We start from the raw sequence: 56,966 nt of genomic DNA, 5'->3' as shown, positions 1-56,966 counted from the left end.
AGCCCGCAGGACGCGCCTTCGCTGCAGGCCAGCAAGCAGATCGGCAAAGTGTTCCAGGAGTTCGACTCCGACAGCTCGGCGATGATCGTCCTGGAGGGCGATCAACCGCTCGGCCCGGACGCACATCGCTACTACGACGGCCTGGTGCAGAAGCTTTCGGCCGACACCGAACACATCCAGCACATCGACAACTTCTGGGGCGACCCGCTGACCGCGGCCGGCTCGCAGAGTTCCGACGGCAAGGCCGCGCTGGTCCAGCTCTACCTTGCCGGCAACCAGGGCGAATCGCTGGCCAACGAGTCCGTCGATGCGGTGCGCGAGATCGTCGACCACAACCCGCCGCCGGACGGTCTGCGGGTGTACGTCACCGGGGCGGCGCCACTGGTCACCGATCAATTCGAGGTGGGCCGGCACGGCACACTGAAGACCACACTCATCACGCTCGGCGTCATCGCCGTGATGCTGTTCTGGCTCTACCGGCGTCTCACGACGGTGTTCCTGGTCATCTTCACGGTGATGATCGAGCTGACGGCATCGCGCGGCGTGGTCGCCGTGCTCGCCAATGCCGGGATCATCGAGCTGTCGACCTATTCGACGAACCTGCTGACGCTGCTGGTCATCGCGGCGGGCACCGACTACGCGATATTCCTGCTCGGCCGTTTTCACGAGGCGCGCTACGCCGGCCAGGACCGTGTCCAGGCGTTCAACACGATGTACCACGGCACCGCACACATCATCTTGGGCTCGGGCCTGACGATAGCCGGGGCCGTGCTCTGTCTGACCTTCACCCGGCTGCCGTACTTCCAAAGCCTGGGCATCCCGGCCGGCACCGGAGTCCTGGTCGCGGTCGTGGCCGCGTTGACCCTGGCGCCCGCGCTGCTGTCCATCGGTCGACACTTCGGGCTTTTCGAACCGGCCCGCCCGATGCGCGCCCGCGGCTGGCGCCGGATCGGCACGGCGATCGTCCGCTGGCCCGGCCCCATCCTGGCCGCGACCGTCGCCATCGCCCTCATCGGCCTCCTGGCACTGCCGCAGTATGAGACGAGTTACGACGCGAAGCCTTACCTGCCGTCGAGCGCTCCCGCGAATGTCGGCTATACGGCTGCGGAACACCACTTTTCGCAGGCACGGCTCAATCCTGAACTGCTCATGATCGAAACCGATCATGATCTGCGCAACCCCACCGACATGATCCTGCTGGAACGGGTGGCCAAGGCGGTCTTCCACACCGACGGTATCGCGCAGGTTCAATCGATCACGCGCCCGCTCGGCACGCCGCTGGATCACACCTCCATCCCGTTCCAGATCAGCGCGAGCAGCGCATCGCAGATCAACAATCTGCCCTTTCAGCAGGCCCGTGGGGAAGATCTGCTCAAACAGGTTGATGTGATCAACAATTCGATCGACATCCTGCGTCAGCAGTATGCGCTGCAACAGCAGTCCAGCGCCGTCACCGACGCGCAGTCAAAAGCCTTCGAGCAGACCGTGCAGACCGCCGAGGATCTACGCGACAAGATCGCGAACTTCGACGATCAGTTCCGGCCGCTGCGCAACTACTTCTATTGGGAACCGCACTGTTTCGACATCCCGATGTGCGCGGCGATCCGTTCATTGTTCGATGCGCTGGACGGTGTCGATGCCCTGACCGACCAGCTGAACAGTGTGTCGGGCAGTATCGCCGAACTCGATGCGCTGCAGCCCAAGTTGCTGGCACTGATCCCACCGCAGATCGCGAGCCAGGAGACCAACCGCGACCTGACGATGACCAACTACGCCACCACATCCGGTCTCAACGATCAGGCCGCGGCGGCACTGCAGAACGCCACCGCGCTGGGCACGGCGTATGACGCAGCCAAGACCGACGACTCGTTCTACCTACCGCCGGAGGCCTTCACCAATCCCGAATTCGTCCGCGGCATGAAGCTGTTCATGTCACCGGACGGCAAAGCGGCCCGGATGATCATCACGCACGAGGGTGATCCCGCCACGCCTGCGGGTATTGCGCATATCGACGCGATCCGGCATGCCGCGCAGGAAGCCGTCAAGGGCACGCCGCTGGCCGGATCGAAGATCTACCTGGCCGGCACCGCCGCCACCTACAAGGACATCCAGGACGGCGCCAAGTACGACCTGATGATCGCGGCGATCGCCGCGCTGTCGTTGATCCTGCTGGTGATGGTGTTCATCACGCGCAGCATCGTGGCCGCGCTGGTCATCGTGGGCACCGTGGCGCTGTCCCTGGGCGCGTCGTTCGGGCTGTCGGTGCTGATCTGGCAGGACATCGTGGGCACCGAATTGTTCTGGATCGTGTTGGCGCTGGCCGTGATTCTGCTGCTCGCCGTGGGCTCGGACTACAACCTGCTGCTGATCTCCCGGTTCAGGGAGGAGATCGACGCGGGGTTGAACACCGGCATCATTCGGGCGATGGGCGGATCCGGTGCGGTGGTGACGGCGGCCGGTCTGGTCTTCGCGGCGACCATGGCGTCCTTCGTCTTCGCCGATCTGAAGATCCTCGGTCAGATCGGGACGACGATAGCCTTGGGGTTGCTGTTCGACACGTTGATCGTGCGATCCTTCATGACTCCGGCCATCGCGGCCCTGCTCGGCCGGTGGTTCTGGTGGCCGCTGCGGGTCCGGCAGCGGCCGGCCGTTCGGACGGTGCGCCCGCGCGCGACGGAGCAGCAGTTGCCGCTGTGGGAGGACGGCGATCCGGTGGTGCCTACGACGTGACGGCGATGCCGTCGAGCTTGCCCTGAAGGCGCGCGACGCGGCGGAGTTGGGCGGCCATGTTCATCGATGTGAGCATGGGGATCCCGCCGACGAAGGTGCGAAACGACGGGTCGCCGCCGTGCACATGCAGTTCGTAGAGGCAGCCGACCACGTAGAAGAAGCCCATGCAGAACAGGGTCGCCGGGATGGCCAGCGCCAGAGGCGAGCGCGCGTCGTCGACCAGTTCGCGGGCGTAGTCGTACTCGTCGCGGGTGATCGGCTGGCGCTTGCGCACCTTGGCCAGCACCGCTTTGTGCGCGCCGACCTGTTCGCCCATCGGGTGCGGCGTCCGGTTCTCCAGTCGGGTGATGTAGACGAAGACGCAGCTGGCGAACACCGCCGCCATGATGCCGTCGAGGATTGTCAGCTCGCCCCAGATCATCATCACCCTTCCGCTACTCGCTGCCGAGAAGGTTACTTCAGCTAACTGTGTGGTCGCTGGGTTCGTGCTTGCCCAGCCCCTTGGCCATGAAGTCCCCGATCGACAACACCGCCCGCCGGCGGGTCATCAGCCGCGTCTGGGCGAGCAGGAACAGTCGGTTGGGCAGGCTCGGCACCAGCAGGTGTTTGCGGCCGACGGCGGTGAGGACCCGGCGCACCACGTCGCGCGGCTCCGAGATCAACCACTGCGGATACGCATCGAACTTGTCACCCTGGGTGTTCATCAGCCCGCCCAGCATCACCAGCACGTCGACCCCGGTGCCGCGAAGCTCGTACCAGAGGGCCTCGCCCAGGCAGACCTGGAACGCCTTGTTCGCCCCGTAAGCACCCGTGAACGGACTGGAGGTCAGACCGACACCCGAGGCCACCACGATGATCGAACCTGTTGCACGCGCTCGCATCTGGTTGCCGAACACATAGATCAGGTCGGTGTACCCGCGGGCGTTCACGTCTATCATCCGGCGGTGCACCTCCAGCGGCATGTCCAGGATGCGTGGCGTATCCGGCGGGGTGAACATGTGATTGCACACCAGCACGTCGACGTCGATACCGTCTGCGGCACGGGCGATCCGCGCGATGGCATCCGGATCGGCCATATCGCAGGGCACGGCGACCACGTCGACGCCGAACTCACCGCGCAACTCTGCCGCCCGTGTCGCCAGTTCATCGGCGAGCACATCCACCACGATGAGGTTCAGGCCCTCGGCGGCGAGTTGCCGGGCGAAGGCGTAACCCAGGCCGACATCGCGGGCCGCACCCGTCACCAAGGCCCAGCCGCCGCGGTAGCCGCTGATCCGTGACCGGCGCAGGGGCTTCAGACGCCGGCGGTGTGTTGTCCTGCGAACCATCGCATTCTCCTCGCGTGCCGACACCGTCGAATGAGAAGTGTGCGCGACGAGCGCGGTGTGCGCCGGGTTTTCGTGGACGCTACTTGTCGGACCCCCTCTCTAGAATCGTGGTATGCCGCCTCCCACAGATGTTTTCGCCGCTGATGCGGCGGATGCGGTGTCGGATCGGCTGCTGGGGTTGTACGCCGAGGCGGCCGAGGTGATCGGTCAGCGCAACGCCCTCGACGGGCGGCTGGTGGACATCGTCGCCGAGATCGACGGCGGAGACGGCCCCTCGCTGTGGGGTGACACCGGATGCCGTTCGTTGCCGGAGTTGGTGGCCTGGCGGTTCGGTATGTCACCGCGCAATGCTCAGGTGATGGTGGCGATCGCCCAACGCATCGGGGTGTTTCCCCGGCTGGCCGAGAGTTTGCGTGCGGGGCAGTTGTCGGTCGATCAGTTCGGGGTGATCGCCGAACATGCCGCCGACGGCTCCGATGACCACTACGCCGAGCTGGCCAAAACTGCCACCGTCACCCAGTTGCGGACCGCGGTCAAGCAGGAACCCCGCCCCGACCCCGAACCCGCACCGGAACCCAAGCGGTCATTCAGTCGGATCGAGCGAGACGGGTACACCAGCTACCGGGTCCGGCTGCCGAAGTTGGAGGCCGCCAAGTTCGATGCCGCGTTGGATGCACGCAAGGAGGGGTTGATCGCCCAGTGGCGGCGCGATCGCGACGCCCAAGCCGACCGTGACGCCGCGACCGTGCCGCAGGTGCGCATCGAGGATCAGGTCAGTGTGCCCACTGATCCGGCGCCGCCGTTCCCCGACAATGTGGATGCGTTCATGAGTGTCATCGAGGCCGGCTGGGACGCCGAGGCCGCTGAGCGGCCGCACGGGGCGCACACCACGGTGGTGGTGCACTACGACATCGAGAAGGCATCGGCGGCCCTGCACCTGGGACCGGTGCTCAGCGATGCTGATCGTCAGTTCCTGCTGTGTGACGCCACCTGTGAGGTGTGGCTGCAACGCCACGGTGTGCCGATGGGCTCCGGGCGTGCCACCCGCACCATCAGCCGACGGTTGCGGCGGGCGTTGGAGCACCGCGACCCGACCTGTGTGGTGCCCGGCTGCGGGGCGACCCGCGGCCTGCATGCCCATCATCTGCTGCATTGGGAGCACGGCGGGCCCACCGAGTTGTGGAACCTGGTGTTGCTGTGCCCCTTTCACCACCGCCTGCATCACAAGGGTGAGATCACCCTGACCGGGCCCGCCGATGCGCTGACCGTCACCGACTCCCAGGGCCGCACCCTGACCTCAGCATCGCTGGCACGCCCACCCACCGGACCGCCACCGCATGTCGCACCATGCCGCGGACCATCGGGGGAGAAAGCCCACTGGTGGTGGTACACACCCTTCGAACCCAAGGCCCCGCCCACGGACAACTGACCGGCCGGATATCAGTCCAGCCCGGCCAGCGCCGCCCGCGCGGCCTCCAGTTCGGCTTCCAACGCCGCGACCCGTGCCGCTTGCACGGAGCGCGCCTCGTCGATGATCGCGTCGATGGGTGTGGACAGGTCTTCGTGCAGCTCCTTGGCGGCCCGGGAGACGGCCGCGGCAGCGACGGCGATATCGCGGGCCAGATAATTACTGCCCTGCTTCAGCTCGGCCTGCCATTCGCCGTCGGCGGTGCCGGTCACGGTCAGGGTGAGCTCGATGGTCTTGGCCTTCCGGCCGGCCCGCTTCGCCGGAGCCTTCTTCGGAGCCTCGGCGGCGGTGCCGGACTCGGTCGCCGGCCCGGGGGCGGGTGCAGTGCTGGGCTCGCCGGCAGGAACGAGGTCAGGAGCGTCGGCGGTCACGGTGTCGAAAGTCATTGGTACGGTGAGTCCTCCCGGTTCATCGCCCGCAGTCGGCGGGCCGGTTGCGACACCGATTAGAACACACGTTCGACGCCGTTGGGGATCGCGCCACGCCGAGAGCGCCGAACGGGGCGCCGGGACAGCGGGGGTGGGTCAGGCCGGCCGTGCCCGCTTCTCGGCGTACATGAGCTCGTCCGCGGATGCCAGCAGCTCATCGAGGCAGCTGTTGTCGCCGAACGGCACCCGCAACAACCCGATGCTGGCCGAGACCAGGTAGGACCGGCCCGCGGCATCGTTGAACTGCTGCATCGCCGCCGTCAGCCGCGCCTTCAAAGCCGCCGGATCGCTCTCGGAACCGATTGCGAGCACGCAGAATTCATCGCCGCCCATGCGGGCGAGGATGTCGGATTTTCGCAGTGTGTCGCGCAGCACCGTGGCCACATCGGCGATCAGGGCATCACCGACGACATGGCCCAGGCTGTCGTTCACCAGCTTGAGTCCGTCGACATCGATGAAACCCAGCATGCAGTCCAGCCCGTCGCGGCGTGCGGCGTGCAGCGCCGGCTCGGCCACCAGATAGAACCCGCGCCGGTTGGTGACACCGGTCAGGTCGTCGGTCACCGACAGCTGCAGGATCGCATCGTTGGCGCGCTCCAGATCCGCGGTCCGGTCCAGCACGCGCTGTTCCAACTCGGCGTAGATCTGCACGTTCTCCATCGCCACCGAGGTGGCGTCGGCGAGTGCCTGCAGCAGCGAGACCTCTTCCTCGGTCGGAAGCCGTTCGGTCGCCCAGTAGTTGCCGATCGCCCCGACCGGATCCAGCTTCCGGATCGGCACCATGACCAAACTCTTGACGAAGGTCGGCCGGTAGGCGGCGTGCGGGATCCGGTCGTCGGCGTAGATGTTCTGGATGACGGCCGCTTGCCGGTTGGTCATCGCCCAGCCGCTGATGCAGTTCTCCAGCGGGAAGCGGCTGCCCTTCCACAACGGCTCGATGGCGTCCTCATCGGCGTAGTAGCACATGCCGTCGTCCTTCAACACGAAGGTGGCGCCATCGCATCCGGTCAGTTCGCGGGCGGCGGCCCGCACGATCCGCTGGATCTCGGGCAGGCTGCGCGCCAGCGAGAGCTCCTGCACGGTGTGCAGCAACCGCTCCATACCGCGGGTGTAGTCGAGCCCCAGGCCCTCATGTGCAGCAGGCATGGACCGGCGCGAACGATCCGCGGTGCTCATCCTGCCTCCGTCCGGTCCCCGCTTCATGCGACGGCGCAAGTGCCGGGGGCATCAAGATCGTACTCGCCGGAGCCGATATTGACGCGTTTGCTCAATTCTTCGCCAAAGTCGCAAATTACGGACAATGTTACAGCAATGGCGCAGCACTGCTCGCTGAAGACGGGTAAGAATGCTCACCGAGAAAATTTGCTGAGCGATGTTTCAGGTGAGGTCACAGGGCCACAGAGTGGCGCATGAGGCGCCCAATCGCTCATACGGAGGCAGTTTCCCGGGGCGGCGGTGGCGTCCGGGCCGGCCGCTGTCGCACCAGCTGCGGCCACCAGAACCATTTGCCGAGCAGCCCCGCGATGGCCGGCGTCATGAACGACCGGATCACCAGAGTGTCGAACAACAGGCCCAGACCGATCGTCGTGCCGACCTGCGCCACCACCACCATCTCGCTGACGAACATCGACATCATGGTGAACGCGAACACCAGGCCGGCCGCGGTCACCACCGAACCGGTGCCGCCCATGGCCCGGATGATGCCGGTGTTCAGGCCGGCGTGGATCTCCTCTTTCATACGCGCGACAAGTAGCAGGTTGTAATCCGCGCCGACGGCGAGCAGCACGATCACGGCCATCGCCATCACCATGAAATACAGCTCGATGCCCAGGATGTGCTGCCAGATCAGGATGGACAGACCGAACGACGCGCCCAGTGAGAGCACCACGGTGCCGACGATCACCGCCGAGGCCACCAGCGACCGGGTGATCAACAGCATGATGATGAAGATCAGGCTGAGCGCGGCGACCCCGGCGATGATGAGGTCGTAGTTGTTGCCCTCCTGCATGTCCTTGAACGCCGAGGCGGTACCGGCCATGTAGATCTTCGAGCCCTCCAGCGGGGTCCCCTTGATCGACTCCTTGGCGGCGGTCTTGATCTGGTCGATCAGTTCGATGCCATCGGGGGTCAGCGGGTCATCGGCGTGAGAGATGATGAACCGCACGGACTTTCCGTCCGGGGAGATGAAGCTCTCCATACCGCGTTTGAAATCCTCGTTGTTGAAGATGTCCGGCGGTAGGTAGAAGGTGTCGTCGTTCTTGGAATCGTTGAACGCGTCGCCCATCGCGCTCTGATTCGCCGACATCTCCATGCCCTGGTCCTGAATGCCCTTCTGGGTCTGATACATCCGCAGCATCATGTCGCGCGAGGACTCCATCGTCGCGATCTGCTGCGGCATGACCTCCAGCATCTCCGGCATCAGCGCGGCCATCCGGTTCAGGTCCGGCAGCACCTCTTCGAACTGAGTTGTCAGCCGGTCGGTGCCGTCCAGGGCGTCGAAGACCGAGCGCATCGACCAACAGATCGGGATGTTGTAGCAGTGCGGTTCCCAGTAGAAGTAATTGCGGATCGGCCGGAAGAAGTCGTCGAAATTGGAGATGTTGTCCCGCAACTCGGCGATGTCGACGGCCATATCGTTGGACTTGGTCACCATGCTCTGCGTGGTGGCGCTCATCTCGGTCATCAGGCCCACCATGCGGGTCATGGTGTCGATGGTCGACTGCATGTCATCGGCCTGGGCGAGCATGTTGGCGAACATGTCGTCCATGTAGGCCTGGTTCATCTGCTGGCTCGCGCCGTTCATGCTCATCTGCGCCGGGATGGTGCTGAACTCCAGCGGCTCGCCCTGCGGCCGGGTGATGGCCTGGACGTTGCCCACCCCCGGTACCCGGAAGATGCCCTTGGCGATCTTGTCGATGACCAGGAAGTCCGCTGGGTTGCGCAGATCGCGGTCGGTCTCGACGAGCAGCACCTCGGGGTTCATCCGCGCCACCGAGAAGTGCCGCTCGGCGGCGGCGAAGCCCTCCTGGGCGGGCAGGTTCTCGGGCAGGTAGTTGCGGTCGTTGTAGTTGGTGCGGTAGCCGGGCAGCGCGAGCAGGCCGATCAGCGACAGCACGATGGTCGCCAGCAGCACCGCGCCCGGCCAGCGCACCACGACGGCCGCGATACGCCGCCAGCTGCGGATGCGCATGGCGCGCTTGGGTTCGAGCAGGTTGCGGTAGCGGCTGGCGACGGTGACGATGGCCGGACCCAGCGTCAGCGCCGTGACCACCACGGTGACCATGCCGAACGCCATCGGGATGCCGAGCGTCTGGAAGTACGGCAACCGGGTGAAGTGCAGGCAGAGCATGGCGCCCGCGATCGTCATACCCGAGCCCAACACCACATGCGCGGTGCCGTGGAACATCGTGTAATACGCCGACTCTCGGTCCTCGCCGACCGACCTGGCCTCCTGATATCGGCCGATGAGGAAGATCGCGTAGTCCGTGGCCGAGGCCACCGCCAGTGTCACCAGCATCTGGGTGGCGAAGGTCGAGAGCCCGATCAGCTCGTGATAGCCGAGGAAGGCGACCACACCGCGCGCGGCCGACAACCCCAGCACCACCATGACCAGCACCAGGATCGTGGTGAGGACGGACCGGTAGACCAGCAGCAGCATCGTGATGATGACGATGAAGATGACGCTCTCGATCACCTGCACGCTGCGGTCACCGGCGATCTGCTGATCGGCGATCAGCGCCGACCCGCCGGTGACATAGACCTTGATGCCTGCCGGCGGTGCGACGGCATCGACGATCTGTTTGGCCGCCTCCACCGATTCGTTGGACAGCGCCTCGCCCATGTTGCCGGCGAGGAACACCTGTACATAGGCGGCCTTGCCGTCGGCGCTCAGCGCGCCCGCCTCGGTCAGCGGGTCGCCCCAGAAGTCCTGGACGTGTTCGATGTGCGCGGTGTCGGCCTCGAGTCGGTCGACGAGATCGTTGTAGTAATAGTGCGCGTCGGCGCCGAGCTTCTCCTCGCCCTCGAGCACGATCATGATCTGGCTGTCGGAGTGGTATTCGTCGAAGACCTGGCCGATGCGCTTGCTGGCGATCACCGACGGGGCGTACTCGGGGCTCATCGACACCGAGCGCATCTGGCCGACGGTCTCCAGTGGCGGCACCGTCAGGCTGACCAGCGCGACCATCGCGATCCAGCCGATGATGATGACGACCGCGAACTTGCGGATGAACTTGGCAAGGCCGCCGCGGTGTTGCTCCCGGGGAGTGACGACCGTCGCCGCTGAAGAGTCGGGCACGCCGGTCTCTCCTCCTGGTCTGTTAGAGGTGCTTCGTTCTTACCAGATTCGCGCCGCCGATGGCAGGACAGCCTGCCCTAACTGGTCGTTCTGTGAGTGTCGTCTCGCGCCGGTGGTCAGTGCAGGGTGACCAATTGCTCGACCGAATCGGTGGGCAGCATCCCGTCGGTGATGGCGCGCACCGAGAGCAGACTCAACGTGATGGCGCCGTTGTGATTGTCCAGGAAGGCGGTGTCTGCGGCGTCCCGGCCGGTCGCGATGCGGACCAGGCTCTGGCGCGGGGCCAGCAGGGTGGCATCGACCACCCGCCACTGGCCGTCGACGAAGGCCTCGGCGACCGCATGGAAGTCCATCGGGTAGAGCCCCGGCGCGTAGACCGACACCAGCCGGGCGGGCACCTTGACCGCGCGCAGCAGCGCGACCACCAGATGCGCGTAATCGCGGCACACCCCGGCGCCGGCCAGCATCGTGTCGACCGCCCCGTCGATCGGGTCGCTGGATCCGGGCACGTACTGCAGTCGGCGCCCGACCCAGCTGGAGACCCGCTCGAGCAGCGCGGTCGGCTCGGTGACGTCGCCGAATTCGGTTCCCGCGAATCCGAACAGTTTGTCCGCCTCGGCGTACCGGCTGGGCCGCAGATACATCGACAGGTCGTAATCGGTGACCGGTGGGGGATCGGCGTAACCGATCACGGTCGCCGAATAATCCACCCGCAGGTGGCCGACACCGGCGTCGAATTTGTGAATGCGGTTGCCGTGGGTACCGCTGATCTCCTGGGCCTCGATCGGCGTGCCGTCCAGGACGAAGCTGAGCGACTCGTGGACCTCGGCGCCCGGTTGCGGCGCCACCGCGATCTGGAATTCCAGCGTGGTGGGAGCGGTGATGTCGACCTCGAGCTCGGCACCGACATCGCGCTTCATGCCCCGATCATCCGGTAGAGACGCCGAAGGTGCGAATCGGGGCCCGGATCATTCGTTTTCCGGTCGCACTTCCGGGCCGCTGTCGGTGCCCGGAGTGCGGGACGCCCGCCAGCCGCGCAGGCCGCGATGGGCGGCGAACGCCCCGATGATCGCCGTCACGCACCACACCCCGATCGCCACATACGCCAGTGGCGAGTTCAGATCACCGACGGAGGCGCCCAGCGCGGTGTAGACGAAGGCGCGCGGCGCCGATCCGATGAACGAGCCGATCATCATCTGCCACAGCGGGACCCCGAACGCCCCGAACGCGTAGGAGGCGGCCGCGTCGGAGATGCCCGGTACGAAACGCTGGCCCACCACCGCCCACAGGCCGCCGCGGGCGATCAGGGCGTCGATGCGGTCGGCGCGCTCGGCGCCCAGCAGCGCGCGCGTGCTCTCCCGGCCGGCGCGCCGGCCGCCGATGGCGGCGATCGTCGCGGTGCCGACGGTGGCGCCGAGGGTGACGAACACACCGACCAGGGGGCCGAACAGCAGGCCGCTGCCGGCCGCCAGCAGCGGACCCGGCACGAACAGACTGCCCAGTACGGCCGACACCACGACGTAGACCAGCGGAGCCGCCGGTCCGGTGGCGGCGACGGCGCCGCGGATCTCGTCGAGATCGATGACCCGCTCGATGCCGATGAGGTACCACAGCCCCAGCAGGAAGGCGGCCAGTACCGCCAGTCGGATGATGTGGCGTCGCCGAATGGGTCGCTCGGCGTCGACGGTCATGCCCCGATCAGCGAGTCGATCCAGCCGCGCGCGAAGTACAGCAGGAAGCCGGCGGCCACGATCCACAGCAGCGGACTGATCTCGCGGCCCTTGCCCGCCGCGGTCCGCACGATCACCCAGGAGATGAAGCCGACGCCGATGCCGTTGGCGATCGAGTAGCTCAGCGGCATCACCGCCACCGTGAGGACGACCGGGAGCGCGATGGAGAAATCAGCCAGGTCGATATCGCGCAGGTGGGAGGCCATCATGGCGCCGACGATGACCAGCGCCGCCGCGGCGACCTCGGTGGGCACGATCGCCGCCAGTGGGGTCAGGAACATCGCGGCCAGGAACAGCGCGCCGGTGACCAGGCTGGCCAGCCCGGTGCGGGCCCCCTCGCCGATGCCGGCGCCGGATTCGATGAACACCGTGTTCGACGAGGCGGACGCCGCGCCGCCGACCACGGCACCCGCGCCCTCGACGACGAGCGCGGACTGCAGCCGGGGGAAGTTGCCGTTCTCGTCGGACACCCCGGCCTGCTTGGACAGCCCGGTGAAGGTGCCCATGGCGTCGAAGAAGTTGGTGAACACCAACGTGAACACCAGCATGACGGCGGCCAGGATGCCGATGCGGCTGACGCTGTCGAGGCTGAACTCGCCGACCAGGGACAGATCCGGCACCGCGAACGGCGAACCGCTCAGCGTCGGGACCGACAGCCCCCAGCCGCCGGGCTTCTCGGTGGCCGACCCCAGATGCCAGATCGCCTCGATGACGACGGCAACGACGGTGCCGGTGATCAGCCCGATCAGGATGCCCCCGCGGATCTTGCGGGCCACCAGGATGCCGGTGATCAGCAGGGTGAACACGAACACCACGGTCGGGATGCTGCTGATGGATCCCGCACCCCCGCTGCCGAGGCCGACCGGCGGTGACGGGCCGCCGGTGGAGGCGACGAAGCCGGCGTCGACCAGTCCGATGAACAGGATGAACAACCCGATGCCCGCGGTGATGGCCAGCTTCAGCTGGATCGGCACCGCGTCGAAGATCAGTCGGCGCAACCCGGTGACGGCCAGCAGCACGATGATGATGCCGTTGATCACCACCAGGCCCATCGCCTCGGCCCAGGTCAGCTCGCCGACCACCGAGGAGGCCAAGAACGAGTTGATGCCCAGCCCCGCGGCGAAGGCGAACGGCAGCCGGGCGATGACCCCGAACAGGATGGTCATCACACCGGCGGCCAGCGAGGTGACCGCGGAGACCTGGGTGAAGCCCAGCTGGTTGCCGGTGACGTCCGGCGCGCCGGACAGGATGATGGGGTTCAGCACGATGATGTAGGCCATCGCGATGAACGTGACGACGCCGCCGCGCAGCTCCGAGGAGATCGTCGAGCCGCGTGCGGTGATTTCGAAGAAGCGGTCCAGCCGGTTCACGGCTTCGACCTTAAGGCGTGTGCGGCAACGACGAGCGGTGACGGGCCCATTGCAGGAACTCCTCGGCTGCGAACACCGGCTTGCCCAACTCGTGGGCCTTGCGGGCCTTGCCGGATTGCGTGCCTTCCTCGGCGGAGACCAGCACCTCGCAGCGGGTCTTGGTCACCGACTTCACCGGAGCCAGGCCCGCGCCCTCGGCGATGCGCATCATCTCCTCGCGGGTGACCTCGCGGCCGGCGGCGTCCAACGCGGTGCCGGTGAAGCAGATCCGTGCGCCCGGAACCAGCACCGCGGTGATGTCGGCGCCCGCGGCCGCGGACAGCATTGCGGTATCGACGATCTCGACGTCGAGGAGTTCCTGGGCGGCCTGCAGGCGCTGCACTGCCTGCCCGGTCAGGCGCGCCCGGCCGGCCGCCGCGCGCAGCTGCGCGGCCACCGAATGCCGGGCGGCGTGGGTCCACGGGGTGTCCGGCGGTGGCTCCCCGGCGGGCCGGCCGAGCAGGGCGGGCCCGATGTGCCGACTGACGTCGAGCAGCGCCGAGAGCGCGGGCAGCCGCGCCGAGACCGGTGTCGCGGCCGGGTCGCGGGTGAGCAGGTGCCCCGACAGCGACTCCGGGGGATCGCCGAAGGGTGTGGAACCGGTTGCCGCGACGCCGGATTCGGTGAACACCGTCAATGCGGCGGTGGCCCGCTGCAGGGCTGTTGCGCCGGTCGTGCGGCCGGGCGGCTCGGCACCCAACGGCATGACGACGGTCTGCCCGAGCCGTTTGAGCTCGAAGTCGATGAGGCCGAGCACCTCGTCGATGCGGGGGCCGACCGGGGTGCAGCCGGTCAGCATCGGCGCGATCACCGACCAGGCCTCGGCCAGGGTGGGGGCCAGCAGGATGTCGGCGACGGTGATGCCGTGGGCGGCCCGCGCGTCGGCGAGGTCGCGCTGCGGGTTGATCAGCGTGCTCACCGCGGTGCCGTCGTCGAAGGCGATGGCCAGCTCGACCGGGCGGGGCCGCGACATCCGGCCCTCGTCACCGACGGTGATGATGCCGATGCCGCAGTACCGGCGGGCGCCGCCGTCGTCGCCGTCGGCGGTCTGCAGGAACCGGGCGATCCGCCGGTCGGTCTTCAGATCCTTCGGCAGCACAGGGCGTTTGAGCACCAGACCGCTCATCGAGGTGCATCGGCTCAGCGCGACATAGAGCTGGCCGTGGGAGAACATGCCGCCGGTGAGGTCGACGACCAACCGGTCCAGGGTCTGGCCCTGACTCTTGTGGATGGTGATGGCCCACGCCAGCTTGAACGGCAGCTGGGTGAAGGTGCCGCACACCTCGTGCCGCAGCGATCCGCCGTCGACGACGGGCCGGGTGGCCTCCCAGGTGAAGGGCGCGACCTCGACACACCTGCCGTCGGTGAACTCGACGACGACCGCGGACTCGTCGCCCTGTACCTGGGCGATCACCTTGCCCAGGGTGCCGTTGACCCAGCGGTCGGCCGGATCGTTGGTCAGCATCATGGTCTGCGCGCCAACCTTGAAACGCAGCGTCTCGTCGGCGGGTGGGTCGAACAGGCTCAGGTCCCCGCTCTGGCGCGCGTGGTGGCTGATCTCGTCACCGGCCAGCCGGTCCAGCTGTTGGCGGTTGCGTGCGGTGACCAGCCGGTTCGTCGGGGCCAGGGTGAGCCAGAACTCGTCGTCGGGCGGCACGAAGTCCGGGTCGGTGCGGGCGTTGAGTTCGGCCAGGGCGTGTCCGAGCAGCACGCCCTCGCGGATCTCGTTGAGGATGGCGGTCATCCGGTCGTCGCCGAGCTGGCGGAACACCGTGGTCAGCGAGACCATCGGGAAATCGTCGCGGTCGAAAGTGTCGGCCGAGAAGAAGTACGGGGTCGGATAGCGGTCGGTGAAGAACGCGGCCTCGCCCTCGGTGACGACGGGCGGCAGCTGGTACAGATCGCCGACCAGGACCACCTGCACGCCGCCGAACGGGGTGCCCGGATCGGGGCCGAACCGGGCCAGCGCGGCGGCCACCTTGTCGAACAGGTCGGCGCGGACCATCGAGGCCTCGTCGATGATCAGGGTGTCCAGGCCCTGCACCGTTCGGGCGAATCGTCCGGGGTAATAGCGGCCGGTAGTGATGTCGGCCAGGGTGGTGGTGGACGTGAAGCCGAACAGTCGGTGGATGGTGTAGCCGCCGACGTTCAGCGCGGCGATCCCGGTGGGCGCGACGACGACCACGTTGCGATCGGTCTGCGACATGAACCGGCGGATCAGCGTCGACTTGCCGGTGCCCGCCTTGCCGGTCAGGAACAGGTTCCTGCCCCCGGCCAGCAATTCCATCGCATCCCGGAACTCGTCGGTGAGCACGATGTCGCGGGCGGGCACCTCACGATGGTGTCAGACCCGGCGGTGGGTCGACCCCGGCCCGAGATCAGCTGCGAGGTTTCCGTCCGGTCGGCTCGGGGGCCGGTGCGGCTGAACTCAGGCACGTCAGCGGGCCCGGGGACCTCCCTGGGTTCAGTCCGTCAGCGCTGATCGCCACCGGAGGCAACCCAGGCGAGGTCGGGTGTAACACTGCGGCGCCCACAGCGATGAACCATGCGAGACAGCTGCTGGGCCATTCGGCCGGTGTCGGGGGAGATGACTGCGCAACGCAGTAGTGGCTGAGAATTGCCCTGCTCCTGAACCTGAGGAGTCGATGCACGATGAGTGCCGCACGTGACGAGTTCTTGCGACGCAGCCTGGTGGCCGGGGTGGCCTCCACGGTGGTGCTGTCGCTGACCGCGATGACCGTGGGCGTCGCGCCCGCGATGGCCGAACCCGATGTCGTGGAGACCACCGTCGTCGAGGCGCCCCCGGGCGGCGGCGGCGACGGGTCCGGCGGCGGAGGCGGGTCCCGCGAGTCCTATGAGGAGCCGGCCGCCCCCGCAGAGGCACCGGCGCAGGCCCCGCCCGTCACGGCCGTACCGCAGCCGACCGCCGCACCGGTCCCGGTGCAGACCCAGGCGCCGGTGCAGACGCAGGCTCCCGAGCCGACCGCCGCGCCGGCACCGACGCGCAACGCGCCGCCGACCGTCGCACCCGAACGCGAGGCCGAACCTGAGACTGCGGCGCCGGAACCGGTTGCCCCGCAGCCCAAGCCGGCGCCCGCGCCGACCACTACCCGGCCGAGCACGCAGGTGACGACCACGCAGGCCACCCCGCCCGCCGAACGCGACGCCGACGCCGACGCCGAGAAGCCTGCACCCGCGGCCGAAGAGACGGCGCCGCGAGCTGCCACGACGGAGCGGACCACCACCGCCCCCAGTTCCCCGCGTACCACCGAGGCCCCGTCGACCGCGGCCGGACCCACCGACCCCGCCGAGGCCCCGTCCAGTGCGGCACCGTCGAGTGCGGCACCGTCGAGTGCGGCTCCGGCCGATGAGACTCCGGCCGATGAGACTCCGGCCGATGAGACGACGGACACCTCGTCGAGCCCCGACGCGACCGAGACCGAGAGCGAGCAGCCCTCCGAGGTCGAGCCCGTCGCCCGCGTCATCGAGACGCTCAAGCCCGAGGTGCTCCAGGCGCCGGAAGACGATGTGGTGCTGGCCAGCAAGGCCGCACCGGTCGAGGTCAACCCGGCACCCGCCGAGGTCGCCGAGCTGGCCCAGCTGTCCTCGCTGATCGGTCTCGACGACGAGCGTGACCGGCTGGCACAGGAGCGCCGCGAGCTGCGGGAGGATCAGCGCGAACTCCGCGAGGACCAGCGTCAGCTCCGCGAGGATCAGCGTGAGCTGCGCGATGAGCAGCGCGACTTCGACCGCCGGGTCCGGCAGTGGAGCCCGGACTGGGTGCAGTACGACGAGTTCTACCGGCCGATGATCGTCAACCCGTACCGCGACCCGGTGCGGATCGTCTACGAGTACCAGAACCGGCCGCGCGTGGTGACGATCCCGCCGCTGCAGCGGATGGTCATGTACGTCGCCGATCTGGCGGCCTACAGCTTCACCGCGGTGGTGCTCAACGCCGTCAACACCGCCGTCAGCACCGCGGTCGGCGTGGCCGTCGGCAGCTTCTTCGGGGGTGGGTTCATCCCGACGATCGGTGCGATCGCGCCGCCGCCCCCGCCGCCGCTGTTCCGCTACGACAACGTCCCGGTGCAGGTGCGCTACTCGGATGCGGTGTACGAGCCGTTCCGGGTGCAACGCATCGTCGACATCGGCGATGACGCCCGCTACGGCGAACGGCGCGTGCTGCTCGACGGCGCGACACCGGCCTGGGGTGTGTGGAAGCAGAGCGCCGGTGGCGAGCGGATGTTCGAGGTGCACCGGACCCAGCAGTACCCGGGCCTGGACGAGCCGCGCGAGGGCCCGTTGCCCGGTGACTACCGGCTGCGGCTGGCCGCCGAGGAAGCACCGGCCGCGGGCAGTGACAACCAGACGCTGCTGATCACCGCTGCGGTCGCGTGCGCGGTGCTCAGCCTGGGCGCGGTCGGTGGCGCCGCACTGTTGGGACGTCGCCGCCGGCTCTGATCCACCGCGCGTGAAGTCAGGCGTGCACGTTGCTCAGACCGACCGCCCCGCGCAGGCCCGAGCAGTTCACGCAGCCGATGCAGCCGACACAGTCGGTGCACCCCGCGCACGCCACACAGGCCGCGCACTTGCGGCAGGCCACGCACGCGATGCACGCCACGCACCCGACCAGTGCCGCGCACAACACCGAGAACGCCGTGCCGACGACGGCGAACCCGCCCGCCACCCCGGCGCTGCCGCCCGTCGCGATCGACCCGGCCACCCCGGCACTGTTGACGGTGGCGATGGACCCGGCAACCCCGGCGCTGCCGACGGTGCCGATGGACCCGGCCACCGCGGCGCTGCCGACCGTGCCGATGGACCCCTGCACCTCGGCACTGCCCACGGTGCCGACAGTGTCCGTCTCCGGGACGATTTCGGTCATCAGTCGGCGCCCTTCCCGTTGTCGACGCGGTACACCGCGCCGTGGATTGCGGCGGCGTCGTCACTGGCCAGGAAGGCGATGGTCTTGGCGACGTCGACCGGATCCATCATTCCGCGCGGCGCGGCGATACGCATGATCAGCTCCCAATCGGCATCCTCGGGCGCGGCGAACTCGGTCACCTGCGCGGTGAGCATGCCGCCGGGACAGACCGCATTGACGCGCAGCTTCTCCTTGGTGAATTCGACGGCCAGCGCGCGGGTCAGGCCGATCAGGCCGTGCTTGGCGGCGCAGTACCCCGCGGAGTACACCTCGCCCTCCACGCCGGCGACCGAGGCGACGTTGACGATGTTGCCGCCGGCGGCCAGCAGATGCGGCAGCGCGGCGCGGCTGAGGTAGAACGGGCCGTTGAGGTTCACCGCGAGGTCGAGATCCCAGTCCGCGTCGGTCACCGAGGAGGTGCGGCGCATCTGGTGGAACCCCGCCACATTGGCCAACACGTCGACGCGCCCGAAGGCCGCGACGCAGTCGGCCACCGCCTGCGCGCACGCCTCGGCCGAGGCGATGTCATAGGAGCCGTACCGCCCACCGGGCACATTTGCGAACACCTCGGCCATCCGGTCGGCGTCCCTGGCCACGCCGTACACGCTGGCCCCGCGTTCGGCGAACAGCTTGGCCGTGGCGGCGCCGAGTCCGGCCGACGCCCCGGTGATCAATGCGACTTTTCCGTCCAGTGAGGTCATACCGGCACCCTCTCACGGGGCAAACGCCGGACGTGCCAGATGCGCCCTGCAATACTGCGTCGTGTGAACACACTTCGCGGGTTGTTCAGTGTCGTGCTGCTCGTCGCCGGGATGATCGGGGTCGCGGCGCCGGCGCAGGCCAATCCCCAGCAGCAGGTGCTGGAGGGCAACTACACCTACCGGCAGGACGGTTTGCCCGACGCCAACTGGTCGATCTACCCGATCTGCGTGCCGGTCGTCGGCGACCTGCGCGTCGAGATCCGCGATCCGGTCGCGTGCATCCTGCACGTCGCCTCCACCCCGACCGGCGTGGCGAAGGGCGGCGACGCCAAGCTCACCGGCGGGCAGTGGGTCTACAACGTCAACTCGATGGACGGGCTGACCTGCCCGAACGGCGACACCGCACCGATCTACGAGACCTTCAAGTTCGACACCAGGACCATGAGCGGGACCCGCAGCATCGCGCACAATCAGGTGTGCGGCCTGCCGGCGACCATCGACGTCAAACCGTTCACCCTCGCGTTCAAGGAACCGCTGCCGATCCCGGTGCAGAAGTACCCGCTGTACTGCGAGCCCGGTGGTCTGCGCCGGTGCTACTGACGGGGTCGCGATGACCAAGCGGGTGGTGGTCTGGGGCACGGGTTTCGTCGGGTCGATGGTGATCGCCGAGATCGTCGAGCACCCGAATTTCGAACTCGTGGGCGTGGGGGTCAGCAATCCCGCCAAGGTGGGCCGCGATGTCGGCGACATCTGCGGGCTGGCGGCGCCGCTCGGCATCACCGCCACCGACGACGTCGACGCGCTCATCGCGCTGCGCCCGGACGCGCTGGTGCATTACGGCCCGACGGCCGCGCAGGCCGATGCCAACATCGACCTGATCAGTCGCTTCCTACGCGCGGGAATCGACGTCACCTCCACCGCGATGACGCCATGGGTGTGGCCGAAAATGCACCTGAACCCGCCGAACTGGATCCAGCCGATCACACAGGCCTGCGAGGCCGGGGGAGCATCCTGCTTCACCACCGGCATCGACCCCGGCTTCGCCAACGACCTGTTCCCGCTGACGCTGATGGGGCTGTGCTCGCAGGTCCGGACGGTGCGGGCCTCGGAGCTGCTGGACTACACCAACTACACCGGTGACTACGAGTTCGAGATGGGCATCGGCCGCCCGCCCGAGTACCGCCCGCTGCTGGAGAGCCCGGAGATCCTCATCATGGCTTGGGGCGCAACGGTTCCGATGATTGCGCATGCCGCGGGGATCACCCTCGACGAGATCACCACCACCTGGGACAAGTGGGTCACCCCGACCGACCGGACCTCGGCCAAGGGTGTCATCGAGGCGGGCAAGGTCGCCGCCGTCCGGTTCACCATCAACGGCCGGTACCGCGGGGACACCCGCATCCAGCTCGAACACGTCAACCGGATCGGCCTGGACGCCGCCCCGGGCTGGCCGACCGGTAACGACAACGACGTCTACCGCGTCGATATCGAAGGCACACCGAGCATCTCGCAGGAGACGGCGTTCCGCTTCACCGACGGCTCCGGTCGGGATGCCGCCGCGGCGGGCTGTCTGGCCACCGGACTGCGCGCACTCAACGCCGTTCCGGCGGTCAACGATCTGCCGCCGGGCTGGGTGACCGCACTGGATCTTCCCCTCATCCCGGGCGCCGGTACCATTCGCTGATGGCTTCCGGCGCGGATACCGTCCTGCAACGACTGCTGGCCGGCGGGGTGGACGTGTGCTTCGCCAACCCCGGCACCTCCGAGATGCATTTCGTTGCCGCACTGGACAACACACCGCGGATGCGGGCGGTGCTGTGCCTGTTCGAGGGGGTGGCCACCGGTGCCGCCGACGGGTATGCGCGCATCACGGGCACCCCCGCGGCAACCCTGCTGCATCTGGGTCCGGGACTGGCCAACGGCCTGGCCAACCTGCACAACGCCCGCCGTGCCCACACCCCGGTGGTCAATGTGGTCGGTGACCACGCCACCCACCACGTCGAGTTCGACGCCCCACTGCAGTCCGATATCGAAGCCCTGGCCGGCTGGCCCGACGGGCTGGTGTTCCGGCCGCAGACCGCCGACGCGCTGACCGCCGCGGTCGATGCGGCCGTCACCGGCGCGGTGGGACCGCCCGGCCGGGTTGCCACGGTGATCCTGCCGGCGGACCATTCCTGGGGCCCCGCCGAACAGGGCGCGCCACTGGCCGAGCCGGTCGGCGCCGACCCGGGTCCGGGTGGCATCGGTGTCCAGGCCGCGGCCGAACTGCTCCGCGAGTACGGCTCCGATACCGTTGTGCTGCTGGGTGGTTCGGCGACCGGGCCGGCAGGACTGAGCGCCGCCGCCCGGATCGCCGAGGCGACCGGGGCGCGGCCGCTGGTGGAGACCTTCCCGGCCCGCCTGGCCCGCGGCCGTGGCATCCCGGCCATCGAGCGGTTGGCCTACCTGGGCGAACAGGCCGAGCAGCAGCTCGCCGGTGCCACCCGGCTGCTGCTGGTCGGCACCCGGGCCCCGGTGGCGTTCTTCGCCTACCCGGGCCGGGCGAGCGGTCTGGTGCCCAGCGGCGCGCAGGTGCACGTCCTGGACCCCGCCGAGCTCGACGCGCTGGCCGATCAGCTGGGCGCCGCGCCGGTGCAGATTTCGCCCGCCGGGCCGCCCGCATTGCCGAAAGGTCCACTGACGGCGGCAAACTGGGCCGACGTCATCGGTGCACTGCTCCCGGATGATGCGATCATCTCCGACGAGGCGAACACCAGCGGCATGCTGCTGCCCGCCGCCACCGCAGGCGCCCCGGCACACGATGTGCTGACCTTGACCGGCGGCGCGATCGGGCAGGGGCTGCCGGTGGCCGTCGGCGCCGCGGTGGCCGCACCGGACCGGCCGGTGATCGCTCTGCAGGCCGATGGCAGTGCGCTGTACACCATCTCGGCGCTGTGGACGATGGCCCGCGAGCAACTCGACATCACCGTCGTCATCCTGAACAACAATGCCTACGCGATCCTGCAGCTGGAATTGGCACGGGTGGGGGCGGCCGACGGCAACACGATCGGTGAGAAGGCCCGGTCACTGCTGGACATCGGCCGCCCCGATATCGACTTCGTCTCCATCGCCGAGGGTTTCGGAGTTCCGGCGACCCGGGCCGGCACCGCCGAGGAATTGGCCGAGCAGTTCGCCGCCGCGCTGGCCGAACCCGGCCCGCATCTCATCGACGCGGCGGTACCCACCTTCTTCTGAAACGACAGCGGGTCAGCTGCGCGGCTTCTTGTGCAGCACCACCTGGGCCATCGGGATCTGCATCTCCTGCGGGTCGGCCGCCAGCCGGGCGGCGACCCCGGCCTCCAGCGCGGCGCCGAAGGACGCCCGGCGCTCCGGCGCGACGAAGCCGGCCAACACCGGGATCAACGTCGCCTGCAGGAACGCTCCCCATTGCGCCCCGAAAGCCCGTGCATCCCCGTCCTTCTGGTGCTGCCGCCAGAACCGGTCCTCGGCATCGAACACGTCCAGATGCTCGATCGTCAGTTGTTCCAGCCGGCCCGACGGTGCGAACGGGGTGGTGAAATCGACGGCCCGCCGCCCGGCGATCGGGATCGACATCGCACCCAGCTCCTCGTCGGTCAGCACGCCGCGTGCCACCTGTTCGGCCAGTTCGGCCATCAGCGCCGCAAACAGTGGCCGGTACCCGAACTCGCCGTCCTCGGCGACGGCCATCGTCATCACCACGGCCCGGCCGCCCGGGCACAGTTCGCGACCGCGGTAGGCGACGAACTCGTGCCAGTCGCGCGCCGCCAGCCTGGCATGGGCGGAGCGGATCGCGTCGTCGGAACTGAACCACGCGTGCACGTGGTCGGGGACGGCCGCCGGCGCACTGCTGAGCCACAGGATCGACCATGACGACCAGCCCAGGCTGACGGTGTTGGCGGGCAGTATCTGCTGATAGTAGGACCGACCGACGGCCGACGAGAAGGTCGCCGTGTCGTGGCGCAGATAGCTGTCCGGGTCCTCGCGCAGCACCCGGAACAGGGCGCTGAAATCGTTCTCCGGGACATCGGTGTGCGTCACCAGCACCGAGTGCTCGGGGCGGGTGCGCTTGCGCAACACCGTGATCGCCGCGTTGAGCGGTAGCAGCGAATTGTGCCCGTTGGCCGCGCCGTAGTCGGCGATCACGATCGGCAGCGGCGCCCGCGGGATCGGGATGGCCGCCGCGGCGTCCTCGAACAACCGGATCGCGCGGGCGAGTCCGGCAGCCTGCAATCGGGAGGCCGCGCTGTAGTCGCCGCTGCCCACCGGAACCGGGCGTACCACCACGCTGGACTCGGGCATTCTGGTGAGATTAGTCCGCTCCGGCGGCGCGCGCCCCCGAAGACGTCAGGTGCGGCTCACCCGTGCCAGACTTCCTGCCATGCGAACCGCCCCCGTCCCGCGGCTGCTCACCATCGTGGCCGTGCTGATCATGGTGGTCGCCGGGATCGGGTTCGTCGTCGTCCTGGTGCTGAACGCGTTCGTCTTGGATCGGTACAACGCCTACGGCGAGGTGACAATCCCCGGTCGCGCCGAACTGCAGTTGCCCGCCGGTGAGGTGACCATCAGCTTCCACACCCAGATCATCGGCAGCACCGGTGGCACCGGGCTGCCGATCCCGGATCTGCGGATGGCCATCGACCCGCCGGCCGGGGTGGCCGAGCCCGAGGTGGTCGAGAGCATCGGCGGGACAACGACGGTCAACAACGACGCCCGGGTCCGGGTGTGGGTGGCCCAGGTTGCCGAGTCAGGCGTCTACACGGTGCGCACCGACGGCAATGTCACCGCCTTCATCAGTCCGCGGCTGGCCTTCGGGCACGCGAGTCCGCTGGGTCAGGCGCCGTGGTGGTGTGCGGCGGTGTTCGGTCTGGGGCTGGTGGACCTGATCATCGCGCGGGTGTGGGCCGCCCGGGTCCGCCGGGCGCCGCGGCCGGTCTCGCCGACGTTCACCGTCACCGGTGGGCCCACCTCCTACATCCCCACCGAGGACGGCATCCGCCTCGAACAACTCAAGACGCTGGCGGCACTGCGGGATTCGGGCGCCCTCACCGAGGCCGAGAAGCGCCGGTTGTTAGGCGGCGGGTGAGAGCAGGCCCGAGCGTTCGAAGGTGCCCGCCGGCTCGAACCGGGCCAGCACGTCGGCGGCGGGCTCCTCGGCGAACTCGGTGATCAGCGCCTTGGCGGCGGCCTCGGAGGTCACCGACTCGAACCGGCGTGGATCGTCGAGCAGTCCGAACAGCCTGCCGGCAAACCGGGGACTGGCACTGGCGGCGGCGAAGAACAGGTTGCCGTAGTCGGCGAAATCCGGGTCGGCGAGGAACAGCTGGGTGACGCGCTGCGCGGCCCGGCCCCGGGTGTCGTAGAACTCCTCGAAGGATTCGGTCAGCCAGGCGGTGTCGAACGGCCCCTCGTGGGCGGCGGCCTTGTGCACCAGTGCGGCGGCGTGGATCAGGCCGCCCTGGGCGCCCTGCCCGCCGATCGGGTCATAGGAGATGGCGGTGTCACCCAGCGCGAGGACCGGATGCCCACCGGCGGTATGCCCGACGCCCCGGCGGACGACCTGGGTCACGGCGCCGGTCAGCCACGAGTGCGGGTCCTCCGCGATGACCCGGAACCGGCTGACCTCCGGCAGATCCCAGTCGATGTAGTCGCGGTGCAGCCCGGTGGCGACCTCCAGTGCGGATGCGGCATCGGTGACGGTGCCGAAGCGGGCGGCCCAGTCGCTACCCGGGTGCGCCCAGCCCAGGAACGCCCAACTCGGACCGGCGTCCTTGTGCAGATACGGGCCCCAGAACGACTCGCCCTGCCCAGCGACCACGGTGAAGGCGTGATGGGTTCCGCCACCCGATCCGCGATGGGCGAACACGTCCGGTCCGTGGCCGAGGCCGGTGACCGAGAAGGCCAGCAATGTGCGCTGCGGTCTGTCGTACACGGTGCGGGTGGTGTCGATGGGGAACAGCGTGGACAGCCCGCCGCGGCCGGTGGCGACCACCGTCAGATCGGCCTTCGCGGCGATAGCGTCGAGCCGTTGCGGGTCGACCGACCCGACCTCGAAGTGGCCACCGCGCCGGTCGAAGAGGGCCAGCCGGTCATCGGCCTTGAGCCGGGTGTCCACCGCGACACCGCGCGCGCCGTCGAACCAGCCGTCGAAGGCGATCGCCTCGGTGTCACCATCGCGGACCCGCACGCTCTGCCCGGTCGAGGTGGGAGCCGAGGCCAGGTAGGTGTTCAGCCCCAGGCTCTCCTCGGCGCGCTGGGCCTGCCCGAAGATCAGCGCGGTGCCGGTGGCGGGCACGTCGTTGCGCAGCGCGTCCCGGTCGCGCTCGCTGTGGATGGTGACGTCGAACCCGTTGTCCAGCAGGCCCAGCGCCGCCGTCACCCCGGTCTGCCCCGCGCCGATGATCGCGACGGATCGTCCGTTGGAAGTCGTCATGGCCACCACTATCGACGCCACGCCGCGCGCCGGGTAGGGCCAGGCTCAGGCTGATCGCAATGACCGCCGTGGCTAGGGCTGGGTGCCGACCAGGCGCATCAGCGGGTCGGCCGGCCCGATGTCCAGGGTGCATTCGGAGTACCGCGGGTCGGGCACATAGGACCAGAACATCGCCCCGGCCGCGCCGTGGGCGCGCATATCGGTGAAGGCGCGGTGCAGCACCCGTTTGCGGTCGTCGAGCGAGCCGCAGGACCCGGCCTCCATGCCGATCTCGGTGATCAGCAGCGGCTTGTTCAGGGCGCGGGCCTGCTCGGTACGCCGGGCCAGTCCGTCGAACACGTTGCCCGGCAGTGCATCCGTGGACTCGTAGAAGTGGTACTCCAGGACATCGACGCCCTCCGACGAGCTGACGTATTCGAACTCCTCGCCCGCCGAACCGCACTGGCCGCCGCCGGCATGTCCGCTGAAGACCGTTGTCCCCGGGTCGAGTTCGTGAATCCGGGCGCCTGTTGCGTCGTAAAATGCACGCAGCACCCGCGCCGAGTCCGGATGGCAGAACCGGGTCTGCCAGGAACAGCGGCTGTCGGTGCAATCCGAGGGTTCGGGTTCCCCGACCGCCGTCCAGCCGGCCAGTGCCGGCGAGTCGCCCCACCGCTGCACGGCGGCGTCCAGCCACGCCGCGAACGACATCGGCATGCCGGGCATGCGGTCGGTGCGCCACCCGTCGGCATACCAGCGATGGTCCTTGAAGGTGTCGCCCTCGCAGCTGCCCTCATTGCTGGAGAGCACCGCGATGAGCAGCTGGCCGTGCCGCTCGGCCGCCCGCACCACCGCGTCGAGGGCGGTGAAGTCAAGCAGTCCGGTGTCCTTGTTCACCGCGAGGCTGGAGAACGCGTTGAACCGGGTCAGCGAATGGGGTTGCAGCCGGCCGAAGAACGCGTCGAGGTCGACCTGCGCCCCGCACCCGGCGTTGATGGTCCAGTCGGTGCCCAGCTGGTAGGCGTTGATACCGATCGGCCACCACGGCCGGCCGTCGAGGGTCAGCCGCGTGCCGTCGACCCCGAACACCGGCGCGTGCGGCGGCGCCGGGTCGGCCGGGGAGTCGCGGACGAAGACCCGCTCGGGCGCCGGTACAGGGGCACACGCGACGGCCACGACCATGATCAGACACAGCGTGAGAACGCGTAGCCATCGCCGTGTCATGAGCCGACTGTAACCGCCGCGCGGGCCCGTTTGCACCTTGCGTCAGCAAACGGTTTTACAGCAACGTCATATCCGAAGAATCGCGCCGTGTACCGGCTGAATGCGTCCGACGCCTGGCATGCCAGCAACCATATCCTCGATCAGGATCAGTGCCCGCGTCGGACCCATTCGTCGTAGTTGACCAGTTCGCCACCGATGGTGGTGGTGTCACCGTGTCCGGTGTAGACGACGGTCTCGTCGGCCAGGGTGCCCAGGCGTTTGGCGATGGATTCCAGGATGGTCGGGAAGTCCGAGTAGGACCGTCCGGTGGCACCCGGTCCACCCTGGAACAGGGTGTCGCCGGAGACGACGGCGTTCAGTGCCGGTGCCGACCAGCACACCGAGCCCGGCGAGTGCCCGGGGGTGTGCAGGGCGTGTAGTTCGATGCCCCCGGCGGACAGCACCTGGCCGTCGTCGACGGTGCGGAACTCGGCTTCGGGATGCACCGCACGCCAGAGCATCTCGTCGGCCGGGTGCAGGAACACCGGGGCGTCGAGGGTTTTGGCGAGCTCGGGGGCCACCGTGATGTGGTCGTTGTGCCCGTGGGTGCAGATGACCGCGACGACGTTGCGACCGCCGACGGCCTCGATGATCGGGTCGGCGGTGTGCGCGGCGTCGAAGACGATCACGTCGTTCTCATCACCGATCAGCCAGATGTTGTTGTTCACATCCCAGCTGCCACCGTCGAGTTCGAAGGTGCCGCTGGTGACCACGCGCTGAATGTTGGCGGACCCGCTCACAGCACGACCACCGAGCGCAGCACCTCGCCGGCGTGCATCTTGTGGAAGGCGTCCTCGACGGCGTCCAGGCTGATGCGCTCGCTGACGAACTTCTCCAGCGGCAGCCGGCCCTGCAGATACAGCGAGATCAGGGTGGGGAAGTCGCGCTCGGGCAGGCAGTCGCCGTACCAGGAGGATTTCAATGCCCCGCCGCGGGAGAAGAAGTCGACCAGCGGCATCTCCAGCTTCATGTCCGGGGTGGGCACCCCGACCAGGACGACGGTGCCGGCCAGATCCCGGGCGTAGAACGCCTGCTTCCAGGTCTCGGGGCGCCCGACGGCGTCGATGACGACATCGGCGCCGAAGCCGTCGGTGAGATCCTGGATGGTTTCGGTGGCATCCAGGTCTTTGGCGTTGATGGTGTGGGTGGCCCCGAATTCCCGGGCGGTGTGCAGTTTTCGGTCGTCGACGTCGACGGCGATGATGCGGCGCGCGCCGACGAGGGCGGCCCCGGCGATGGCGGCATCGCCGACGCCGCCGCAGCCGATGACGGCCACGGTGTCGTCGCGGTTGACCGCGCCGGTGTTGATGGCGGCGCCGATGCCGGCCATCACGCCGCAGCCCAGCAGGCCGGCCACCGCGGGATCGGCGGCCGAGTCGACCTTGGTGCACTGGCCCTCGTGCACCAGGGTCTTGTCGGCGAAGGCGCCGATGCCCAGGGCCGGGGACAGCTCGGTGCCGTCGGTCAGGGTCATCTTCTGGGCGGCGTTGAAGGTGTCGAAGCACAGGTGCTGGCGGCCGCGTTTGCAGGCGCGGCACTCGCCGCACACGGCGCGCCAGTTGAGGATGACGAAGTCGCCGACCTCGACGTGGGTGACGCCGGCGCCGATGGTCTCGACGATGCCGGCGGCCTCATGGCCGAGCAGGAACGGGTATTCGTCGTTGATGCCGCCCTCGCGGTAGGTCAGGTCGGTGTGGCAGACACCGCAGGCCTGAATCGCGACCACCACCTCACCGGGGCCGGGATCGGGGATGACGATGTCGACCAACTCGACGGGCTGACCTTTGGACCGGGAGATGACGCCGCGCACTGTCTGACTCATGCCTATAACCTAATACCCGGGTTCCCCATTCGCCGGACAGGTGTCCAGTTTTGTGTCTTCACCCTGTTCACCGGTCTGATCACGTAATAACGTGAGCGCTCATGACGGTCGGCACCGCCGAGGAACTGTTGCACCGGGCGCGCGGCGCGCACGCGCGGCAGGACTGGCGCACGGCGTATGACGCCTATGTCCAACTCGACGCGCTCGGGCCGATGTCGCTGACCGATCTGGACGCCTACGCGAGCGCGGCCTGGCGGCTGGGGCACGGTCGGGAAGCGGTGCGGCTGGCCGAGGGTGTCTTCGGCCGGCTGTCCCGCAGTGACCCGGCGGCCGCGGCGATGAAGGCGCTCGAACTAGGCCTGGAGTGGGTGACGCGCGGTGACCTGAACATCGCGCGTGGCTGGATGAGCCGGGCGCGCCGCCTTCTCGCGGACGGGCCGCCCGGTCCCGCACACGGATACCTGGCGTACCTGGAGGCACTGATCGCCTGGGCCGAACGGGATATCGCCGAGCTCGCGGTACAGGCCGATCGGCTGCGCGCGATCAGTGCACCACTGGCCGACCCGTCGCTGGATGCGCTGGCACTGTTGGCCGCGGCGATGTCGGCGTTCGGTGCCGGCCGACCCGCCGATGGATACGGCTTTATTGACGAGGCCATGTTGCCGGTGCTGGCCGGCGAGGTCCGCATCGACTGGGCCGGCGACATCTATTGCGTGGCGCTCAATCTGTGCCATCAGCTCGCCGATCAACCGCGGATGCGGTCGTGGACCGAGGCGATGGCCGGGTGGTGTGACACCCACCAGACGTCGACGTATTACCGGGTGTGCGATGTGCACCGTCTGCAGCTGGCCGCCGCCGACCAGGATTACCGCGCGCTGGAAGATCAGTTGTTCACCGCCAGTGCGGCTTTGGAGGGGGTGAACAGCTGGGTCAGCGGTGAGGGCTTCTATCAGCTCGGTGAGGTGCGACGGCTGCGCGGCGATGTCGAGGGAGCAATGGCCGCCTTCGCCAAGGCACGTAGCCTCGGCGTCGACCCGCAGCCGGGGGAGGCGTTGTTGCGCTGCCGGATGGGCGAGACCGGTCCGGCATGGACCGACCTGCGGGTGGCTCTGGCCGGAGTGGGGCCGCTGAGTCGGATGCGGATGCTGCGGGCCGCTGTCGAGGTGGCGCTGGCCCGCGACGATCTGGCCGAGGCGCAGCGGCACTGCGCCGAGATGACCGACTGTGCACGATCGTTCGGGACGCCCGGCTATCGGGCGTGGGCGGCGCACGCCCGCGGTGCCGTCCTCACCCGGTCCGGGGATCACCACGGTGCGCTGCAGTGCCTCGACGAGGCGTTGCGCCACTATCGGGAACAACGGGCCCGCTACGAGAGCGCCGAGGTGTACGAGTGGATGGCGCTGGCGCACAGAGGAATCGGTGACGACGCCGCCGCGGCCGCAGATATCGCCACGGCGGAGGCCATCTACGAGCAGCTTGCGGTGCAGCCCAGCGCGGTCGGTGGCCGTGCCGTGCCCGGTGGGTTGACCCGGCGCGAGATCGAGGTGCTGCGCGCGCTGGCCGGTGGCGCGACCAACCGGCAGGTGGCCCAGTCGATCTTCATCAGCGAGAAGACGGTGGGCAGGCACCTGGCCAACATCTACGCCAAGCTCGGTGTCTCGTCGCGCACCGCGGCGCTGACGTGGGCGTATCAGAACAAGGTCATCGCCGCCTCCGGCTGACTACATCATTTGCACCATGGCTGCCGCGGCCGGGACACATCATTCGGCCGATACCGCGCTGGTTCCCTCGCTTCTAGCGTTGCCGCCATGGACATCACCTTCGAGGAGACCGCCGAGGATTTCGCCGGCCGGGTGGTCGGCATCGTCAACGACGCCTCGGTGGCGCTGCTGCTGAGCATCGGGCATCAGACCGCCCTGTTCGACACCATGGCCCGGATGCCGTCGGCGACGAGCCAGCAGATCGCCGACGCCGCGGGTCTGGACGAACGCTACGTGCGGGAATGGCTCGGCGGGCTCACCGCGGCCCGGATCGTCGACATCGACCCGGCCGGCGGCACCTATCGACTGCCCGGGCACCGCGCGGCGGCATTGACCCGCGCGGCGGGCACCGCCAACCTGGCCGCCGTCGCCCAGTTCATCCCGCTGCTGGCCGAGGTGGAGCAGCGCATCATCGAATGCTTCCGCTCTGGCGGCGGACTGTCCTACGACGAGTACCCGAGATTCCACACTCTGATGGCCGAGGAGAGCGGCGCGGTGTTCGACGCCGCACTGGTCGACGTCATCCTGCCACTGGTGCCGGGATTGGTGCCGCGGCTGCAGGGCGGCGCCCTGGTCGCCGATATCGGTTGCGGCAGCGGGCATGCCGTCAACGTGCTGGCCCAGGCGTTCCCGGCCAGCCGGTTCACCGGGATCGACTTCTCGGAGGAGGGGCTGGGGGCCGGTCGGGCCGAGGCGGCCGCGCTCGGCCTGGCCAACGCCGAGTTCAGCGCGTGCGATGTCGCGCGGCTGGATGCCGTCGACCGCTATGACGTCATCACCGCCTTCGACGCGATCCACGACCAGGCGCACCCGGCGCGGGTGCTGGACAACATCTTCGCCGCGCTGCGGCCCGGTGGGACCTTCCTGATGGTGGACATCAAGGCCGCCAGCGATGTCGCGGCCAACATCGGGTCGCCGCTGGGCGCCTACCTCTACACGGTGTCGACCATGCACTGCATGTCCGTCTCGCTCGGTCTCGGTGGCGACGGGCTGGGCACCGTATGGGGCCGCGAGGTCGCCGTCGCGATGCTGACGGCCGCCGGATTCACCGACATCGAGGTGCACGAGATCGAGTCCGATGCCCTGAACTACTACTACGTGGCGCGCAAGTAGGCTCAGGCGCCTATGAGCGCACTCGACATCCTGGTTGACTGGCCCGTCCCGACGGTCGCCGCCGCGGTGGTCGGCCCTACCGGGGGAGGCATCGGTGTGCTGGCCACCCACGGCGATGTCGAGAAGACGTTCCGGCTGGCCTCGGTCACCAAGCCCCTGGTCGCCCGCGCCGCGCAGGTCGCGGTCGAGGAGGGGGCCTTCGATCTCGACGATCCCGCCGGGCCGACCGGGTCGACGGTGCGGCACCTGCTGGCCCACGCGTCGGGAGTCGCCATGCAGACCGCAGAGGTGTTGGCGGCACCCGGGACGCGCCGGATCTACTCCAATCACGGTTTCGAGCTGCTCGCGGGGGCGCTGCAGGACGCGGCCGGTATCGAGTTCGGCGAATATCTGCGCGAGGCGGTGTTCGAGCCGCTCGGGATGGCATCGTCGATGCTGGCCGAGGGTGCTCAGGCCGCGGGTTTCGGTGCCGAGTCGTCGGTCGCCGACCTGACCCGCTTCGCCGCCGACCTGCTCCGCCCGGAACTGGTCTCGGCCGAGTTGCACGCCGAGGCGACCTCGGTGCAGTTCCCGGGTCTGAACGGCGTGCTGCCCGGCTTCGGGTCGCAGCGGCCCAACGACTGGGGGCTGGGCTTCGAGGTGCGGTCGCAGAAGTCGCCGCACTGGACCGGCGCGGGGAACTCGGCGGCGACGTTCGGGCATTTCGGCCAGTCGGGGACGTTCCTGTGGGTCGATCCGGCCGCTGACCTGGCCCTGGTGGTGCTGACCGACCGGGACTTCGGGGACTGGACCCGTGAGTTGTGGCCGGCCATCTCTGATGGAGTCCTGAGAGAATTCGGCGCACACTAGCGCAACACGCGTCTCACAAGGCACAATAGACACGCGCGAAACAACTGCACATTTCGGTAACGCCAGGTCGTTGGGGAAGACGTCCCTCGTGGAGCCGAAGGAGCAGAAGTATGCGTGCGTTGAACCAGTTCGCCGAGGCGACAACTGGCGTGGTCTACGTTCACGCCTCGCCCGCGGCGGTATGCCCACATGTGGAGTGGGCACTTTCGTCGACCCTGTCGGCGCGGGCGAACCTCAAGTGGACGCCCCAACCTGCCATGCCCGGACAGCTGCGCGCCGTCACCAACTGGGTGGGGCCGGTCGGCACCGGTGCCCAGCTGGCGAACGCGCTGCGCTCCTGGTCGGTGCTGCGCTTCGAGGTCACCGAGGATCCCAGCGAGGGCGTGGACGGGCACCGCTGGTGCCACACCCCGCAGCTCGGTCTGTGGAGCGGGGCGATGAGCGCCAACGGTGACGTGATGGTCGGCGAGCAGCGGCTGCGCGCCCTGATGGCCTCCGGCGCCGACGCGCTGGCCGCCGATCTGGACTCGGTGCTCGGCACCGCGTGGGACGAGTCGCTGGAGCCCTACCGCGGCGGCGGAGACACCGGCGAGGTCACCTGGCTCAACCGTGGCGTCGGCTAGGCCCCACACCCCGCTGAACCTGCCCGTCCCGTTCCCGGCGACCGTGCGTGTCTGTGCCCGACACGCCGCCCGCTCAGCGAACTTCTCGCACGCTCACCGCACCGTGAAGTGCGCAATCTCGGGCTCCGACAGCATCGCGGTGAGCGTCCTGCGGTCCCACGGCCACAGGTCGATGGTGCCGGCTTCGGTGCGGTACCAGGAGTTGCAGCCGGTGTTCCACACCGTCGGCCCCATCGCCTCGGCGACCGCGGTGTTGAACTCGTCGGTGGCCGCCTCGGTGACCTCCACCTCGTCGAGCTCACCGGCGCGGAACCGGTTCAGCCAGGACACGATGTAGCGCGCGGTGAGTTCGGCGGAGTACTGCAGCGGGATCGATCCGGTGGGGGAGTTGGGTCCGAGCACGGTGAACAGATTCGGGAAGCCGGGGATCGCCGTCATCCGGTAGGCACGTGGGCCCTTCGCCCACACGTCGTCGATGGTGATGCCGCCGCGGCCGATCACCGACATCGGCCGCATGTAGTTGTGCGCGTGGAAACCGGTGGCCAACACGATCACGTCGACATCGTGGTGCCGGCCGTCGGCGGTGCGGATCCCGGCCGGTGTCACCTCGCTGATCGGACCCGTCACCAGTCGGGTGTTCGGCGCGGTGATGGCGCGGTAGTAGCTGCCCGATACGACCTGCCGTTTGCACAGTGGCTCGTAGTCCGGTGTCAGCTCGGCACGCAGCCGCCGATCGCGGATCTGCACCCGCAGGCCGGCCCGCGCGTAGGCCTGCACCAGCCGCCGTCGCCACGACGGTGTGGTGACGATGTCGGCCAGGATGTTCGACGCCCACTGCAAGCCGTCGAAGGTGGCATCCAGAAGCGCCGGCCACTGTCGCCAGGCGGCCGCCAGTACCCGCGGTTGCCGCAGCGCCATCGGCGCCCACAGCACCCACTGCGCCGATCGGGCGAAGTGGATCACCTCTGCGGCCTCGGGTTGCAGCGCCGAAACCACCTGTACGCCGGTGGATCCGGTGCCGATGACCGCCACCCGTCGACCCTCGGTCTGCACGTCCGGATCCCAGCGCGCGGTGTGCACGACGGGCCCGCCGAACGCGTCCAGCCCCGGGATGTCCGGGGTGAACGGATGGTGCAGGACGCCGGTGGCGCAGATGACGAAATCGGCGGTCAGGCAATCCCCGTCGCCGGTGGTCACCGTCCAGGTGCCGTTGTCCCAGCGGGCCTCGGTGACCTCGGTGTTCAACCGGAGACGGCGGTCGAGTCCGAACCGGTCGACGATGTCGCGGTGATAGTCGCGGATCTCCTCCCCGGCGGCCCACAGACTGCTCCAGTCCGCCTTCGGGGCGAACCCGAACTGATAGATCTGCGACGGCACGTCACAGGTCAGACCGGGGTACCGGTTCCAATGCCACACCCCGCCGACCCCGGACCCCTTCTCCAGGATGACGAATTCGGTGAAGCCGTTGCGCTGCAACGTGTATGCGGTGGCGATACCGGCCAGACCGGCGCCGATGACAATGATGCGGGGTTGCCGTGTCACGTCCGGCCTGCCGCATGCTCGACTCTGCGCCGCATGGCACCTCCAATCTTGGATACCGAAGGTATCTGAATACTCGGAGTGCAATCAATACCCGCGGTCTACTATTTGAGCCATGCCGCGTCTGACCAGGGCTGAACGTCAGGAGCAAACGCGCGCCGAACTGCTGCTGGCCGCCAGGTCACGATTCCTGGCCCGCGGCTACGCGGCCACCAGCCTCGACGACATCGCCGATGATGCGGGATTCTCCAAGGGCGCGGTCTACTCGAATTTCGGCAGCAAGCCCAACCTGTGCCGCGAGGTGCTGGCGTCGATCCACCGCGAGAAGCTGGGGGAGATGTCCCGGCTCGCGGGCACCGATGCCGATCTGACGGCGCGCATCGCCGCCGTCAACGACTGGCTGGAGCGCACCGCCGGCGACGTCGGCTGGACCATGCTGGAGCTGGAATTCGTGGTGCTCTCGCGCAACAATCCCGAACTCGGCGCGATGATCACCGCGCTGCGCGCGGATGCCGCGCAGATGGTCACCGCGGTGCTGCGCACGTTGGCCGACGATCTGGACCCGGACACTGCGGCGAGCATCGACGACTTCGGAAATCTGTTGCTGAGCGCGGGGATAGGGCTGGGCATCCAGCGTGCCATCGACCCCTCGCTGTCGACGCGCCCGGTGGCCGACGCGATCACCCGGACGATGAACCTGCTCGCCGCGCTGGGCGCTTCGCGTTAGCTCAGCAGGCCGCGAGCGACCGCAAACCGTACCCGATGTGCGGCGTGTCGTGTACGGACACGGTCATTCGCCGATGCGCTACGGCCGCAACACCGTCAGCGCGCCTGCGACTGCGGACACCTCGACCGGCAAGGGGCAGACGAATTCGCCGTCGGCATAGGCGTTGATGCCCGGGCATTCGACCGTGATGACCCGCGCCCGCCGGGTCTGCACCTCGTCGAGGTTCACGTGGGTGCCCTTGAAGACGGTGGGGAACAGTCGGATCAGCCTGGTCCGCGATGCCGACGCGACCATGGTGACGTCGAGCAGCCCGTCGGTCGGGTCGGCGCCCGGGCAGATCAGCATGCCCCCGCCATAGCTTCGGGTGTTGCCGAACGCCGCCAGTGTCAGCTCGGTGGACACCTGCACGCCGTCGAAGGCGAGCCGGAACGGCAGCAGACGCAGCTTGGAGATCTCGGCGACCATCGCCAGGTTGTAACGCATCCGGCCGTGCGGCCACCGCATCCGGTTGGTCCGGTCGGTCACCAGGGAGTCGAACCCGGCGGCCATGACGGTGCCGAACCAGCGCTGCGTGCCGTCGGCGCCGAGGATTCGCCCCAGATCGACCGTCGTGGCGCGACCGTCGACGATCACATCGGCCGCTGCCTCCGGATCCCTTGTCGGGATGCCGAATTCGCGGGCGTGATCGTTCCCGGTACCGGCCGGGATGATGGCGAGCGGGATACCCGTCTGAGCCAGCACCTGCAGCGCCAGGGAGATGATGCCGTCACCGCCGACGACCACCAGCGCGTCCATGCCGCGCTCGAGTGCGCCCTCGACGAGTTGACGCGCATGGGCCGGGTCGCGGCCGGCGATCGCCACCACATCCACACCGCGCCGGTGTAGCTGGGCGATGGCCCGCTCGGCGGCGTGTGGTGCGCTGCCGTGTCCGGACGCCGGATTGGTCAGGACGGTGACCCGGCCGATCACGGGATCAGCTTGCCCGGGTTCATGATTCCGGTCGGATCCAATGTCGACTTGACCGCCTTGAGCACCTCGACTCCGAGGTCGCCGATCTCGGCCTGCATCCACGGCCGGTGATCGGCACCCACCGCGTGGTGGTGGGTGATGGTCGCCCCGGTGCACACCATCGCCTGCGAGGCCGCCATTTTGGCACGCTGCCACTGCGCAAGCGGATCACCCTGCTGCGCGGCCACCGCGGTGAAGTACAGCGATGCGCCGGTGGGGTACACATGCGAAATATGGCACATCACCAGGGCCTGGCCCAGTGTTTCGAGCAGTGCCGCGGTCACCGCGGCCTTCAGCGTGGCGATGTTCGACCAGTTCGTCGCGGTTTCCAGGGTCTCGCACAGCGCACCGGCCGAGAGCAGCGAGTCACGCAGATACGGTGCGTTGAACCGGCCGTGCTCCCAGGCCCGGGCCGGCGCCGCACCCAGTGAGGTGCCGCCGTGGGCGGCCAGCACGGCGGCCGTCTCGGCATGCCGGCTCTCGGTGTGCGCCGCGGACCCCTCGAACGCGGTGATGGCCAAACAGCCTCCGGTGATGGTCTTCTCGCCGATGCTCTCGGTGGTCGCCAGGTTGACCCCGGTTTCGGCCTCGTCGGACAGCCGGATCACCGTGGGACCGGTGCCGGTCTGGATGACGGCCCGCAGCGCGGCCGCGCCGGTGCCGAAGTCGGGGAACGACCACGCCTCATGGCGGGTGGTCTCCGGCGCCGGGTGCACGCGCACCCGCACCCGGGTGATGATGCCGAACACACCCTCGGAACCGACGATCAGCTGGCGCAGGTCGGGGCCTGCCGCCGAGGCCGGGGCACGGCCGAGGTCGAGCACGCCGGCCGGGGTGACCACGGTCAGCCCGCGCACCATATCGTCGAAGCGGCCGTAACCGGCCGAGTCCTGGCCGGAGGACCGGGTGGCGGCGAACCCGCCGATGGTGGCGAACTGGAAGCTCTGCGGGAAGTGCCCCAGCGAAAAGCCCTGCGCGCCGAGCAGTTCCTCGGCCTGTGGGCCGGTGACTCCGGCGCCGAGTTCGGCTTCACCGGAGACGGTGTCGAGGGTGTGCAGCGCGTCGAGGCGGCGCAGATCGACCGACACCACCGCGGAGAACTCACCACGCAGCGGGTCGAGTCCGCCGACCACACTGGTGCCGCCACCGAACGGGACGACGGCGATCCGGCGTTCGGTACACAGCTGCAGTACCTGGACCACCGCGCTCTCGTCGGCCGGCAGCAGGACCGCGTCCGGCGCGTCCTGTTCGCCGGTGTCTTTGCGGCGCAACAGGTCCGGGGTCGACTTACCGCCGGCACGCAACAGCCTGTTCGCATCGTCGGTGCGGACGAACTCAGCGCCGAGGACGGCCTCCAGCGCGTCGCGGTCGGCATCACCGAGTGTCGAGGGTCGCAGTCGCACGTCGGCGGCCGCAAGTTCCGGATCGGCCGGGCCGTCGATGCCCAACGCCTGCTTGAGCAGGCCGCGGATGCCCTCGGAGAGCGGCTTGGCGGCCTGCGGGTCGCCCCAGGCGTTCCACTTCATCGGGGGCAGCAGGTCGGGGTGCGCTTGCGTCATGCGTTACAGTATTACACATGGTGTCAATGAGTAACGACGAAGCGGCCGGGCCGGTCGGTGACCGCATCCTCGATGCCGCCGCCAGTTGCGTACTTGCCTACGGCGTGGACCGGGTGACGCTGGCCGAGATCGCCCGCCGCGCCGGGGTCAGTCGACCCACCGTCTACCGGCGCTTCCCGGACACCCAGTCGATCCTGGCGGCGCTGCTCACCGACCGCGTCGTCCGAATCCTCGACGACGCGGGCGATCACGAGATCGGCCGCGAGGCACTGGTATCGCGCATCGTCGGCGTCGCCGGCCGCCTGCAGCACGACGACATCGTGATGTCGGTACTGCACAACGCGCCCGAACTGGCGATGGTGTACATCGCCGAACGGCTCGGCACCAGCCAGCAGATCCTCATCGACGCCGTCGCCGGACAACTCAAACTCGCCCAGGAGCACGGCAGCGTCCGGGCCGGCGACCCGCGCCGCCTGGCCGCCATGTGCCTGCTGATCACGCAGTCCACGGTGCAGTCCGCGCAGATGGTCGAGCCGATCCTCGACGCGGACGCGCTCGCCGCCGAACTCGCTTACGCCCTGAACGGATACCTGCAGCCATGACTCCTGCCCGCACCGGCGACAGCGCACTCAACCGTGCCCGGCGCGCCGCCGAACTCGACGCGCTGTCCGGCGGTCGGCACGTCGATCTGGTGGTCGTCGGCGGCGGCATCACCGGCACCGGTATCGCCTTGGATGCCGCGACCCGCGGACTCAGCGTGGTGCTTGTGGAAAAGCATGATCTGGCCTTCGGTACCAGCCGCTGGAGCTCGAAACTGGTGCACGGGGGATTGCGCTACCTGGCGTCGGGCAACATCGGCATCGCCCGGCGCAGCGCCATCGAGCGTGGAATCCTGATGAGTCACAACGCACCCCACCTGGTGCGGGCGATGCCACAGCTGGTGCCGCTGCTCCCGACGATGAACCGTGCGTCGCGGGCGCTGGTGCGCACCGGATTCCTGGCCGGCGATGGGCTGCGCAAGCTGGCGGGCACACCCGCCGCCGTGCTGCCCCGCTCCCGGCGGGTCGACGCCGCGCGCGCGGTCTCGCTGGCCCCGACCGTACGCCGCGCCGGCCTGGACGGAGCGTTGCTGGCCTACGACGGCCAACTGATCGACGACGCCCGACTGGTCACCGCGGTGGCCCGCACCGCCGCCGAACACGGCGCGGTGATCCTGACCCGTACCGCAGTCACTGCCGCGCAGGGTGATTCGGTGGACCTGACCGACGAACTCAGCGGTCAGAGCATGACGCTGCGGGCTCGCGCGGTCGTCAACGCCGCCGGCGTGTGGGCCGGCGAGGTGGACCCGTCGATCCGGTTGCGGCCCAGCCGCGGCACCCACCTGGTGTTCGACGCCGCCGCCTTCGGCAACCCCACTGCCGCGCTGACCATCCCGATTCCCGGCGAGCTGAACCGATTCGTCTTCGCCATGCCCGAACAACTCGGCCGCGTCTACCTCGGCCTCACCGACGAGGACGCACCCGGGCCGATACCCGATGTGCCGCAACCCACGTCGGCGGAGGTGCGCTTTCTGCTCGACACCGTCAACACCGCGCTGGACACGGCTTTGACCGAGGGCGACGTCCGCGGCGCCTACGCCGGGCTACGCCCGCTGATCGAGAGCGAGGGCCACACCGCCGACCTGTCCCGCGACCACGCCGTCACCGAATCCGCTAACGGTGTCATCAGCGTCGTCGGGGGCAAGCTGACCGAATACCGCTATATGGCGCAGGATGTCCTGGACCGCGCCGTGACGCTGCGCGGGCTGACCGCCGGGCCGTGCCGGACCCGTCGACTGCCGTTGGTCGGGGCGCCGGCGGGTGATCCTGGCACGGCCGGACTGCCGCCGGCGCTGGTGGCCCGCTACGGTGCCGAGGCCCCCGATGTCCTCGCCGCCGCCACCTGTGCCCGACCCAGCGACCCGGTCGCCGACGGAATCGAGGTGATCCGTGCCGAATTCGACTATGCGGTCACCCATGAGGGTGCACTCTCGGTCGAGGACATCCTGGACCGGCGTACCCGGATAGGCCTCGTGGCAGCCGACCGCGCGCTCGCCGCGGATGCCGCTGCGGAATTCGTCTAAGCGCCGGGCAGACGCAAAACTGCCCCTTTTCACTGGAAAAGGGGCAGTTTTGCGTCTGCTCGCAAGCGTGAGGTGCCCCCAACTCGCGAAGGGGGGGAGACCCCTACAGCGGGATGTTCTTGTGCCGACCGCGCCGGGCGGGGGCCTCGGCCAGCGCCTGGGTGATCACGCTGCGGGTGTGCGCGGGGTCGATCTTCGCGTCCACCACGCCGATCTCGATGGCGCTGTCCACGCCACCGGCGATGCGCTCGTGCTCGGCGGCCAGCTCCTCGTGCAGCGCCTCGCGCTCGTGCTCCGGCGCGGCGGCCAGCTTGCGCTTGTGCAGGATACCGACGGCGGCCTTCGCGCCCATCACGGCGACCTCGGCGTCCGGCCAGGCGAACACCTTCGTGGCGCCCAGCGACCGGGAGTTCATCGCGATGTAGGCGCCGCCGTAGATCTTGCGGGTCACCAGGGTGACGCGCGGGACGGTGGCCTCACCGAAGGCGTGCAGCAGCTTGGCGCCGCGGCGCACCACCCCGCCCCACTCCTGGTCCACACCGGGCAGGTAACCGGGCACGTCGACCACGACGACCAGCGGGATGCCGAACGCGTCGCACAGCCGCACGAAACGTGCCGACTTCTCGGCACTCTCGGAGTTCAGGCAGCCGCCCAGGCGCAGCGGGTTGTTGGCGATCACGCCGACCGAACGCCCGGCCAGCCGGCCCAGGCCGACGACGATCGACGGCGCCCAGCGGGACTGGAACTCCTCGAACGGGGCGTCCTTGTCCAGCAGCGCCTCGACGATCGGGTGCACGTCGTAGGCCCGGCGCGCCGACTCGGGCATCAGGGCCTTGAGGTCGACATCGCCGGCCTCGGCCTTGCTGCGGTCGAAATGGCCCTGCTGGCAGAACAATCCGACCAGGCGACGGCCGCGCTCGTAGGCGTCGAGCTCATCGTCGGCGACGATGTGGCACACACCGGACTTCTTGTGGTGGGCCTCCGGACCGCCGAGGGACACCATGTCGACGTCCTCGCCGGTGACGCTGCGCACCACGTCCGGACCGGTGACGAACACCTTGCTGTCCGGGGCCATGATGATGACATCGGTCAGGGCGGGCCCGTAGGCGGCGCCGCCGGCGGCGAAGCCGACGACCACCGAGATCTGCGGGATGTAGCCGGAGGCGCGGATCATGGCCTCGAACACCAGGCCGACGGCGTGCAGGGCCTTGACGCCCTCTGCCAGCCGTGCGCCGCCGGAGTGCCAGATGCCGACGATCGGGCTCTGCTCCTCGATGGCGGTGTCGTAGGCGTCGACGATGTGTGCGCATCCCTCGATGCCCATCGCCCCGCCCATCACGGTGCCGTCGGTGCAGAACGCGATGGTGCGCACGCCGTTGACGGTGCCGGCCGCGGCCAGCACACCGGACTTGTCGCGCTCGTGCAGCAGCGAGACGCTGCCGTCGTCGAAGAACGTGCTCAGCCGGAGCAGGGGGTCACGCGGGTCGAGCGACTCTGCTGCCGCTTCGGGTGCCATGGTGGTCATCCAGTCCTCCTGTTGCGCGTCGGATGGTGACCGGCGCCCTCGGGTTACTTGTGGGTCAGTACTTTCCGAAGGTGAGCGCCACGTTGTGCCCACCGAATCCGAACGAGTTGTTGATCGCGTACTTGTAGTCGCCGGAGCGCGGCTCGCCAGCCACCACATCCAGGTCGATCTCGGGATCCAGGTTCTCCAGGTTCAGCGTGGGGGGAACGACGCCGTCCCGCAACGCCAGCACGGTGAGGATGGACTCCACGGCGCCGACCGCGCCGACCGAGTGGCCCAGGGCGGCCTTCGGCGCGTACACCGCCGGCTTGTGCCCCTTCATCGCGTTGTTGATCGCCACGCCCTCGGCGACGTCACCCACCGAGGTCCCGGTGGCGTGCGCGTTGACGTGGTCGATGTCGGAGGGCTGCAACCCGGCCAGCTCGATGGACCGGCTCATCGCGTATCCGGCCTGCTCGCCGTTGGGGTCGGGCGCGACGATGTGGTAGCCGTCGGAGGTGACGCTGGCGCCCATGATGCGGGCCAGGATGTTGGCCCCGCGCGCCTTGGCGTGCTCCTCGGTCTCGATGACCATCATCGCGCCGCCCTCACCGAAGACGAACCCGTTGCGGTCCCGGTCGAACGGGCGGCAGGCGCCCGCCGGATTGTCGTTGGTGTTCGACAGCACGATGCGCATCTGGGCGAACCCGGCGATCGGCACCGCTTCGATCCTGGTCTCCACACCTCCGCAGATGGCGATGTCGGCCTCGCCGAGCACGATGTTGCGCCAGGCGTTGGCGATACCCTCCGAGCCGGAGGCACACGCCGAGATCACGGTGTTCACACCGGCTTTGGCCTTGCGCTCCAGTCCGACCGCGGCGGCCGCACCGTTGGGCATGTACATCTGCACCACGAGTGGGGAGACGGCGCGCAGACCCTTGGCCCGCATACCGTCATAGGCGAACACCAGTTCCTCGGTGGACCCCAGACCGGTGCCGATGGAGACCATCAGCCGCTTGGGGTCGACCTCGGGTGCGCCGGCGTTCTCCCATACCCGACGACCGATGACGGTCGCCATCTTCTGTAGGTACGACAGCCGACGCAGCTCCACCCGCGTCAGTTCGTCGTCGAAGCCTTCGAGCAGGTGTCCGCCGATCCGGACCGGCAGGTCGTACTCCGTGACGAAGTCGTCCTCCAGCAGCCGGATGCCGCTCTCACCCGCCAGCAGCCTTTTCCACGTCGTTTCGGCATCGGTCGCCAACGCGGTCGTCATGGCGATGCCAGTGACGACCACGTTGGGCAGACCGTTCCCCGTAGACAGCTTGTTCAAGCCGTTCCCCACCTCATGTACTGAGATCTTCTTGACGAGGCCTGTTTTCTGAAGCCTCAGTAACGCCCGAATGCCAGAGCCACATTGTGGCCGCCGAACCCGAACGAGTTGTTGATGGCGTACTGGTAGTCGCCGTACCGAGGCTCACCTGCGACAACATCGAGATCGATCTCCGGGTCGGGAGTCTCGTAGTTGAGCGTCGGGGGGATGACGCCGTCGCGCAGGGCGAGCACCGTCAGGATCGACTCCAGTGCACCGACCGCACCGATCGAGTGGCCCAGCGCCGACTTCGGCGCGTAGACCGCGGCTTCACCGACGCCGGCCACGCGCAGCGCGTTGGCCTCGGCGGTGTCACCGATCGGGGTGGCGGTGGCGTGGGCATTGACGTGGCTGATGTCCGACGGCGAGAGGCCGGCGGTTTCCATCGCACGCTTCATGGCCTGGCCGGCCCGCAGACCGTCCGCGGCGGGAGCCACCATGTGGAAGGCGTCGGAGGTGATACCGGCGCCCATCAGGCGGGCCAGCGGCTTGGCGCCACGGGCCAGGGCGTGCTCCTCGGTCTCGATGACCATGAGCGCGCCGGCCTCGCCGAACACGAACCCGTCGCGGTCCTTGTCGAACGGACGCGAGGCGCCTTCCGGATCGTCGTTGCGGGTCGACATCGCACGCATCATCGAGAACGCCGCGATGGGCAGCGCCTCGATGGCACCCTCGACGCCGCCGCAGACGGCGATATCGGCATCACCCATGACGATCTGACGCCATGCGTGCGCGATGCCCTCCGAACCCGACGAGCACGCCGAGACCGGGGTGATGACACCGGCGCGGGCACCGAGTTCCAGACCGACGACGGCCGCGGCACCGTTGGGCATGATCATCTGAACGGCGAGCGGGGACACCTTGCGGGGTCCGCCCTCGTTCATCGCGTCATAGGTCTCGACGATCTTCTCGCCGCCACCCAGGCCGGTGCCGATCACGACCGTGAAGCGGTCGGGATCGACCTCCGGCTTACCCGCGGTCTCCCACAGCTGGTTGCCGAGGTACTTGGCCATCCGCTGCACGTAGGACATCCGCCGCATCTCGAGGCGGGACATCAGCGGATCGAGCGGCTCCTTGAGGTGCCCACCGATCTTGGCTGCCAGGTCCCACTTCTCGACGAAATCGTCCTCGAGCTTCCGGATGCCGCTCTCGCCGGCCAGCAGGCCCTTCCACGTGCTCTCGATGTCCGGTGCGATCGACGTGGTCGCCGTGACGGCGGTCACCACGACATTCGGGAACCCGCCGTTAGCAGTGGAAGGTTTGCTCATTCCGAGCCAAACTTCTCGCGCAGGGCGGCAGCGGCCTCGGGGTTCTCGGCCTCGAGCTTCTGGATGTAGGCGACGACGTCACCGACGGTACGCAGACCGGCGAGGTCCTCGTCGGGGATCTTCACGCCGTACTTGTCCTCGGTCTGCACGGCGATCTCGACCATCGACAGCGAGTCGATGTCCAGGTCGTCGACGAAGCTCTTCTCGGGGGTCACCTCGGAGGGCTCGATACCGGTGACCTCTTCGATGATCTCGGCGAGACCGGCGATGATTTCTTCCTGACTGGCGGCCACAATGGCTCCTTCTGTGTTGATGTCCACCCCGGCTGTCGGGGTGGTCCTACGTGTTTTCTTCGGTGTGAAGTGCTGTTCCGGGTCAGAGCTCGGCGAGCCCGTCCAGGTCTTCGGGGGCCTTGATGGCCTTGGTGGGCGTGCCCTTCAGCTCGCGCTTGGCGATGCCGACCAGGGTGCCGGCGGGCGGGAACTCGACCAACGCCGACACCGCCATGCCGCGCAGCGTCTCGTTGGTCAGATCCCAGCGCACCGGTCGGGTCATCTGTGCGACCAGCTTGGCCATGGCGTCGGCGGCGTTGTCCACCGGCTTGCCGTCGGCGTTCGACAGCAGGGTGTTGGTGGGTTCGGTGGTGCCGACCCCGGCCGCGGCGGCGGCGTAGCCCTCGGCGGCCGGTGCCATGTAGTGGGTGTGGAACGCGCCCGCGGTGGCCAGCACCCGGACCCGCGCCTTGGCCGGCGGATCCTCGGCCAGCTTCTCCAGCGCCGCGACGGCACCGGCGGCGACGATCTGCCCCGCCGCGTTGCGGTTGGCCGGGACGAGGTCCAGGGACTCAAGCCGGGCCAGCACCTCGGCTTCGTCACCACCGAGCACGGCGGCCATGCCCGTCGGCTCGATGGCGCAGGCCTTCGCCATCTCGGCGCCGCGGGTGGCGGCCAGCTTGACGGCATCGTCGGCCGAGATGACCCCGGCGATGGCGTAGGCGGCGATCTCGCCGACCGAATGTCCGGCCACGACGGCGTCCTTACCGTTCAGTGTGCCGCGCTTGGTGAGTTCCTCGAAGGCGAGCAGGGTGGCGGCCACGACCAGCGGCTGGGTCACCGCGGTGTCGGTGATCTCCTCGGCGGTGGCGGTGGTGCCCAGGCGCACGAGGTCCAGACCACTGATCTCCGACCACGCGGCCAGCCGCTCGGCGGCACCGGGCAGCTCGACCCAGGGGGTGAGCATGCCGGGGGTCTGAGATCCCTGTCCGGGAGCAAGCAATGCGAGCACGGGATTAAGAAAACACTGTGAAGCCCTCATAGTGCGGTGTAAGAGAATATGAACCTTGTCTTATTCTTTTGTGGAGTTTCTACAAAACCGCACGTGAAGCAACCACGCCGAGACCTCGCCGCAATATCCCTTTACCGCACATAGCCACCCCAACCGGTTCCCACTGGCCCCACCGGTCCCGCTGTGCTGCCGTTTGTCGTGCTGAAGTGGCCTACGTCACGCTGCAGTCGGCCCACCGTTGTGGCGACCCGCAGGACGTAGGCATCGCGCGGGACGGTGGGATCGCGCCCGGTGAAGTCGGCGATGCGCTTGAGGCGGTAGCGCACGGTGTTTGGATGAACGAACAATTTGCGTGCGCACGCTTCTATGGCGCCGCCGGAATCGAGATAGGTGTCCAGCGTTTCGGTCAGCGCCGGGCCGGCATCGGCGAGTGGGCGCATCACCTCGGATTCCAGCGCGGCCAGAGCATTCTCGTCACCCAGCAGGGCGCGTTCGGGTAGCAGTTCGCGGGCAGATACCGGGCGTGGGGCGCCGCTCCAGCCCGCGACGGCGTGCATGCCGGCCATCGCCTCGGCAGCGCTGCGGTGCAGGCCGGACAGGCTCGTCGCGGTCGGTCCCACGACGACGGGCCCGTCGTCGAAGACGGTGAGCAGGTCGGCCAGGAAGCGGTCGGTCAGCGACAGCGATCCGGACACGATGGCGACCAGCCAGGTGCCGTGCACATCGGAGAGAGTGGCCCGGTTGTGCCGGTTGCCTGCGGCATGCACGTCACCGATGGCCAGATCGATGCGATCCGGACGCGGTGTGCCGACGATGACGGTGGCCGGAGCGGTCGCGTCCCAGTTGAGGGCGGCCGCCTGTGATTGCAGCCCGCTGCCCGCGTCGCCGCGCACGATGGCGTCGACGATATTGGCCTCCATCCGGGTGTCCCACGCCCCGCGCGCCTCGGCCGCGTCGGCGTAGCTCGCCGCTGCGGCGAACGCCAGATCGCGGCTGTAGCGCAGGATGCCGACCGTCAAGGCATTGGTCTGCTCCTCGTTGCGGCCCAGCATCGGCAGCAGTTCTTCGAGGAACTCCGTGGTCACCCGCACCATGTCCACGGTCTGGCGCAGTGCGACATGCCGGGTCAGGTCCTGGGGCACCAGGGCGAAGGCCTCGGCGGTGTAGCCGAGGTCGCTGCCTGGGTCGTGCAGCCACTCGGCGAAGTTGACGACGGCGGTCTGCACGACCAGTTGCACGCTGGCCCGCTGGGAGGCCTCCAGGTCGGCGAAGAACGGGAGCCGCTCCTGCATGGCCTGCACCGTCTCGGTGGCGAGCCGACCCGAGTACTGCTTCAACCGACGGCGCAGCGATTCCGGTACGCCCTCCAGGATCGTGAGCGGAGAACGCGGCTCGGGGAACGAATTGTCGGGCACCTCTAAAATTTTACGTTGCGATTTGTGGAGCTTTACCCGTAATGGTTACGGGTAAAGCTCCACGAGTCACTAGGCGCTGCCGGTGTCCGCGTAGGAGACCTCGGCGGCCTGCACATCGTCGATGCGGTACTCCTTGGCCGCGGCGATCGCGACCGAGGGGTCGATCTCACCGTCGCGGGCCAAGGCCTCCAGCACGGCGACCACCACCGACTCGGCATCGGTGTTGAAGTACCGCCGCGCCGCCGGGCGGGTGTCGGAGAAGCCGAACCCGTCGGTGCCCAGCGTCAGATAGGTCCCGGGCACCCACGGCCGGATCTGCTCGGGCACCGCGCGCATCCAGTCCGATACCGCCACCACCGGTCCGGTGGCGTCGGCGAGCACCTTGGTCACATAGGCCGTCGGTGCCTCCCGGTCGGGATGGCGCAACCGCTGCTTCTCGGTCTCCACGCCATCCCGGTTGAGCTCACCCCAGCTGGTCACCGACCACACGTCGGCGGCCACATCCCACTTCTCGGCCAGCAGGTCGGCAGCCTTGATCGCCTCGGGCATCGACACCCCGGAGGCCAGGATCTGCGCGGTGCTGCTGCGCTTCTCCGGTGCCGCCCGGAACCGGTACATCCCGCGCAGCACACCCTCGGGGTCGAAGTTCTCCGGTTCGGCAGGCTGCACATAGGGCTCGTTGTAGATGGTGATGTAGAAGAAGACGTTGTCGGGATTCTCCCCGTACATCCGCTGCAGACCACTCTCGACGATGTGGGCGATCTCGTAGGCGAACGCCGGGTCATAGGTGACCGCGGCCGGGTTGGTCGACGCCAGCAGCAGCGAATGCCCGTCGGCGTGCTGCAGACCCTCACCGGTCAACGTCGTGCGACCCGCGGTGGCGCCGAGCACGAAACCGCGGGCCATCTGATCGGCCGCCGCCCACAGCCCGTCGCCGGTGCGCTGGAACCCGAACATCGAATAGAAGATGTAGATCGGGATCATCGGCTCGTTCTGGGTGGCATAGGAGGTACCGACCGCGGTGAAGCTCGACGTCGAGCCCGCCTCGTTGATGCCCTCGTGCAGGATCTGGCCGACCTCGCTCTCCTTGTAGGCCAGCATCAGCTCGGAGTCCACGGCCGTATAGAGCTGGCCGTTGCGGTTGTAGATCTTCAGGCTCGGGAACCAGGAGTCCATCCCGAAGGTGCGTGCCTCGTCCGGGATGATCGGCACGATGCGCGGCCCGATGTTCTTGTCGCGCAACAGTTCCTTGAACGTGCGCACGGTCGCCATGGTGGTGGCCACCGGCTGCTTGCCGGACCCCTTCTTCAGCGCCTTGTAGGTGTCGGTCGCCGGCAACTGCAGGACCTTGGACTTGGTGCGCCGCTCGGGCAGGAAGCCGCCCAGGGTGCGCCGCCGGTCCAACAGGTAGCGGATCTCGGGAGCGTTGGGCCCGGGGTGGTAGTACGGCGGAAGGTAGGGGTCCTTCTCCAGCTGCGCGTCGGTGATGGGCACCCGGGTGACATCGCGGAAGGTCTTGAGGTCTTCCAGCGCAAGCTTTTTCATCTGGTGCGTGGCGTTGCGGCCCTCGAAGTGCTGGCCCAGCGTGTAGCCCTTGATGGTCTTGGCCAGGATGATGGTCGGCTGGCCCTTGTGCTCCATGGCCGCCCGGTAGGCCGCGTACACCTTGCGGTAATCGTGGCCGCCGCGCTTGAGGTTCCAGATCTCCTGATCGGTCATCGGCTCCACCAGCGACTTGGTGCGCGGGTCGCGGCCGAAGAAGTGATCACGCACGTAGGCGCCGTCATTGGCCTTGTAGGTCTGGTAGTCACCGTCGGGGGTGGTGTTCATCAGATTCACCAGGGCGCCGTCGCGGTCGGCATGCAGCAGCGCATCCCATTCGCGGCCCCAGACCACCTTGATGACGTTCCAGCCCGCACCGCGGAAGAACGATTCCAGTTCCTGGATGATCTTGCCGTTACCGCGCACCGGGCCGTCGAGGCGCTGCAGGTTGCAGTTCACCACGAACGTCAGGTTGTCCAGTCCCTCATTGGCCGCGACCTGGATCAGACCGCGCGATTCCGGCTCGTCCATCTCACCGTCGCCGAGGAACGCCCACACATGCTGATCGGAGGTGTCCTTGATGCCGCGGTCGTGCAGGTAATGGTTGAACCGGGCCTGGTAGATCGCGTTCATCGGGCCCAGGCCCATCGACACCGTCGGGAACTCCCAGAAGTCCGGCATCAGGCGCGGGTGCGGGTAGGACGGCAGCCCGCCGCCGGAGTGCGAATGCTCCTGCCGGAAACCGTCCAGCTGATCGGTGGAGAGGCGGCCCTCGAGGAATGCGCGGGCGTAGACACCGGGGGAGGCGTGTCCCTGGATGAAGATCTGGTCGCCGCCGCCGGGGTGGCTCTTGCCGCGGAAGAAGTGGTTGAAGCCGACCTCATACAGCGAGGCCGACGACGCGTACGTCGAAATGTGGCCGCCCACACCGACTCCCGGGCGCTGCGCGCGATGCACCATGATGGCCGCGTTCCACCGGATCCAGGCCCGGTAGCGCCGTTCGACATCCTCGTCGCCGGGGAACCAGGGCTCCAGTTCGGTCGGGATGGTGTTCACATAGTCGGTGGAGGTCAACGCCGGAATGGCGACACGCTGCTCACTGGCACGCTCGAGGAGACGCAACATGAGATAGCGCGCACGGGCCGGACCGGACCGCTCAACCAACTGGTCGAACGACTCCAGCCATTCGGCGGTTTCGTCGGAATCGATATCGGGCAGGTAGGAGGCGACGCCTTCCCGGATCACACGGACCCGGTCGGGTTCGCCTGCAGTGCCAGAGTTTTGGGCCAGGTCTTGGCGCGCGAACTCGGTGGTCAACTACGGCTCCTCGGTAGAAGTGCTTTCACGAATGGATCTCGATGCTTGTGGCACCTACCATCCTCCCCCTATCGTGCCCGACCGCGCCGTGCGGGGTCACCTCGTCGAATGATCCGGCGATCCGGCGGGGGAGGCGGTAAGTTCGACGGTGATGCTGACCAGTTGGCGGGGCTGTCCTGCACCTACCCGGCTGCGCATCGCCGCGCTCGCCGTCGGCGGTCCGGCCGCCTTGGCGATGATCATCGTCGGCTGCAGCAGCGTGGTGCCCGGCACCGCCACCGTCGACACCGCCGATGCGCCCGTCTACCAGGCATCGGTGTCGGCCTCCATCGCGGAGTCGGCCGCCAGTTCGGCCGCCGCGGAGTCCGAGCGGCAGTCCTCGATCACCCGCGAGGCCGTGCACTCCTCGTGCGAGGCGCTGAGCTCGAGTAGCGCCGACGCCATCACCGCGGTCAACGGCTATGTCGACGCCTACAACTCCAGTGCCGACGTCGCCGGTTCGGCCGGGCCGGCCACCGACGCGCTGAACCGCAGCGCCGATCTGGTCTCCGGCAGCATCTCCGACCCGCTGGCGCCCGACATGCGTGACGCGCTGACGGGCTGGGTCGACGCGGCACGGGCGGTGGCCACCGCGATTGCCGACGATATCGGGCCCAGCCCGTTCAACGACGCCATCAACCGGCTCAACGATTCGCGAACGCTGGCCCTGGACCTGTGTGATGCCGCATATTGACAACATGGGTCCGAAGTTGTGGCCAGGAGCACGGGTGAGCGGACACGACGTGCGACGATAGGCGTCACACACGTTGGCAGGCGGACTGAGGACAGCAGGAGGAGGACAAGAGGTGGTCGCGGCGGGGAAGGATTCTGACCCCAATTACGCCCGCAGTCTGGGCATCGAAAAAGGGCAGGTCGTCCAGGAGCTGGGGTGGGACGAGGACACCGACGACGACATCCGGGCCGATATCGAGGATGCCAGCGGCGGCGAACTGCTCGACGAGGATGCCGATGAGGTGGTCGACGTGGTGCTGCTGTGGTGGCGCGACGATGACGGCGACCTGGTGGACCGGCTGATGGATGCCATCGCGCCGCTGGCCGACGACGGTGTCATCTGGGTGGTGACGCCCAAGACCGGCAAGCCGGGGCACGTGCAGCCCGCCGAGATCGCGGAGTCCGCGCCCACCGCGGGCCTGATGCAGACCTCTTCGGCCAACCTCGGCGGCTGGATCGCCAGCCGGCTGGTGCAGCCGAAGTCCAAGGCCGCCGGCAGGCGGTAGTGCTCCAGGTCGGGTCTTCCGCCCCGGACTTCACACTCAAGGATCAGCACGGCCGGGCCGTCACGCTGTCGGCGCTGCGCCCGCGCACCGTCCTGCTGGTGTTCTACCCGCTGGCCTTCACGCCGATCTGTCAGGGCGAACTCGGCGAGATCCAGCGTCGGCTGGCGAGCTACCAGAACGACGACACCGCCGTGCTGGCCCTGTCGGTGGGGCCGCCGCCGACGCACAAGATCTGGGCGGCCGACCAAGGTTTCGGCTTCCCGCTGCTCGCCGATTTCTGGCCGCACGGCGCGGTGGCACAGGCCTACGGGGTGTTCAACCCCGACACCGGCTATCCGGACCGCGGGACCTTCGCCGTCGACGGGGCCGGGATCATCCGGTTCGCCGAGGTGAAGGACGCCGGTGTCGCGCGCGATCAGGCGGACTGGCAGCGGGCGCTGGACGGGCTGCGGGGCGCCGGGGCGACGTGATGCGGCAGGCCTGAGGATTTCTCCGCACGCGGGCACGGCGTGTAAGTTGCCTGCGACGGGGCGCGTAGCTCAGTGGTAGAGCTCTGGTTTTACACACCAGCGGTCGGCGGTTCGATACCGTCCGCGCCCACTTCTCTTCCCGGGTGTCCTCATGGACGACGAAGGCGGGCGACGGCGGGATGACGATGGGCGGGCCCGATTACTCGGACCCGCCCATATGTGTCTTCTCCAGATCAGTCGTTCGGACCCTGGACGGTCTGCTGCGGGGCCGTCACGGGCGGGGTGAACACGCCGCCGCCGGGGTTGATCGACTTCTCGGTCGGAGTCAGTGAGGGCTCCGTGGTGGTGGTCGTCGGGGTGGTCTCTTCGGGCTGGTCGCTGTCGCTGCTGCACGCCGCGGTGAAGCCGATCATCGCGATGATGGCAGCACCGCCAACCGCTGCCGAGATCCGACGACGAGCCAGACGCTGTGTTGCCATTTCGGGTCCTTCTTTCGTTCTCAAGACGGTGTTGAAAACTGTAACGCGGTGACTGCTTTCGCACATTCCGCGAACCGCGGCTGATCTTACGTCACAGATCCCGTTTGTGAACGCCACAACCGGGCCCTGACCGGCGGGCGTCGTCGGTCATGTCGAGCCACCCGCTCAACCGAGCGGCGGTCGGTCAGTCCTGCGGGTCGAAGGTCTGCTGCGGGGCGGTCACCGGCGGGGCAAAGACTTCGCCGTCCGAGCTCACGGCGAGCTTCGCTGAACCCAACGGAGACTGGGCGATCCCTTCCGCCTGACCGATGCCGGGCGCGACGGTCATGCCGATCGCGGCAACGACAGCGGCACCGCCGATCGCTGCGAGAATCCGACCACGAGTCGACTGTTGTGTTGTCATGCTCAAGTTCCTTCTCTTCGTTCAATATCGTTGCCCACCGTCCAACCAGGCGATCGTTTCGGTTATTCCTGCCAAGGATGGTGTGCAGGAACACATCCGACTCCGGACGAAGTCCCACTAAGGGAATCCCCCGACGATGATTCGGGTTTCCCGGCTGTCCGGCGGCCTGAGTGGTGCCCGACGATAGCGGGGTACATCGGGACTCTCAAAAGGGCTGGCGGAGAGCGGTTTCGATCCGACGATCTTCCACGAGTCGCACGGTGATCATCAGACGGCGTGTTTCGCCCGACCGGGTGTGGCAGGCGCGTCGGCTCAACTCGAAGGGACGTGAAATGACCAGCTTCAGAAAGCTCGCCGCCATCCTCGCATTCGGCGGGGCGGCACTCGTGTCGGCTCCGGCTGCGTCCGCGGCGCCGTCCGGGCCGGCCTCGGCCGCCGAGACCGTGGCGGACCTGCGCGCACAGGGCTACAGCGTGCAGGTCAACGGCACCCGCAACGGTCCGCTGTCCAACTGCTCGGTGGACGCCGTGCGCGGGCCCTACACCCGGAGTCCGGGCGCGACGGTCTACGTGGACCTGTCCTGCCCGGCCGAATACATGTACTGAGAGCTCACGAGACCAGCCGGACCGCGACCTCGTTGCGGCGCCGGAACGGCAGCGTCCAGGGCGGGTCGTAGAACCATGCGACCGGGTCGCCGTCGGGCGTGACCTCGCTGCCCTGCAATTCGGCCAGCAGTTCTGCGGCCTTGACCTCGACGGCGGCGGCACTGCGGTCGCCGCTGAAGCCCAACACCGCGTAACGCTCGCCGGGAACCTCCACCACGGTGACCGACCCGTCGTCGGGTTCGGGCAGCGTGTCCATGGACCACTTCGACGGCATGTAGAACCGGATCACCGACCCACCCTCGGCGCCGGAGTGGGCGACGGGGGCGGTCATCGCAATCGTGTCCGCGCGGCTGTTGCCCCCGAAGATGTAGCCGGCGAGCCGGCGGAATCCGGCGCTGCGGGCGTCCTGGCCATCGCCCGGCACCGCCGTCTGCGCGGCGACGCGGGGCCCGTAGCGCCGGATCTCCACCTCTCCGATGCGGCCCTCACACAGGTAGAACGGTTCCTCGGTACCGGTGCGAATGCCGACGATGCCGCCGATGCCCTCGGCGACCTGGACGATCTTGTTGAACATGTCGGCCCGGATACCCGCTGGGGCGGTCGCGTACTCCAGTGCGGCGGGACGGGCCGACCGGACCGCTCAGTCGTTGTAATGGATGGTCTGCGGTGCGGTCACCGGCGGGGTGAACGGGTACACATCGGAACCGGATCCCTCGGCGCTCACCGCGTCGACCGACAGCGGCTGGATCGGGCCGGCGGCTGCGGTGCCGACGGCTGCCGACAACAGCGCGGCGGCAGCGGCAGTCGAGATGATGATCTTCTTCATGACTTCTCCTGGTGCAGTGGGAAACTGACTTGCAGGTCCCACCGTATGAGCGTCCAGGAGCGCCGGCCATGGACGCATAGAATTCTCAAATAGGTTGCGAAAGAGAACAACTCGGCATCCTATGGATCGGATATGAACGGCGTGACACCTCGGCGGGCCAACGGATAGGCTTGTCAGACCACACGTTTGCCGCGGCGAGCCCGGGTGCGCATGTCCAGTAGATAGAGCTGGTAGCCCACCAGATACACCTCGCGTGGGATCACCCGGTCGGCGACCCGCAGCCCGGAGAGCAGCCAGCCGAACGCCCGCTGTTGGCGCGTCGACCAGCCCAGCTGCATCAGGTCACGGAACTCCGGCGGCAGGAATCCGGTGGTGGCGAACAGGTTCAGCGGTCCGGCGAGCTGCCGCAACGGGGTCGGCAGGAAGACCAGCGCGGCCACACCGTGCAGATGCCTGCGCACCGGCTCGTCGATGCGCAGATTCGCCAGCGACTCATTCCAGTACGCGTCGAACGCCGCCCGGTCCGGCGGCCACATCTCCGGGCGGACCTGCAGCGTGCTGCCCAACCGGACGGCGTCACGGTAGACCGCATCGGCGGACTCCTCGTCCAGCGGCCCGTACAGGAACTCGTGCTGATCGATGTAGTAGCGGTACAGGCAGGCCGCCACCCACAGTTGCAACTGGGGGTCGAAGGCGTGATAGCGCACCGGACTGTCGGGCCGGGAGCGGACCCGGCGGTGTGCGGTGTCGACGGCGGCCCGGATCAGCCGGCGGTCGGTATCGGTGCCGATGGTCGCGGCGGCCAGATACGTGCCGGTGGTGCGGGCGCGTTTGAACGGATGCTTGTAGACGTTGCCGCTGTCCACCGGGCTCTCCAGCACCCCGTAGCCCACACCGGGAGAGGCCAGCTGCATGATGACGTTGGCCGCCGGCGCCAGTGCGGCCGCCGGATTGATCAGGTCGGCAATCCGCGTCGGCCGCTTCGGTGGACCAAGCCTCATGTCATCGAGTACACCACCCTGTGAGACGCTGCCCGACGTGTTTGGGCACAGAGGTTCCGCGCGCGCTGCCGGTCTGGCCGTCGGCTATCTGGCCGATCTGTGTTTCACCGATCCGCAGCGCGGCCATCCGGTGGCGCTGTTCGGCCGGGCCGCGGCCGCGCTGGAACGGCGCACCTACGCCGATGACCGGTCCGCCGGTGCCGTCCACACCACGGCACTGCTGGCCGCCCTCGGGGCGCTGGGGCTGCTGGTCGAGCGTGCCGCCGCGCGCCGCGGGCCGCTGTGGACGACGGTGGCCACCGCGGCGGCCACCTATGTCGTGCTCGGTGGGACGTCACTGGCCCGCACCGGCGGTGAGCTGGCCAACCTGCTGGACGCGCAGGACATCGACGGCGCCCGCGCCCTGCTGCCATCGCTGTGCGGGCGGGACCCGGCGGCACTGGACGCCGACGGGCTGGCTCGGGCCGCACTGGAGTCCGTCGCCGAGAACACCTCCGACGCCCAGGTGGCGCCCATCCTGTGGGGTGCTCTGGCCGGTGTGCCCGGCCTGCTGGTCTACCGCGGGGCCAACACCCTGGACGCGATGATCGGGCACAAGTCCCCGCGCTACCAGCAGTTTGGTTGGGCCGCGGCGCGATTCGACGATCTGCTGAACTATCCCGGGGCGCGGGCCACCGGGGCCATCGTCGTCGCGGTGTCCGGCGCCCCGAGCGGGGCATGGCGGGCCTGGCGTCGTGATGCGGCCGAGCATCCCAGCCCCAATGCCGGTGTCGCCGAGGCGTCCTTCGCCGGTGCGCTGGGGGTGCGGCTGGGCGGGCCCACCCAGTACGCGCACCGGCTGGAGATGCGTCCGGCCCTCGGGGACGGACCGGCCCCGGTGGCCGCAGATCTGCGCCGCGGGGGCAGGCTGTCGCGGCTGGTGCAGGCGGGGGCGACGGCGCTGGCGGTCAGCGTCGCTTTCCGTACCGGTCGGCCAGCTTCTGCTCGGTGCTGACCGGTGGCTGCGCGGCGGCGACCGGTGGCTGCGCGCCGGTATCGGCTGGCTCGGCCGTGCTGCCGTCCGTGCTGCCGGAACTGGTGCCGGTCTGGCTGGCTTCGGCCGCGGTGCCTGTCTGGCGGCCTTCGGCCGCGGCCTTCTCCCGGCGGCGGATCCGCACCTCGGACAGGATGAAATAGCCCACCCCGATCGGGGCGATGATGCCGAAGGCGATCCACTGGATGCCGTAGGACAGGAACGGTCCGGCGTCCAGGATCGGCAGCGGGATCGCGCCGAGCACCCCGGGCTGATCCTCGACCAGTTGCAGGTAGGAACCGGTCAACGGGACGCCGGTGAGCTCGGAGATCTGACCCGGGTTGATGGTGTACACCTGCTGAGCGCCGTCGGCCACCAGCGGATCCTTGCCGGGTACCAGACCCTCCGGGTCGCGTAGCCGCGCAGTGATGTCGACCGTTCCGGTCGGCGCATCGGCGATCGGCGGCACCGCCGTGCCCTGCTCGGGTTTGACGTAGCCACGGTTCACCAACACCGTGGGACCACCGTCGACGACGAACGGCACCAGCACCTCATAGGCCGGCGCACCGTCGACCGAACGCAGCCGGGCCAGCACCTGTGCCTCGGGGAGATAGTGGCCGGTCGCGGTGACACGCTGCCACTGGTGCTCGTGCGACGACGAATCCTGCTGCGGCAACACGGTTTTGACCGGCACCGGATCGGTGTTCAGCGAGGCCGCGATCTGCGCGTTCTCCCGCGAGGTGGTGGTGTTCTTGCCCAACTGCCAGGGCGCCAGCACCGTGAAGCACAACCACGCGAACGCCGCCACCACCACATAGAGCGCCAGCCACTGCGGCCGGAACAGGAAGGCCCAGCGTCTCATCGCGCGTCCAACTGGTCGTCGACCCAGCCGTGCAGCCCGGGCAGCGCGGATTCGATGACGGTGAAGACGGCCTCGAAGTCCTCCGGACCGCCGTAATAGGGATCCTCGACGTCCAGCGGGTGCGCCCCCGAACGCGGGTCGAAGGCCCGCATCATCCGCAGCCGTTCGGCCGGCACGCCCATGTCGGCCAAAAATCGTGCGTGGTTGCGACCCATCGCCACCACCATATCGGCGGCCAGATGGTCCTCATCGAGCTGAGCGGCGCGGTGGGTAATCGGATATCCGTGCGCCAGCAGCACCGCGTTCGTCCGGTGGTCGGCGCCGTCACCGGCATGCCAGCCGCCGGTCCCGGCGCTGGTGACGCGCACCCGGTCGGCCAGTCCGCGTTCCTCGATCTGATGGGCGAACATCTTCTCCGCCATCGGGGACCGGCAGATGTTGCCCGAACAGACGAAGGTGACATGCAGTGGCGCAGTCTCAGACACCCAGCACCTCCCGCAGC

53 protein-coding genes and 1 tRNA gene (2 of these 54 only partly in view) are annotated in these 56,966 nt (G+C 68.6%); 20 read left to right on the top strand and 34 right to left on the bottom strand.

Annotated features, from left to right (window positions below):
- Positions 1-2,730, top strand: the 3' portion of a protein-coding gene (locus BST17_RS04910) for an MMPL/RND family transporter (RefSeq protein ID WP_083055813.1). 138 nt of this gene lie to the left of the window's left edge; only the last 2,730 of its 2,868 coding nucleotides appear in the window; the start codon falls outside the window, past its left edge; its stop codon occupies positions 2,728-2,730.
- On the opposite strand, the gene BST17_RS04905 is transcribed toward BST17_RS04910, so the two are convergent.
- Positions 2,720-3,151: a hypothetical protein gene (locus BST17_RS04905; protein ID WP_083056057.1), complete on the bottom strand. Its 432-nt coding sequence runs from the start codon at positions 3,149-3,151 to the stop codon at positions 2,720-2,722. The genes BST17_RS04910 and BST17_RS04905 overlap by 11 nt on opposite strands.
- A 37-nt stretch (positions 3,152-3,188) precedes the next feature.
- Positions 3,189-4,058, bottom strand: a complete 870-nt coding sequence (locus tag BST17_RS04900; protein WP_133053510.1) for an SDR family NAD(P)-dependent oxidoreductase — start codon at positions 4,056-4,058, stop codon at positions 3,189-3,191.
- 112 nt (positions 4,059-4,170) lie between these two features.
- Between BST17_RS04900 and BST17_RS04895 the strand changes: the two genes are divergently transcribed.
- Complete coding sequence (locus BST17_RS04895; RefSeq protein ID WP_083055811.1) at positions 4,171-5,487, top strand: HNH endonuclease signature motif containing protein; 1,317 nt, start codon at positions 4,171-4,173, stop codon at positions 5,485-5,487.
- Positions 5,488-5,498: 11 nt separating this feature from the next.
- Here BST17_RS04895 and BST17_RS04890 read toward each other — a convergent pair whose 3' ends face one another.
- The 7 genes from BST17_RS04890 to BST17_RS04860 form a co-directional block, all read right to left on the bottom strand.
- Positions 5,499-5,912, bottom strand: coding sequence for a DUF6319 family protein (locus BST17_RS04890; protein WP_083055810.1), 414 nt, complete (start codon positions 5,910-5,912; stop codon positions 5,499-5,501).
- A 138-nt stretch (positions 5,913-6,050) separates the two neighbouring features.
- Positions 6,051-7,130, bottom strand: a complete 1,080-nt coding sequence (locus BST17_RS04885; protein ID WP_083055809.1) for a GGDEF domain-containing protein — start codon at positions 7,128-7,130, stop codon at positions 6,051-6,053.
- Between the two features lie 250 nt (positions 7,131-7,380).
- Positions 7,381-10,251: an MMPL/RND family transporter gene (locus tag BST17_RS04880; RefSeq protein ID WP_083055808.1), complete on the bottom strand. Its 2,871-nt coding sequence runs from the start codon at positions 10,249-10,251 to the stop codon at positions 7,381-7,383.
- Between the two features lie 116 nt (positions 10,252-10,367).
- Positions 10,368-11,171, bottom strand: a complete 804-nt coding sequence (locus tag BST17_RS04875) for a transglutaminase-like domain-containing protein (protein WP_083055807.1) — start codon at positions 11,169-11,171, stop codon at positions 10,368-10,370.
- Positions 11,172-11,219: 48 nt separating this feature from the next.
- Complete coding sequence (locus BST17_RS04870; protein WP_083055806.1) at positions 11,220-11,942, bottom strand: TVP38/TMEM64 family protein; 723 nt, start codon at positions 11,940-11,942, stop codon at positions 11,220-11,222.
- Positions 11,939-13,351 carry an NCS2 family permease gene (locus BST17_RS04865; RefSeq protein ID WP_083055805.1) on the bottom strand — a complete coding sequence of 471 codons (1,413 nt, stop codon included), beginning with the start codon at positions 13,349-13,351 and terminating at the stop codon, positions 11,939-11,941. The genes BST17_RS04870 and BST17_RS04865 overlap by 4 nt, the downstream gene beginning before the upstream one ends.
- A 10-nt stretch (positions 13,352-13,361) precedes the next feature.
- Positions 13,362-15,677 carry an AAA family ATPase gene (locus BST17_RS04860; RefSeq protein WP_207573573.1) on the bottom strand — a complete coding sequence of 772 codons (2,316 nt, stop codon included), beginning with the start codon at positions 15,675-15,677 and terminating at the stop codon, positions 13,362-13,364.
- Positions 15,678-16,042: 365 nt separating this feature from the next.
- Here BST17_RS04860 and BST17_RS04855 point away from each other — a divergent pair, with 365 nt between their 5' ends.
- Positions 16,043-17,851: a hypothetical protein gene (locus tag BST17_RS04855; RefSeq protein WP_083055804.1), complete on the top strand. Its 1,809-nt coding sequence runs from the start codon at positions 16,043-16,045 to the stop codon at positions 17,849-17,851.
- Between the two features lie 16 nt (positions 17,852-17,867).
- On the opposite strand, the gene BST17_RS04850 is transcribed toward BST17_RS04855, so the two are convergent.
- Positions 17,868-18,275 (bottom strand): hypothetical protein, encoded by a 408-nt coding sequence (locus tag BST17_RS04850; RefSeq protein ID WP_083055803.1) that lies wholly within the window; start codon positions 18,273-18,275, stop codon positions 17,868-17,870.
- Complete coding sequence (locus tag BST17_RS04845) at positions 18,275-19,015, bottom strand: SDR family NAD(P)-dependent oxidoreductase (protein ID WP_083055802.1); 741 nt, start codon at positions 19,013-19,015, stop codon at positions 18,275-18,277. The genes BST17_RS04850 and BST17_RS04845 overlap by 1 nt, the downstream gene beginning before the upstream one ends.
- A 63-nt stretch (positions 19,016-19,078) precedes the next feature.
- Here BST17_RS04845 and BST17_RS04840 point away from each other — a divergent pair, with 63 nt between their 5' ends.
- The 3 genes from BST17_RS04840 to BST17_RS04830 are packed head-to-tail and all read left to right on the top strand — an operon-like array spanning position 19,079 to position 22,249.
- Entirely contained in the window at positions 19,079-19,615 is a 537-nt protein-coding gene (locus BST17_RS04840) for a DUF4148 domain-containing protein (protein WP_083055801.1), read from the top strand.
- A gap of 10 nt (positions 19,616-19,625) precedes the next feature.
- Positions 19,626-20,699 carry an NAD(P)H-dependent amine dehydrogenase family protein gene (locus BST17_RS04835; RefSeq protein ID WP_083055800.1) on the top strand — a complete coding sequence of 358 codons (1,074 nt, stop codon included), beginning with the start codon at positions 19,626-19,628 and terminating at the stop codon, positions 20,697-20,699.
- The gene (locus BST17_RS04830) at positions 20,699-22,249 is read left to right on the top strand and encodes an acetolactate synthase large subunit (RefSeq protein WP_083055799.1); all 1,551 of its coding nucleotides are present in this window, start codon (positions 20,699-20,701) and stop codon (positions 22,247-22,249) included. The genes BST17_RS04835 and BST17_RS04830 overlap by 1 nt, the downstream gene beginning before the upstream one ends.
- A gap of 12 nt (positions 22,250-22,261) precedes the next feature.
- On the opposite strand, the gene BST17_RS04825 is transcribed toward BST17_RS04830, so the two are convergent.
- Positions 22,262-23,335, bottom strand: coding sequence for a class I SAM-dependent methyltransferase (locus BST17_RS04825; protein ID WP_083055798.1), 1,074 nt, complete (start codon positions 23,333-23,335; stop codon positions 22,262-22,264).
- A 79-nt stretch (positions 23,336-23,414) separates the two neighbouring features.
- On the opposite strand from BST17_RS04825, the gene BST17_RS04820 reads away from it, so the two are divergent.
- Positions 23,415-24,119 carry an SHOCT domain-containing protein gene (locus BST17_RS04820; protein ID WP_083055797.1) on the top strand — a complete coding sequence of 235 codons (705 nt, stop codon included), beginning with the start codon at positions 23,415-23,417 and terminating at the stop codon, positions 24,117-24,119.
- On the opposite strand, the gene BST17_RS04815 is transcribed toward BST17_RS04820, so the two are convergent.
- From BST17_RS04815 to BST17_RS04800, 4 genes are all read right to left on the bottom strand, one after another.
- Positions 24,105-25,466 (bottom strand): styrene monooxygenase/indole monooxygenase family protein, encoded by a 1,362-nt coding sequence (locus BST17_RS04815; RefSeq protein WP_083056055.1) that lies wholly within the window; start codon positions 25,464-25,466, stop codon positions 24,105-24,107. The genes BST17_RS04820 and BST17_RS04815 overlap by 15 nt on opposite strands.
- 72 nt (positions 25,467-25,538) lie before the next feature.
- A complete protein-coding gene (locus BST17_RS04810; RefSeq protein ID WP_083055796.1) occupies positions 25,539-26,669 on the bottom strand; it encodes a hypothetical protein in 1,131 nt (376 codons plus the stop codon).
- A gap of 146 nt (positions 26,670-26,815) precedes the next feature.
- Positions 26,816-27,448, bottom strand: a complete 633-nt coding sequence (locus BST17_RS04805; RefSeq protein WP_083055795.1) for an MBL fold metallo-hydrolase — start codon at positions 27,446-27,448, stop codon at positions 26,816-26,818.
- A complete protein-coding gene (locus BST17_RS04800; RefSeq protein WP_083055794.1) occupies positions 27,445-28,530 on the bottom strand; it encodes an S-(hydroxymethyl)mycothiol dehydrogenase in 1,086 nt (361 codons plus the stop codon). Before BST17_RS04800 ends, BST17_RS04805 begins: the two co-directional genes overlap by 4 nt.
- A 101-nt stretch (positions 28,531-28,631) precedes the next feature.
- On the opposite strand from BST17_RS04800, the gene BST17_RS04795 reads away from it, so the two are divergent.
- From BST17_RS04795 to BST17_RS04780, 4 genes are all read left to right on the top strand, one after another.
- The gene (locus tag BST17_RS04795; protein ID WP_083055793.1) at positions 28,632-30,251 is read left to right on the top strand and encodes a helix-turn-helix domain-containing protein; all 1,620 of its coding nucleotides are present in this window, start codon (positions 28,632-28,634) and stop codon (positions 30,249-30,251) included.
- An 87-nt stretch (positions 30,252-30,338) separates the two neighbouring features.
- On the top strand, positions 30,339-31,403 hold the full coding sequence (locus tag BST17_RS04790; protein WP_083055792.1) for a class I SAM-dependent methyltransferase: 1,065 nt from the start codon (positions 30,339-30,341) through the stop codon (positions 31,401-31,403).
- Between the two features lie 12 nt (positions 31,404-31,415).
- Complete coding sequence (locus BST17_RS04785) at positions 31,416-32,252, top strand: serine hydrolase domain-containing protein (RefSeq protein ID WP_083055791.1); 837 nt, start codon at positions 31,416-31,418, stop codon at positions 32,250-32,252.
- Between the two features lie 110 nt (positions 32,253-32,362).
- Positions 32,363-32,875 carry a DUF3145 domain-containing protein gene (locus BST17_RS04780; RefSeq protein WP_083055790.1) on the top strand — a complete coding sequence of 171 codons (513 nt, stop codon included), beginning with the start codon at positions 32,363-32,365 and terminating at the stop codon, positions 32,873-32,875.
- Between the two features lie 93 nt (positions 32,876-32,968).
- On the opposite strand, the gene BST17_RS04775 is transcribed toward BST17_RS04780, so the two are convergent.
- Positions 32,969-34,417: a flavin-containing monooxygenase gene (locus BST17_RS04775; protein WP_083055789.1), complete on the bottom strand. Its 1,449-nt coding sequence runs from the start codon at positions 34,415-34,417 to the stop codon at positions 32,969-32,971.
- Between the two features lie 112 nt (positions 34,418-34,529).
- Here BST17_RS04775 and BST17_RS04770 point away from each other — a divergent pair, with 112 nt between their 5' ends.
- Positions 34,530-35,141, top strand: a complete 612-nt coding sequence (locus BST17_RS04770; RefSeq protein ID WP_083055788.1) for a TetR/AcrR family transcriptional regulator — start codon at positions 34,530-34,532, stop codon at positions 35,139-35,141.
- A gap of 78 nt (positions 35,142-35,219) precedes the next feature.
- Here BST17_RS04770 and BST17_RS04765 read toward each other — a convergent pair whose 3' ends face one another.
- Both BST17_RS04765 and BST17_RS04760 read right to left on the bottom strand, forming a co-directional pair.
- Positions 35,220-36,107 (bottom strand): diacylglycerol kinase, encoded by an 888-nt coding sequence (locus BST17_RS04765; RefSeq protein WP_083056054.1) that lies wholly within the window; start codon positions 36,105-36,107, stop codon positions 35,220-35,222.
- On the bottom strand, positions 36,107-37,675 hold the full coding sequence (locus BST17_RS04760) for an FAD-binding oxidoreductase (RefSeq protein WP_083056053.1): 1,569 nt from the start codon (positions 37,673-37,675) through the stop codon (positions 36,107-36,109). Before BST17_RS04760 ends, BST17_RS04765 begins: the two co-directional genes overlap by 1 nt.
- 50 nt (positions 37,676-37,725) lie before the next feature.
- On the opposite strand from BST17_RS04760, the gene BST17_RS04755 reads away from it, so the two are divergent.
- A complete protein-coding gene (locus tag BST17_RS04755) occupies positions 37,726-38,310 on the top strand; it encodes a TetR/AcrR family transcriptional regulator (protein WP_083055787.1) in 585 nt (194 codons plus the stop codon).
- Positions 38,307-39,830, top strand: a complete 1,524-nt coding sequence (locus BST17_RS04750; protein WP_083055786.1) for a glycerol-3-phosphate dehydrogenase/oxidase — start codon at positions 38,307-38,309, stop codon at positions 39,828-39,830. Before BST17_RS04755 ends, BST17_RS04750 begins: the two co-directional genes overlap by 4 nt.
- A gap of 103 nt (positions 39,831-39,933) precedes the next feature.
- Here the strand turns inward: BST17_RS04750 and BST17_RS04745 are convergent, their stop codons facing one another.
- The 7 genes from BST17_RS04745 to aceE form a co-directional block, all read right to left on the bottom strand.
- The gene (locus BST17_RS04745) at positions 39,934-41,355 is read right to left on the bottom strand and encodes an acyl-CoA carboxylase subunit beta (protein WP_083055785.1); all 1,422 of its coding nucleotides are present in this window, start codon (positions 41,353-41,355) and stop codon (positions 39,934-39,936) included.
- 55 nt (positions 41,356-41,410) lie between these two features.
- Positions 41,411-42,664 (bottom strand): 3-oxoacyl-ACP synthase KasB, encoded by a 1,254-nt coding sequence (gene kasB / locus BST17_RS04740; protein WP_083056052.1) that lies wholly within the window; start codon positions 42,662-42,664, stop codon positions 41,411-41,413.
- Between the two features lie 56 nt (positions 42,665-42,720).
- Positions 42,721-43,971, bottom strand: a complete 1,251-nt coding sequence (gene kasA / locus BST17_RS04735) for a 3-oxoacyl-ACP synthase KasA (protein WP_083055784.1) — start codon at positions 43,969-43,971, stop codon at positions 42,721-42,723.
- A complete protein-coding gene (gene acpM, locus BST17_RS04730) occupies positions 43,968-44,264 on the bottom strand; it encodes a meromycolate extension acyl carrier protein AcpM (protein ID WP_030136494.1) in 297 nt (98 codons plus the stop codon). Before acpM ends, kasA begins: the two co-directional genes overlap by 4 nt.
- 82 nt (positions 44,265-44,346) lie before the next feature.
- A complete protein-coding gene (locus BST17_RS04725) occupies positions 44,347-45,255 on the bottom strand; it encodes an ACP S-malonyltransferase (protein ID WP_083055783.1) in 909 nt (302 codons plus the stop codon).
- A 131-nt stretch (positions 45,256-45,386) separates the two neighbouring features.
- Positions 45,387-46,670, bottom strand: coding sequence for a PucR family transcriptional regulator (locus BST17_RS04720; RefSeq protein ID WP_083055782.1), 1,284 nt, complete (start codon positions 46,668-46,670; stop codon positions 45,387-45,389).
- A gap of 69 nt (positions 46,671-46,739) precedes the next feature.
- The gene (aceE, locus tag BST17_RS04715) at positions 46,740-49,529 is read right to left on the bottom strand and encodes a pyruvate dehydrogenase (acetyl-transferring), homodimeric type (RefSeq protein WP_083055781.1); all 2,790 of its coding nucleotides are present in this window, start codon (positions 49,527-49,529) and stop codon (positions 46,740-46,742) included.
- Between the two features lie 151 nt (positions 49,530-49,680).
- On the opposite strand from aceE, the gene BST17_RS04710 reads away from it, so the two are divergent.
- The 4 genes from BST17_RS04710 to BST17_RS04695 all read left to right on the top strand — a co-directional run bounded on the left by BST17_RS04710 (position 49,681) and on the right by BST17_RS04695 (position 51,406).
- On the top strand, positions 49,681-50,262 hold the full coding sequence (locus BST17_RS04710) for an Rv2240c family protein (protein WP_083055780.1): 582 nt from the start codon (positions 49,681-49,683) through the stop codon (positions 50,260-50,262).
- Positions 50,263-50,374: 112 nt separating this feature from the next.
- The gene (locus BST17_RS04705; RefSeq protein WP_083055779.1) at positions 50,375-50,806 is read left to right on the top strand and encodes a DUF3052 domain-containing protein; all 432 of its coding nucleotides are present in this window, start codon (positions 50,375-50,377) and stop codon (positions 50,804-50,806) included.
- A complete protein-coding gene (locus tag BST17_RS04700) occupies positions 50,806-51,276 on the top strand; it encodes a peroxiredoxin (protein ID WP_083055778.1) in 471 nt (156 codons plus the stop codon). The genes BST17_RS04705 and BST17_RS04700 overlap by 1 nt, the downstream gene beginning before the upstream one ends.
- A gap of 58 nt (positions 51,277-51,334) precedes the next feature.
- Positions 51,335-51,406: transfer RNA gene (locus BST17_RS04695), tRNA-Val, on the top strand.
- A gap of 103 nt (positions 51,407-51,509) precedes the next feature.
- Here BST17_RS04695 and BST17_RS04690 read toward each other — a convergent pair.
- Together BST17_RS04690 and BST17_RS28975 are read right to left on the bottom strand one after the other, a co-directional pair.
- Positions 51,510-51,755 carry a hypothetical protein gene (locus tag BST17_RS04690; RefSeq protein ID WP_083055777.1) on the bottom strand — a complete coding sequence of 82 codons (246 nt, stop codon included), beginning with the start codon at positions 51,753-51,755 and terminating at the stop codon, positions 51,510-51,512.
- A gap of 184 nt (positions 51,756-51,939) precedes the next feature.
- The gene (locus BST17_RS28975) at positions 51,940-52,158 is read right to left on the bottom strand and encodes a hypothetical protein (protein ID WP_133053509.1); all 219 of its coding nucleotides are present in this window, start codon (positions 52,156-52,158) and stop codon (positions 51,940-51,942) included.
- 332 nt (positions 52,159-52,490) lie between these two features.
- On the opposite strand from BST17_RS28975, the gene BST17_RS04685 reads away from it, so the two are divergent.
- Complete coding sequence (locus tag BST17_RS04685) at positions 52,491-52,763, top strand: hypothetical protein (RefSeq protein ID WP_083055776.1); 273 nt, start codon at positions 52,491-52,493, stop codon at positions 52,761-52,763.
- 4 nt (positions 52,764-52,767) lie between these two features.
- On the opposite strand, the gene BST17_RS04680 is transcribed toward BST17_RS04685, so the two are convergent.
- The 3 genes from BST17_RS04680 to BST17_RS04670 form a co-directional block, all read right to left on the bottom strand.
- Entirely contained in the window at positions 52,768-53,337 is a 570-nt protein-coding gene (locus BST17_RS04680; protein WP_083055775.1) for an SOUL family heme-binding protein, read from the bottom strand.
- Between the two features lie 66 nt (positions 53,338-53,403).
- Positions 53,404-53,589 carry a hypothetical protein gene (locus BST17_RS04675; RefSeq protein ID WP_083055774.1) on the bottom strand — a complete coding sequence of 62 codons (186 nt, stop codon included), beginning with the start codon at positions 53,587-53,589 and terminating at the stop codon, positions 53,404-53,406.
- 173 nt (positions 53,590-53,762) lie between these two features.
- On the bottom strand, positions 53,763-54,590 hold the full coding sequence (locus BST17_RS04670; RefSeq protein WP_083055773.1) for an oxygenase MpaB family protein: 828 nt from the start codon (positions 54,588-54,590) through the stop codon (positions 53,763-53,765).
- A gap of 37 nt (positions 54,591-54,627) precedes the next feature.
- Between BST17_RS04670 and BST17_RS04665 the strand changes: the two genes are divergently transcribed.
- Complete coding sequence (locus BST17_RS04665) at positions 54,628-55,584, top strand: cobalamin biosynthesis protein (protein WP_234807534.1); 957 nt, start codon at positions 54,628-54,630, stop codon at positions 55,582-55,584.
- Here BST17_RS04665 and BST17_RS04660 read toward each other — a convergent pair.
- The 3 genes in view from BST17_RS04660 to BST17_RS04650 are tightly spaced (each overlapping or abutting the next) and all read right to left on the bottom strand, a layout consistent with a single transcriptional unit that may run on beyond the window.
- The gene (locus BST17_RS04660) at positions 55,538-56,464 is read right to left on the bottom strand and encodes an SURF1 family cytochrome oxidase biogenesis protein (protein WP_083055771.1); all 927 of its coding nucleotides are present in this window, start codon (positions 56,462-56,464) and stop codon (positions 55,538-55,540) included. The genes BST17_RS04665 and BST17_RS04660 overlap by 47 nt on opposite strands.
- Positions 56,461-56,949: a low molecular weight protein-tyrosine-phosphatase gene (locus tag BST17_RS04655; RefSeq protein WP_083055770.1), complete on the bottom strand. Its 489-nt coding sequence runs from the start codon at positions 56,947-56,949 to the stop codon at positions 56,461-56,463. The genes BST17_RS04660 and BST17_RS04655 overlap by 4 nt, the downstream gene beginning before the upstream one ends.
- On the bottom strand, positions 56,942-56,966 hold the 3' end of the coding sequence (locus BST17_RS04650; RefSeq protein WP_083055769.1) for an HAD-IA family hydrolase. It continues 662 nt past the right edge of the window; only the last 25 of its 687 coding nucleotides appear in the window; its start codon lies off the right edge, out of view — the gene reads right to left on this strand; the stop codon is at positions 56,942-56,944. Before BST17_RS04650 ends, BST17_RS04655 begins: the two co-directional genes overlap by 8 nt.

This window comes from Mycolicibacterium bacteremicum (assembly GCF_002086115.1).
GTDB lineage: Bacteria > Actinomycetota > Actinomycetes > Mycobacteriales > Mycobacteriaceae > Mycobacterium > Mycobacterium bacteremicum.
The sequence above is the reverse complement of the archived record's forward strand: the minus strand, read 5'-3'. Positions and strand labels throughout refer to the sequence as shown.

Bases quoted from the DNA above. Each gene is read 5' to 3' on its own strand.
- BST17_RS04810 (WP_083055796.1), bottom strand. From the start codon at position 26,669: ATGACACGGCGATGGCTACGCGTTCTCACGCTGTGTCTGATCATGGTC.
- BST17_RS04875 (WP_083055807.1), bottom strand. From the start codon at position 11,171: ATGAAGCGCGATGTCGGTGCCGAGCTCGAGGTCGACATCACCGCTCCC.
- BST17_RS04905 (WP_083056057.1), bottom strand. From the start codon at position 3,151: ATGATCTGGGGCGAGCTGACAATCCTCGACGGCATCATGGCGGCGGTG.
- BST17_RS04870 (WP_083055806.1), bottom strand. From the start codon at position 11,942: ATGACCGTCGACGCCGAGCGACCCATTCGGCGACGCCACATCATCCGA.
- BST17_RS04850 (WP_083055803.1), bottom strand. From the start codon at position 18,275: ATGACCGAAATCGTCCCGGAGACGGACACTGTCGGCACCGTGGGCAGT.
- BST17_RS04860 (WP_207573573.1), bottom strand. From the start codon at position 15,677: ATGGAATTGCTGGCCGGGGGCAGGAACCTGTTCCTGACCGGCAAGGCG.
- BST17_RS04660 (WP_083055771.1), bottom strand. From the start codon at position 56,464: ATGAGACGCTGGGCCTTCCTGTTCCGGCCGCAGTGGCTGGCGCTCTAT.
- BST17_RS04900 (WP_133053510.1), bottom strand. From the start codon at position 4,058: ATGGTTCGCAGGACAACACACCGCCGGCGTCTGAAGCCCCTGCGCCGG.
- BST17_RS04895 (WP_083055811.1), top strand. From the start codon at position 4,171: ATGCCGCCTCCCACAGATGTTTTCGCCGCTGATGCGGCGGATGCGGTG.
- BST17_RS04770 (WP_083055788.1), top strand. From the start codon at position 34,530: ATGCCGCGTCTGACCAGGGCTGAACGTCAGGAGCAAACGCGCGCCGAA.
- BST17_RS04855 (WP_083055804.1), top strand. From the start codon at position 16,043: ATGAGTGCCGCACGTGACGAGTTCTTGCGACGCAGCCTGGTGGCCGGG.
- BST17_RS04710 (WP_083055780.1), top strand. From the start codon at position 49,681: ATGCTGACCAGTTGGCGGGGCTGTCCTGCACCTACCCGGCTGCGCATC.
- BST17_RS04670 (WP_083055773.1), bottom strand. From the start codon at position 54,590: ATGAGGCTTGGTCCACCGAAGCGGCCGACGCGGATTGCCGACCTGATC.
- BST17_RS04820 (WP_083055797.1), top strand. From the start codon at position 23,415: ATGCGAACCGCCCCCGTCCCGCGGCTGCTCACCATCGTGGCCGTGCTG.
- BST17_RS04785 (WP_083055791.1), top strand. From the start codon at position 31,416: ATGAGCGCACTCGACATCCTGGTTGACTGGCCCGTCCCGACGGTCGCC.
- BST17_RS04675 (WP_083055774.1), bottom strand. From the start codon at position 53,589: ATGAAGAAGATCATCATCTCGACTGCCGCTGCCGCCGCGCTGTTGTCG.
- BST17_RS04795 (WP_083055793.1), top strand. From the start codon at position 28,632: ATGACGGTCGGCACCGCCGAGGAACTGTTGCACCGGGCGCGCGGCGCG.
- BST17_RS04825 (WP_083055798.1), bottom strand. From the start codon at position 23,335: ATGCCCGAGTCCAGCGTGGTGGTACGCCCGGTTCCGGTGGGCAGCGGC.
- BST17_RS04890 (WP_083055810.1), bottom strand. From the start codon at position 5,912: ATGACTTTCGACACCGTGACCGCCGACGCTCCTGACCTCGTTCCTGCC.
- BST17_RS04685 (WP_083055776.1), top strand. From the start codon at position 52,491: ATGACCAGCTTCAGAAAGCTCGCCGCCATCCTCGCATTCGGCGGGGCG.
- BST17_RS04750 (WP_083055786.1), top strand. From the start codon at position 38,307: ATGACTCCTGCCCGCACCGGCGACAGCGCACTCAACCGTGCCCGGCGC.
- BST17_RS04680 (WP_083055775.1), bottom strand. From the start codon at position 53,337: ATGTTCAACAAGATCGTCCAGGTCGCCGAGGGCATCGGCGGCATCGTC.
- BST17_RS04830 (WP_083055799.1), top strand. From the start codon at position 20,699: ATGGCTTCCGGCGCGGATACCGTCCTGCAACGACTGCTGGCCGGCGGG.
- BST17_RS04835 (WP_083055800.1), top strand. From the start codon at position 19,626: ATGACCAAGCGGGTGGTGGTCTGGGGCACGGGTTTCGTCGGGTCGATG.
- BST17_RS04780 (WP_083055790.1), top strand. From the start codon at position 32,363: ATGCGTGCGTTGAACCAGTTCGCCGAGGCGACAACTGGCGTGGTCTAC.
- BST17_RS04690 (WP_083055777.1), bottom strand. From the start codon at position 51,755: ATGGCAACACAGCGTCTGGCTCGTCGTCGGATCTCGGCAGCGGTTGGC.
- BST17_RS04745 (WP_083055785.1), bottom strand. From the start codon at position 41,355: ATGACCACCATGGCACCCGAAGCGGCAGCAGAGTCGCTCGACCCGCGT.
- BST17_RS04790 (WP_083055792.1), top strand. From the start codon at position 30,339: ATGGACATCACCTTCGAGGAGACCGCCGAGGATTTCGCCGGCCGGGTG.
- BST17_RS04755 (WP_083055787.1), top strand. From the start codon at position 37,726: ATGGTGTCAATGAGTAACGACGAAGCGGCCGGGCCGGTCGGTGACCGC.
- BST17_RS28975 (WP_133053509.1), bottom strand. From the start codon at position 52,158: ATGACAACACAACAGTCGACTCGTGGTCGGATTCTCGCAGCGATCGGC.
- BST17_RS04845 (WP_083055802.1), bottom strand. From the start codon at position 19,015: ATGACCTCACTGGACGGAAAAGTCGCATTGATCACCGGGGCGTCGGCC.
- kasA (WP_083055784.1), bottom strand. From the start codon at position 43,971: ATGAGCAAACCTTCCACTGCTAACGGCGGGTTCCCGAATGTCGTGGTG.
- BST17_RS04760 (WP_083056053.1), bottom strand. From the start codon at position 37,675: ATGAAGTGGAACGCCTGGGGCGACCCGCAGGCCGCCAAGCCGCTCTCC.
- BST17_RS04885 (WP_083055809.1), bottom strand. From the start codon at position 7,130: ATGAGCACCGCGGATCGTTCGCGCCGGTCCATGCCTGCTGCACATGAG.
- BST17_RS04815 (WP_083056055.1), bottom strand. From the start codon at position 25,466: ATGACGACTTCCAACGGACGATCCGTCGCGATCATCGGCGCGGGGCAG.
- BST17_RS04800 (WP_083055794.1), bottom strand. From the start codon at position 28,530: ATGAGTCAGACAGTGCGCGGCGTCATCTCCCGGTCCAAAGGTCAGCCC.